Origin of the sequence: Serratia sp. MF1(2023) (genome assembly GCF_030954545.1) — a bacterium.
Classification (GTDB): domain Bacteria; phylum Pseudomonadota; class Gammaproteobacteria; order Enterobacterales; family Enterobacteriaceae; genus Serratia; species Serratia sarumanii.
The window spans coordinates 1-57,671 of record NZ_JAVHUX010000022.1 but is presented as its reverse complement, the minus strand read 5'-3'; the positions used below and the strand labels follow the sequence as shown (position 1 = coordinate 57,671).

General features: G+C 59.9%; 47 protein-coding genes (1 of these 47 running past the window's edge). 20 read left to right on the top strand and 27 right to left on the bottom strand.

Annotation, left to right across the window (positions count from 1 at the left end; genetic code table 11):
* From sapB to REA38_RS13325, 6 genes are all read left to right on the top strand, one after another.
* Positions 1–772: the 3' portion of a putrescine export ABC transporter permease SapB gene (gene sapB, locus REA38_RS13350; RefSeq protein WP_004930575.1), read on the top strand. 194 nt of this gene lie to the left of the window's left edge; the window shows 772 of its 966 coding nt (coding positions 195–966); the start codon falls outside the window, past its left edge; it ends in the stop codon at positions 770–772.
* Positions 759–1,649: a putrescine export ABC transporter permease SapC gene (gene sapC / locus REA38_RS13345; RefSeq protein WP_004930580.1), complete on the top strand. Its 891-nt coding sequence runs from the start codon at positions 759–761 to the stop codon at positions 1,647–1,649. Before sapB ends, sapC begins: the two co-directional genes overlap by 14 nt.
* Positions 1,649–2,641 carry a putrescine export ABC transporter ATP-binding protein SapD gene (gene sapD / locus REA38_RS13340; protein ID WP_004930587.1) on the top strand — a complete coding sequence of 331 codons (993 nt, stop codon included), beginning with the start codon at positions 1,649–1,651 and terminating at the stop codon, positions 2,639–2,641. The genes sapC and sapD overlap by 1 nt, the downstream gene beginning before the upstream one ends.
* 1 nt (position 2,642) lies before the next feature.
* The gene (gene sapF, locus REA38_RS13335; protein WP_033648455.1) at positions 2,643–3,455 is read left to right on the top strand and encodes a putrescine export ABC transporter ATP-binding protein SapF; all 813 of its coding nucleotides are present in this window, start codon (positions 2,643–2,645) and stop codon (positions 3,453–3,455) included.
* A gap of 424 nt (positions 3,456–3,879) precedes the next feature.
* Positions 3,880–5,064: a peroxidase gene (locus REA38_RS13330; RefSeq protein WP_308886027.1), complete on the top strand. Its 1,185-nt coding sequence runs from the start codon at positions 3,880–3,882 to the stop codon at positions 5,062–5,064.
* Positions 5,065–5,519: 455 nt separating this feature from the next.
* A complete protein-coding gene (locus REA38_RS13325; protein ID WP_033634697.1) occupies positions 5,520–6,068 on the top strand; it encodes an inclusion body family protein in 549 nt (182 codons plus the stop codon).
* Between the two features lie 88 nt (positions 6,069–6,156).
* On the opposite strand, the gene REA38_RS13320 is transcribed toward REA38_RS13325, so the two are convergent.
* Both REA38_RS13320 and dacD read right to left on the bottom strand, forming a co-directional pair.
* Complete coding sequence (locus REA38_RS13320; RefSeq protein ID WP_033653045.1) at positions 6,157–7,062, bottom strand: LysR family transcriptional regulator; 906 nt, start codon at positions 7,060–7,062, stop codon at positions 6,157–6,159.
* 70 nt (positions 7,063–7,132) lie between these two features.
* Entirely contained in the window at positions 7,133–8,302 is a 1,170-nt protein-coding gene (gene dacD / locus REA38_RS13315) for a serine-type D-Ala-D-Ala carboxypeptidase DacD (protein WP_308886026.1), read from the bottom strand.
* Between the two features lie 282 nt (positions 8,303–8,584).
* On the opposite strand from dacD, the gene REA38_RS13310 reads away from it, so the two are divergent.
* The gene (locus REA38_RS13310) at positions 8,585–10,891 is read left to right on the top strand and encodes an FdhF/YdeP family oxidoreductase (RefSeq protein WP_041035302.1); all 2,307 of its coding nucleotides are present in this window, start codon (positions 8,585–8,587) and stop codon (positions 10,889–10,891) included.
* A gap of 15 nt (positions 10,892–10,906) precedes the next feature.
* On the opposite strand, the gene REA38_RS13305 is transcribed toward REA38_RS13310, so the two are convergent.
* A complete protein-coding gene (locus tag REA38_RS13305) occupies positions 10,907–11,761 on the bottom strand; it encodes a LysR family transcriptional regulator (RefSeq protein WP_033648464.1) in 855 nt (284 codons plus the stop codon).
* A gap of 99 nt (positions 11,762–11,860) precedes the next feature.
* Here REA38_RS13305 and gloA point away from each other — a divergent pair, with 99 nt between their 5' ends.
* Positions 11,861–12,388: a lactoylglutathione lyase gene (gene gloA, locus REA38_RS13300; protein ID WP_308886025.1), complete on the top strand. Its 528-nt coding sequence runs from the start codon at positions 11,861–11,863 to the stop codon at positions 12,386–12,388.
* A 187-nt stretch (positions 12,389–12,575) separates the two neighbouring features.
* Positions 12,576–14,510 (top strand): exoribonuclease II, encoded by a 1,935-nt coding sequence (locus REA38_RS13295; RefSeq protein WP_308886024.1) that lies wholly within the window; start codon positions 12,576–12,578, stop codon positions 14,508–14,510.
* Positions 14,511–14,585: 75 nt separating this feature from the next.
* Here the strand turns inward: REA38_RS13295 and REA38_RS13290 are convergent, their stop codons facing one another.
* Together REA38_RS13290 and REA38_RS13285 are read right to left on the bottom strand one after the other, a co-directional pair.
* Positions 14,586–15,896 (bottom strand): MFS transporter, encoded by a 1,311-nt coding sequence (locus tag REA38_RS13290; protein ID WP_049212557.1) that lies wholly within the window; start codon positions 15,894–15,896, stop codon positions 14,586–14,588.
* A 30-nt stretch (positions 15,897–15,926) separates the two neighbouring features.
* Positions 15,927–17,090, bottom strand: a complete 1,164-nt coding sequence (locus REA38_RS13285) for a M20 aminoacylase family protein (protein WP_308886023.1) — start codon at positions 17,088–17,090, stop codon at positions 15,927–15,929.
* Positions 17,091–17,475: 385 nt separating this feature from the next.
* Between REA38_RS13285 and REA38_RS13280 the strand changes: the two genes are divergently transcribed.
* From REA38_RS13280 to REA38_RS13270, 3 genes are all read left to right on the top strand, one after another.
* Complete coding sequence (locus REA38_RS13280; RefSeq protein WP_060421267.1) at positions 17,476–19,542, top strand: carbon starvation CstA family protein; 2,067 nt, start codon at positions 17,476–17,478, stop codon at positions 19,540–19,542.
* Positions 19,543–19,997: 455 nt separating this feature from the next.
* Positions 19,998–20,609, top strand: a complete 612-nt coding sequence (locus tag REA38_RS13275; protein WP_043147540.1) for a hypothetical protein — start codon at positions 19,998–20,000, stop codon at positions 20,607–20,609.
* Positions 20,606–21,070: a surface-adhesin E family protein gene (locus tag REA38_RS13270; RefSeq protein ID WP_049233105.1), complete on the top strand. Its 465-nt coding sequence runs from the start codon at positions 20,606–20,608 to the stop codon at positions 21,068–21,070. Before REA38_RS13275 ends, REA38_RS13270 begins: the two co-directional genes overlap by 4 nt.
* A 60-nt stretch (positions 21,071–21,130) precedes the next feature.
* Here REA38_RS13270 and REA38_RS13265 read toward each other — a convergent pair whose 3' ends face one another.
* The 7 genes from REA38_RS13265 to fsa form a co-directional block, all read right to left on the bottom strand.
* Positions 21,131–21,310 (bottom strand): hypothetical protein, encoded by a 180-nt coding sequence (locus REA38_RS13265; protein ID WP_033648475.1) that lies wholly within the window; start codon positions 21,308–21,310, stop codon positions 21,131–21,133.
* A 57-nt stretch (positions 21,311–21,367) separates the two neighbouring features.
* Positions 21,368–21,724: an immunity 8 family protein gene (locus REA38_RS13260; protein WP_071883814.1), complete on the bottom strand. Its 357-nt coding sequence runs from the start codon at positions 21,722–21,724 to the stop codon at positions 21,368–21,370.
* A complete protein-coding gene (locus tag REA38_RS13255; protein WP_223181994.1) occupies positions 21,724–21,954 on the bottom strand; it encodes a hypothetical protein in 231 nt (76 codons plus the stop codon). The genes REA38_RS13260 and REA38_RS13255 overlap by 1 nt, the downstream gene beginning before the upstream one ends.
* A gap of 452 nt (positions 21,955–22,406) precedes the next feature.
* Entirely contained in the window at positions 22,407–22,799 is a 393-nt protein-coding gene (locus REA38_RS13250) for a hypothetical protein (RefSeq protein ID WP_086556926.1), read from the bottom strand.
* Positions 22,796–33,916, bottom strand: coding sequence for a hemagglutinin repeat-containing protein (locus tag REA38_RS13245; RefSeq protein WP_308886021.1), 11,121 nt, complete (start codon positions 33,914–33,916; stop codon positions 22,796–22,798). The genes REA38_RS13250 and REA38_RS13245 overlap by 4 nt, the downstream gene beginning before the upstream one ends.
* A 67-nt stretch (positions 33,917–33,983) precedes the next feature.
* Entirely contained in the window at positions 33,984–35,705 is a 1,722-nt protein-coding gene (locus tag REA38_RS13240; RefSeq protein WP_308886020.1) for a ShlB/FhaC/HecB family hemolysin secretion/activation protein, read from the bottom strand.
* 268 nt (positions 35,706–35,973) lie between these two features.
* Positions 35,974–36,639: a fructose-6-phosphate aldolase gene (gene fsa / locus REA38_RS13235; protein WP_308886018.1), complete on the bottom strand. Its 666-nt coding sequence runs from the start codon at positions 36,637–36,639 to the stop codon at positions 35,974–35,976.
* A gap of 149 nt (positions 36,640–36,788) precedes the next feature.
* Here fsa and REA38_RS13230 point away from each other — a divergent pair, with 149 nt between their 5' ends.
* The 4 genes from REA38_RS13230 to osmB all read left to right on the top strand — a co-directional run bounded on the left by REA38_RS13230 (position 36,789) and on the right by osmB (position 41,413).
* Positions 36,789–37,688 carry a glycyl-radical enzyme activating protein gene (locus tag REA38_RS13230; protein WP_049232979.1) on the top strand — a complete coding sequence of 300 codons (900 nt, stop codon included), beginning with the start codon at positions 36,789–36,791 and terminating at the stop codon, positions 37,686–37,688.
* 4 nt (positions 37,689–37,692) lie between these two features.
* A complete protein-coding gene (locus REA38_RS13225; RefSeq protein ID WP_308886017.1) occupies positions 37,693–40,125 on the top strand; it encodes a formate C-acetyltransferase/glycerol dehydratase family glycyl radical enzyme in 2,433 nt (810 codons plus the stop codon).
* 50 nt (positions 40,126–40,175) lie between these two features.
* Positions 40,176–40,922, top strand: coding sequence for a DNA-binding transcriptional regulator YciT (locus REA38_RS13220; RefSeq protein WP_004930631.1), 747 nt, complete (start codon positions 40,176–40,178; stop codon positions 40,920–40,922).
* A gap of 272 nt (positions 40,923–41,194) precedes the next feature.
* Positions 41,195–41,413 (top strand): osmotically-inducible lipoprotein OsmB, encoded by a 219-nt coding sequence (gene osmB, locus REA38_RS13215; RefSeq protein ID WP_004945176.1) that lies wholly within the window; start codon positions 41,195–41,197, stop codon positions 41,411–41,413.
* Positions 41,414–41,603: 190 nt separating this feature from the next.
* Here the strand turns inward: osmB and yciH are convergent, their stop codons facing one another.
* Positions 41,604–41,930 carry a stress response translation initiation inhibitor YciH gene (yciH, locus tag REA38_RS13210; protein WP_033647552.1) on the bottom strand — a complete coding sequence of 109 codons (327 nt, stop codon included), beginning with the start codon at positions 41,928–41,930 and terminating at the stop codon, positions 41,604–41,606.
* A gap of 10 nt (positions 41,931–41,940) precedes the next feature.
* Complete coding sequence (pyrF, locus tag REA38_RS13205) at positions 41,941–42,669, bottom strand: orotidine-5'-phosphate decarboxylase (protein WP_308886016.1); 729 nt, start codon at positions 42,667–42,669, stop codon at positions 41,941–41,943.
* Between the two features lie 329 nt (positions 42,670–42,998).
* Between pyrF and REA38_RS13200 the strand changes: the two genes are divergently transcribed.
* Both REA38_RS13200 and REA38_RS13195 read left to right on the top strand, forming a co-directional pair.
* On the top strand, positions 42,999–43,259 hold the full coding sequence (locus tag REA38_RS13200; RefSeq protein WP_060420999.1) for a YdgH/BhsA/McbA-like domain containing protein: 261 nt from the start codon (positions 42,999–43,001) through the stop codon (positions 43,257–43,259).
* Between the two features lie 172 nt (positions 43,260–43,431).
* Positions 43,432–43,731, top strand: coding sequence for an Arc family DNA-binding protein (locus REA38_RS13195; RefSeq protein WP_033653022.1), 300 nt, complete (start codon positions 43,432–43,434; stop codon positions 43,729–43,731).
* Positions 43,732–43,789: 58 nt separating this feature from the next.
* Here the strand turns inward: REA38_RS13195 and lapB are convergent, their stop codons facing one another.
* The 11 genes from lapB to REA38_RS13140 form a co-directional block, all read right to left on the bottom strand.
* Positions 43,790–44,962: a lipopolysaccharide assembly protein LapB gene (gene lapB, locus REA38_RS13190; RefSeq protein ID WP_033634721.1), complete on the bottom strand. Its 1,173-nt coding sequence runs from the start codon at positions 44,960–44,962 to the stop codon at positions 43,790–43,792.
* A gap of 6 nt (positions 44,963–44,968) precedes the next feature.
* A complete protein-coding gene (locus REA38_RS13185) occupies positions 44,969–45,271 on the bottom strand; it encodes a LapA family protein (RefSeq protein ID WP_004930650.1) in 303 nt (100 codons plus the stop codon).
* Between the two features lie 291 nt (positions 45,272–45,562).
* Positions 45,563–46,360 (bottom strand): SDR family oxidoreductase, encoded by a 798-nt coding sequence (locus REA38_RS13180; RefSeq protein ID WP_033653021.1) that lies wholly within the window; start codon positions 46,358–46,360, stop codon positions 45,563–45,565.
* Positions 46,357–47,880: an FGGY family carbohydrate kinase gene (locus tag REA38_RS13175; RefSeq protein WP_103773608.1), complete on the bottom strand. Its 1,524-nt coding sequence runs from the start codon at positions 47,878–47,880 to the stop codon at positions 46,357–46,359. Before REA38_RS13175 ends, REA38_RS13180 begins: the two co-directional genes overlap by 4 nt.
* Positions 47,873–48,937, bottom strand: coding sequence for an ABC transporter permease (locus REA38_RS13170; RefSeq protein WP_060456994.1), 1,065 nt, complete (start codon positions 48,935–48,937; stop codon positions 47,873–47,875). The genes REA38_RS13175 and REA38_RS13170 overlap by 8 nt, the downstream gene beginning before the upstream one ends.
* A 10-nt stretch (positions 48,938–48,947) precedes the next feature.
* On the bottom strand, positions 48,948–50,447 hold the full coding sequence (locus REA38_RS13165) for a sugar ABC transporter ATP-binding protein (protein WP_033647561.1): 1,500 nt from the start codon (positions 50,445–50,447) through the stop codon (positions 48,948–48,950).
* A gap of 9 nt (positions 50,448–50,456) precedes the next feature.
* Positions 50,457–51,074: a DUF2291 domain-containing protein gene (locus REA38_RS13160; protein WP_308886015.1), complete on the bottom strand. Its 618-nt coding sequence runs from the start codon at positions 51,072–51,074 to the stop codon at positions 50,457–50,459.
* Between the two features lie 64 nt (positions 51,075–51,138).
* On the bottom strand, positions 51,139–52,071 hold the full coding sequence (locus REA38_RS13155) for a D-ribose ABC transporter substrate-binding protein (RefSeq protein ID WP_033653015.1): 933 nt from the start codon (positions 52,069–52,071) through the stop codon (positions 51,139–51,141).
* A gap of 63 nt (positions 52,072–52,134) precedes the next feature.
* The gene (locus tag REA38_RS13150; protein ID WP_308886014.1) at positions 52,135–52,935 is read right to left on the bottom strand and encodes a GolD/DthD family dehydrogenase; all 801 of its coding nucleotides are present in this window, start codon (positions 52,933–52,935) and stop codon (positions 52,135–52,137) included.
* Between the two features lie 10 nt (positions 52,936–52,945).
* Positions 52,946–53,851 (bottom strand): transketolase family protein, encoded by a 906-nt coding sequence (locus tag REA38_RS13145; RefSeq protein WP_033647566.1) that lies wholly within the window; start codon positions 53,849–53,851, stop codon positions 52,946–52,948.
* Positions 53,852–53,853: 2 nt separating this feature from the next.
* On the bottom strand, positions 53,854–54,657 hold the full coding sequence (locus tag REA38_RS13140) for a transketolase (RefSeq protein WP_033634732.1): 804 nt from the start codon (positions 54,655–54,657) through the stop codon (positions 53,854–53,856).
* Positions 54,658–55,045: 388 nt separating this feature from the next.
* Here REA38_RS13140 and REA38_RS13135 point away from each other — a divergent pair, with 388 nt between their 5' ends.
* Positions 55,046–55,840, top strand: a complete 795-nt coding sequence (locus REA38_RS13135) for a DeoR/GlpR family DNA-binding transcription regulator (protein ID WP_033647568.1) — start codon at positions 55,046–55,048, stop codon at positions 55,838–55,840.
* Positions 55,841–55,862: 22 nt separating this feature from the next.
* On the opposite strand, the gene pgpB is transcribed toward REA38_RS13135, so the two are convergent.
* Entirely contained in the window at positions 55,863–56,624 is a 762-nt protein-coding gene (gene pgpB / locus REA38_RS13130; protein ID WP_308886013.1) for a phosphatidylglycerophosphatase B, read from the bottom strand.
* 279 nt (positions 56,625–56,903) lie between these two features.
* Here pgpB and ribA point away from each other — a divergent pair, with 279 nt between their 5' ends.
* A complete protein-coding gene (ribA, locus tag REA38_RS13125) occupies positions 56,904–57,497 on the top strand; it encodes a GTP cyclohydrolase II (protein WP_019452695.1) in 594 nt (197 codons plus the stop codon).
* A gap of 67 nt (positions 57,498–57,564) precedes the next feature.
* On the opposite strand, the gene REA38_RS13120 is transcribed toward ribA, so the two are convergent.
* Positions 57,565–57,671 (bottom strand): IS3 family transposase (locus REA38_RS13120; RefSeq protein ID WP_308886054.1); only part of this gene is annotated, 107 nt, incomplete at its 5' end.

Sequence of the window (57,671 nt, the reverse complement as noted above, 5' to 3'; positions counted from 1 at the left end):
GATCAGCGAACAGCTGCGTGAAGTGTTCCCGGCCACCATGGAACTGTGCCTGCTGGCCTTCGCCCTGGCGCTGTTTATCGGCATTCCGCTGGGCATCATCGCCGGCGTGCTGCGCGGCAAGTGGCAGGACACCGCCATCAGCACCTTCGCGCTGCTGGGCTTTTCGATGCCGGTGTTCTGGCTGGCGCTGCTGCTGATGCTGTTCTTCTCGCTGCATCTGGGCTGGCTGCCGGTATCCGGCCGTTTCGACCTGCTCTATCAGGTGAAGCCGATCACCGGTTTCGCGCTGATCGACGCCTGGCTGTCGGACTCGCCGTACCGCGCCGAGATGATCGGCAGCGCCCTGCGCCACATGATCCTACCGATCGCCGCGCTGGCGGTGGCGCCCACCACCGAAGTGGTGCGCCTGATGCGCATCAGCACCGACGACGTGCTGAGCCAAAACTACATCAAGGCCGCCGCCACCCGCGGCCTGTCGCGCTTCACCATCATTCGCCGCCACGTGTTGCACAACGCGCTGCCGCCGATCGTGCCCAAGCTGGGGCTGCAGTTCTCCACCATGCTCACGCTGGCGATGATCACCGAAGTGGTGTTCAGCTGGCCGGGCCTCGGCCGCTGGCTGATCAACGCCATTCGCCAGCAGGACTATGCGGCGATCTCCGCCGGCGTCATGGTGGTCGGCACGCTGGTGATCACCATTAACGTCCTGGCCGATATTCTGGGTGCGGCAACCAACCCGCTGAAACATAAGGAATGGTATGCCCTTCGATAACGTATACCGCGAGAAAAAAATGCCGAGCCCGCTGCGCTACACCTGGCGGATTTTTTACGGCGACGCGCTGGCGATGATCGGTTTTTACGGGGTGATCGCCCTGCTGCTGCTGTCGCTGTTCGGCAGCCTGCTGGCGCCCTACGCGCTGGATCAGCAATTCCTCGGCTATCAGCTGCTGCCGCCTTCCTGGTCGCGCTACGGCAACGTGTCGTTCTTTCTCGGCACCGACGATCTCGGGCGCGACATCCTCAGCCGCCTGTTGACCGGCACTGCCGCCACCTTCGGCTCGGCGCTGGCGGTGACGCTGGCCGCGGCGTTCTGCGGAGTGATCCTCGGCGTGTTCGCCGGCGTCACTCACGGGCTGCGCTCGGCGGTGCTCAACCACATCCTTGATACCCTGCTGTCCATTCCCTCGCTGCTGCTGGCGATCGTGGTGGTGGCGTTTATCGGCCCCAAACTTGAACACGCCATGCTGGCGGTGTGGCTCGCCTTGCTGCCGCGCATGGTGCGCACCATCTACAGCGCGGTGCACGACGAGCTGGAGAAAGAGTACGTGGTGGCGGCGCGGCTCGACGGCGCTTCCACGCTGCAGATCCTGTGGTACGCCGTCATGCCGAACATCGCCGCGGTGCTGGTGACCGAGTTCACCCGCGCGTTGTCGATGGCCATTTTGGACATCGCCGCGCTCGGCTTCCTCGATCTCGGCGCGCAGCTGCCTTCGCCGGAATGGGGAGCGATGCTTGGCGATTCGCTCGAGCTGGTGTACGTCGCCCCCTGGACGGTGATGCTGCCCGGCGCGGCCATCCTCGTCAGCGTGCTGCTGGTTAACCTGTTAGGCGACGGTATGCGCCGCGCAATCAATGCCGGGGTGGAATAATGCCGTTACTCGATATCCGTAATCTGACGATTGAATTTATGACCGCCGAAGGGCCGGTCAAGGCGGTCGATCGCGTCAGCATGACGCTGACCGAGGGCGAGGTGCGCGGCCTGGTGGGTGAATCGGGCTCCGGCAAGAGCCTGATCGCCAAGGCCATCTGCGGCGTAACCAAAGACAACTGGCGCGTCACCGCCGACCGTTTCCGCTTCGACGACATCGATCTGCTGCAACTGAGCCCGCGCGAGCGGCGCAGGCTGGTGGGCCACAACGTCTCGATGATTTTCCAGGAGCCGCAGTCCTGTCTCGATCCTTCCGAGAGCATCGGCCGCCAGCTGGCGCAGGCGATCCCGGGCTGGACTTATAAAGGCCACTGGTGGCAGCGCTTCAACTGGCGCAAACGCCGCGCCATCGAATTGCTACACCGCGTCGGCATCAAGGATCACGACGACATCATGGGCAGCTTCCCGTACGAGCTGACCGAAGGCGAGTGTCAGAAAGTGATGATCGCCATCGCGCTGGCCAACCAGCCGCGCCTGCTGATCGCCGATGAGCCAACCAACGCCATGGAGCCGACCACCCAGGCGCAGATTTTCCGCCTGTTGGCGCGCCTCAATCAGAACAACAACACCACCATCCTGCTGATCAGCCATGATTTGCAGATGATGAGTAAATGGGCCGACCGGGTGAACGTACTGTACTGCGGGCAAACGGTGGAAAGCGCCCAGTGCGAAGAGCTGCTGGCGGCACCGCACCACCCTTACACCCAGGCGCTGATCCGCGCCATGCCGGACTTTGGCCGCTCGCTGCCGCACAAGAGCCGGTTGAACACGCTGCCGGGCGCCATTCCTTCGCTGGAACACCTGCCGATCGGCTGCCGTCTGGGGCCGCGCTGCCCTTACGCGCAGAAGAAGTGCATCGAAACGCCGCGCCTGCGCCCGGTCAAAAACCACTTCTTCGCCTGCCACTTCCCGCTGAACATGGAGGAGCAATAACATGGAAACGCTGTTGGAAGTGCGCAACCTGAGCAAAACCTACCGCTACCGCACCGGGCTGTTCCGCCGTCAGCACGTCGAGGCGGTGAAATCCGTCAGCTTTACCCTGCGCGAAGGCCAGACGCTGGCGGTGATCGGCGAGAACGGCTCCGGCAAATCCACGCTGGCGAAGATGCTCTCCGGCATGGTGGAACCGACCGCCGGCGAACTGCTAATCGACGATCATCCGCTGGAATTCGGCGATTATCGCTATCGCAGCCAGCGCATTCGCATGATTTTTCAGGATCCGAGCACCTCGCTCAACCCGCGCCAGCGCATCGGCCAGCTGCTGGACGCGCCGCTGCGGCTGAACACCAGTCTGGAACCCGCCGAACGCGAGCAGCGCATCAACCAGACGCTGCGCCAGGTCGGCATGCTGCCGGATCACGCCTACTACTATCCGCACATGCTGGCTTCCGGGCAGAAACAGCGCGTCGCATTGGCGCGTGCGCTGATCCTGCAGCCGAAGGTAATCGTCGCCGATGAGGCGCTGGCCTCGCTGGACATGTCGATGCGCTCGCAAATCATCAACCTGATGCTGGAACTGCAGGAAAAACACGGTATTTCCTATATCTACGTCACTCAGCACCTCGGCATGATGAAGCATATCAGCGACCAGGTGTTGGTGATGCACGAAGGAGAAATCGTCGAACGCGGCAGCACCGCCGAGGTGTTGGCGGCGCCGCTGCACGAATTGACCAAGCGCCTTATCGCCAGCCATTTCGGCGAGGCGCTGACCGCCGACGCCTGGCGGCGCGACGGCGGCCGTTTTTGAGCCCCGTCCTGGCCTGCAATAAACCCGCTGCGGCGGGTTTTTTATTGCCGCACGCGCCTGCCGCTACGCCAGAAAACGCAAATACAAATTACATTCTTGTTATATATCCTTATATTTTATTCCTTTCAGTTATTGATTAGTCCGTAACATTATTTTATCTCGCCAGGGCGATCGGTGAGGATATCCCCTACGTTGAGCCTCTCATACGACAGGATATCGCACTGATGAACAGCCTTCGCCATCGCCGCCTCTCGCAGTTTCTGCTTACGCTGGCCGCCGGTTTCTCTGTTTACGGCCACGCGCTGTGCTGCGATGAGCTGCGCTGAATCCGCCTTTCGCCCCGCCAGCGGGCATGTTGCCTCTTTGTCCAGCCGCCGCTGCCGTATGCAGCGTTGGCTGTTGCTCACGATTAAGGATTGACCCTATGGAACGACTCCGTCGACAACATAATGCCCAGTGGTATCACGAAACCCAAAGCAGCGTACGGGGCGATGCGCCGCTGGAGCCGCAGGCGGCCACCCTGCGCGATCGTTTTCTGCTGGGGCTGGGCGCCTTCGCCGACGAAGCGCTAAATGCTGCGCTCAGCGCCCGCGCCGGGGTATTCAACGCCTCGCTGGCCGGTTACCACGCGCTGTTTCCCGACCAGGTGTCGCTGTCACGATACGTGACATTGTCACCCTACGATCGCCTCAGCACCGCGTTGACCGTCGCTCAGGTGACGGGCGTGCAATCGCTTTGTAGCCACTACGCCGCCCGCCTCGCCCCGCTGCACAGCCCGGACGCCTCCCGGGAAAGCAATATCCGCCTTGCCCAGATCACCCAATATGCCCGCCAGCTCGCCAGCCAGCCCACGCTGATTTGCCGCAGGGCGCTGCAACAGCTTGGCGACGTCGGGCTGAGCCCGGCGGATATCGTAACCTTCTCTCAGACGATCGGTTTTGTCAGCTATCAGGCGCGCGTAGTGGCGGGTGTGGCGGCGTTGGCCGGCCGCCCGGCGGTGGTGGTGCCCGGCTTCCCGAACGTCGAAGACGCCTATGGCGTCGCTTTCAGCGCCGACGAGTTGAGCTGGACTGCGCGTCTGCCGACAATCGACACGGAAGCCGCCGCCGCCGAACAGCTTGACGTGCTGGATCAGAGCCACCCGCAGGCGCGCGCCGAATCTTATTATTTGCTGTTGGCGCACGATGCCGCCGCGCTGCGCGAGCGTAACGGCGTGTTTAACGGCATCAATGCCGAAGGATATGGGTTATCGAGCCGATTGAAAGCGCTGGCGACGCTGGCGGTCTCGCGCATCAACGGCAGCCGCTACTGCGCGGCTACGGTGGCGCAAGAGCTACAGGACGACGGGCTGGCCCAGGCGCTGTTCGCCGGGCTGCCTCAGGGGCTGGCTTTTACCGAGGATGCCGTCAAACGCGCGGTGATCCACACCGCCGCCGAGCTGACGCGCGCTCCGGAGAAATTCACCCCGCAGAGCGTGCAGCCGTTGTTCAACAGCGGCCTGAATCAGGCACAGGCGCTGGAAGTGATCCTCACCGCCGCGCTCTACGCCTGGGAAAACCGCCTGCGCCAAACGCTGGGCGATGCGGAGCCGGCACAGCCGGCGCAATGACCTATCACTGAGTTGACGGCTAATTTCGCCGTTAACTCTCTTTGGTCTATTTTGGCTAAAAACTTCACCAAAAGATGAACTGATAAAGTATAAATCCGAAAAAATAATATTTGTCAGAATTATGATTCGTTTTTTCCTGCCGTTCGCGAAAATAACGACTCGTCAAAATTATGTCTGCAAACAAAGCAATAGAAAGATTGCGCCCTCGCTCAATTATGTAACCGTTCTCATCGCAGAAGCAGTAAAACAAGGTTTTAACCCTGCTAATTAATAGAGGAACACATTAACGCCTCTAACTTTTCAGCAGTGGTGGCCTTGCTGTTTAGTTTCTATGATTAAGCCGATAGCGACGTTGTGATTTCCATTTCAAATATTCACTAAAAATAAACGCTCGCCGTCAACCCCATTATTTTTTGATTTTCCATCACAGCAAAAAAATATTGTGAGGTAACCCCATGTCTGAGCAAGAACTTAAATCCAGCAACAGTATCGTTAACGTGATTGTCGTCATCGATACCGATGCTCTGATAGAAGCATTCGAGAATAACAACCCCAGTCAGGACTCCGGCAACCCAACAGGTATCGGCCATCAATACGCTTATATGGTCGTCACCTCCGAGCAGGTGATCGGCGGTTCCGGCACGGCGGACCTGAACTTTAAAGCCAATGTCGGCGACGTCATTCGCTGGACCGGCACCTCAGAATCCGCCAATTTCGACGCCGGCGTGCTGATCTACGGGCTGCCGCAGTTCGGCAGCGGCACCCAAGTCTTTTCCAACCCGACCTTCAAAATGTACACCCGCAGCTCGATGATGCCGGCGCAAAATACCGTGTTCCCCGTCACCTTCACCAACCAAACCTATTGGTTCATCCAGGCGGACATCAGCAATACCGGCACGGAAAATTATTGCATCCAATTTGGCCTTTATTATCGGCCAAATGGCGGCGATCAGAAATTACTGGGTTATTTCTATTGGGATCCGACCATTACCATCAGCAATTAACCTTATTCCGTCGACCGTTAGGCACCACATGATTATGGCCCCACGGGGCCATAATCGTTGCGGAAACATCGGGTAAAATTAAACGTCTCTATTCATTTTGCCGACGCAGCCACTCGCTGGCGGCGTCGAAGAATTTTTGCGCCAACGGCGTGGCGCGCTCCGCCATATCGACCACCACCGCCGCATGACGCGGCATGGCGCCGATGGCCACCGGGCGCCGCTGCAACGCCGGCATCAGCGGCGATTGCAGCTGGCCGCGCGGGAACAGCCCGCAGCCCAGGCCGACGAAAATTCCCTCCAGCAGTTGGAAGATCGAGGCCGTCTCCAGCCGCGTGTGCAGCGTCAACCCGGCGTCGCGGAAGTGTTGATCGAGATAGCGGCGAAAATAACGCGTCGGCTCGGCCAGGCACAGCGGCAAAGCGGCCACCGCTTCCAGCGGCAACGGCGTATCGCCCACCAGCTTCGGGAAGTGTTGCGGATGAAATACCAGCTCGACGCCGGTTTCCACCAGCGGTTGCGATTGGAAATGCAGCTCCTTTAAGGTCGACAGCTCGAAAAAGCCGATGCCGATGTCGACGGTATGCGCCGTCAGCGCCTCCAGCAGCTGATCGGCGCTCAGCACCGCCAGCCGGTAATCGAGATGCGGGTAACGCGCGCTGACCGCCTTGAGCATTTCCGATACCGAAATACTGCACTGCGGCACCACGCCAAGGCGCAGCGTGCCGTGCAAGCCGTGCTTGAGCGACTCCACCTCCAGCTTCAGCCCCTGGTAGACCGAGACGATCTCACGCGCCCACGCCAGCACCCGCTCGCCTTCGGCGGTAAAACCGCCGAAATGGTTGCCGCGGTTAATCAGCGAAACGCCCAGCTCTTTCTCCAGATTTTTCAATCGCATGGATAGCGTTGGCTGGCTGACGAAGCTGGCTTCCGCCGCCCGGCCGAAGTGGCGTTCCCGTTCTAAATTACACAAATAAATCAGTTGTTTAATATCCATAGCGCGGCTCAATGATCGGCAGTCGCATCAGTATACCAATACCACCGGGCGCCTTCGCCCGCCCGGTGAGTCAGAGCTTCAGCTTCACGTAATCCACCAGGCGCGAGAACACGCCGCCCTGCGGCACCGCCTGCAGCGCGACCAGCGGCAGGGTTTTCACCACCTGGCCATTGTCGCTGATGCGGATCTCGCCGACGGTCTGCCCTTTGCCAATCGGCGCTTCCAGCCGTGCGGTATTGATTACGTACTGCGCCTTCAGCTTGTCCGCTTCGTTTTTTGGCAGGCTGAGCGACTGGTTCTGCGCGCTGCCGACCAGCAAGCGGTGATCCTCGCCGTACCAGACCGGCTCTTCCCCCAGGCTCTGCCCGGCGCTGAACAGGTGTACGGTGGTAAAGTCGCGCAGCCCCCAGGTCAACAGCTTATGCGCCTGCTCCTCACGCCCCTTAGCGCTTTTGCCGCCCATCACCACGGCGATCAGGCGGCGATCCCCTTCGGTGGCGGAGGCGATGATGTTGAAGCCGGCCGAGGCGGTGTGCCCGGTTTTCAGCCCATCGACGTGCAGCGTCTTATCCCACAGCAGGCCATTGCGGTTCTGCTGCGTGATACCGTTCCAGGTCAGCGACTTCTCGCTGTACATATGATATTCCGCCGGTTCACTCATGATAATGGCACGCGCAATCACCGCCAGATCGCCGGCGGTGGTGAACTGCCCCGGCGCATCCAGCCCGTGTACCGTTTCGAAATGGGTGTTCTGCAGGCCCAGCTGCGCGCTCTTCTCGTTCATCAGCTTGACGAAGTTGGCCTGGCTGCCCGCCACATAGTCCGCCATCGCCACGCAGGCGTCGTTGCCGGAATCGATGATAATGCCGCGGCTGAGATCGCGTACCGTGACCCTGTCACCGGGCTTCAGGAACATCAACGAAGACCCCTTGAACACCGGGTTGCCCTGCGCCCAGGCGTCTTTCCCCACGGTGACGACATCGTCAAGACCAATCTTGTGCTGGTCAAGCGCGTGGTCGATCACCAACCCGGTCATGAGTTTGGTCAGGCTGGCCGGGTTGCGCCGTTCATCGGCATTGCCGGCAGCCAACACCTGGCCGGTGGTGTAATCCATCAAAACGTAAGAGGCGGCGTCTATCGCCGGCGGGGTCATGGTGGGAAAATGGGGCGTCGTTCCCGCCGCCTGCGCCGCTAAAGGCAGTAATATACCGCCGATCACCACTGATACTGAACGCTTCACGCTGTGTTCCTCAGGCCCGCAGGCTGAATAAAATGCCAATATAATCCGCGAGATAGACTGCATTAATTCACTTTCAGACGAAACCATTACTCTTTTGCAGCGGGTGTCTTTATGCAACCATTTGTTTACGTCATCGGCCGCCGGCGATAGATAAGCTCTATGCCGCCATTGCCCCATTCGATTAGACGCCACCCGGCAGCCCCCCTAAACTTGTGACATAAATACGCAAGACGCATAAAAAAGCGTTTACTTTTTAGCTACAACCACCTGCGAAGTGTCATCATGAAATTTAAACCGTCAATCAAGCCTTACACCGGCCCGGCGGGCGGCTGGGGTTCGCTTGAAGCCACCACCCGCTTTGTCCTCGACAGTAAACAAACGCTCAAAAACATGCGCAACCTGATGCGCGTCAACAAGGCTCGCGGCTTCGACTGCCCAGGCTGCGCCTGGGGCGACGACAACCACAGCACCTTCAGCTTCTGCGAAAACGGCGCCAAAGCGGTCAGTTGGGAAGCGACTCGCAGCGCCGTCGAGCCAGAGTTCTTCGCCGCCCACAGCGTCAGCACCCTGCAGCAGCAAAGCGACTATTTCCTCGAGTATCAGGGGCGCCTCACCCATCCGATGCGCTACAACGCCGAAACCGACCACTATGAGCCTATCCATTGGCCGGATGCGCTGGCGCTGATCGCCAAGCACATCAACGGCATGGACAACCCGAACCAGATCGAGCTGTATACTTCGGGCCGCGCCAGCAACGAAGCGTCGTACCTTTATCAGCTGTTCGGCCGCATGCTCGGCACCAGCAATTTCCCCGACTGCTCCAATATGTGCCACGAGGCGAGCGGCGTTGGGCTGAAACAGAGCATCGGGGTCGGCAAAGGCACCATCCGCATCGATGACTTCGAAAAGGCCGATGCCATCTTCGTGTTCGGTCAAAACCCCGGCACCAACCACCCGCGCATGCTGCACAGCCTGAAAAACGCCGCCCGACGCGGCGCGCGCATCGTCAGCTTCAACACCCTGCGCGAACGTGGGCTGGAAAGGTTCGCCGATCCGCAGGATCCGGTACAGATGCTGACGCCAAAATCCTCGCCGATCAGCTCTTCCTATTACCAACCGAATCTGGGCGGCGATATGGCGGCGGTGCGCGGCATGGTGAAAGCCCTGCTGGAAACCCACCGCCAGCGTCTGGCCGCCGGCGAGCCCGCCCTGTTCGACCTGGCGTTTATCGAACGACACAGCGTCGGCGTGGAGGCTTACCTGGCGCAGGTAGACGCCACCGAGTGGCAAACCATTACCGCGCAGTCGGGCCTGAGCGAGGCGCAGCTGCGCCAGGCGGCGGCCACCTATCAGGGCGCCGAACGGGTGATCTGCACCTGGGCGATGGGCGTGACGCAGCATAAACACTCCATTGCGACGGTGCGCGAAATCACCAACCTGCAGCTGCTGTTCGGGCAACTGGGCAAACCGGGCGCCGGCCTGTGCCCGGTACGCGGCCACAGCAACGTCCAGGGTAACCGCACCATGGGGATCGACGAGAAGTCGCCCAAAGCGCTGCTCGACAGCCTGGAGCGCCACTTTAACTTTACCGCCAACCGCGCGCTGGGCCACAACACGGTGGAAGCGATCGAAGCGATGCTGCGCGGCGAAGTAAAAGTGCTGATCGCGCTGGGCGGCAACCTGGCCGCCGCGGCGCCGGACACCGAACGCACCGCCCGCGCCCTGCGCAACTGCGATTTGACGGTGCATATCAGCACCAAGCTTAACCGCAGCCACCTGGTGACCGGCAAAGACGCGCTGATCCTGCCGACGCTCGGCCGCACCGAACTGGACATGCAGGCCAGCGGCTCGCAGTACATTACGGTCGAGGATTCGTTCAGCATGGTGCACGCCTCGGAAGGCATCGGCAAACCGCTGGCGGAGACCCAACGTTCGGAGACGGCGATCGTCTGCGGCATCGCCGACGCGGTGCTGGGCACCCGGCAGTTGGACTGGCTGGAACTGGCCGACGACTACTCGCTGATCCGCGATCATATCGCCGCCACCATTCCCGGCTTCGAGGATTTCAACCGGCGCTGCGACCAGCCCGGCGGTTTCTACCTGGGCAATGCCGCCGCCGAACTGCGCTTCGCCACGCCAAGCGGCAAGGCAGAATTCAGCGCCGCCGCGCTGCCGACCACCCTGTTCCCGCAGCTGGGCGGCGAGCAAGCGCCGTTTACCCTGCAGACGCTGCGCTCGCACGATCAGTACAACACCACCATCTATGGTCTGGATGACCGTTATCGCGGCGTTTACGGCCAACGCGAAGTGTTGTTCATCCATCCGGAGGATCTGGCGGCGCTGGGCCTGCAGGATGGCGAACGGGTAGAGATAGAAACCCTGTGGAACGATGGCGTGGTGCGTAAAGTGGACGGATTCAAGCTGGTGAGTTACGACATTCCGCGTGGCAACCTGGCGGCCTACTACCCGGAAACCAACCCGCTGGTGCCGCTGGCCAGCTTCGGCGACGGTACCGGCACGCCGACTTCGAAGTCGATTCCGGTGGTGATCCGCCGCAGCGAACAGCAACCTTCGCTGCGCATCGCCTGAAAACGCGCGCCCGGTTCACCCCGGGCGCGCCAATATCGCCAGGATGGTCTGCAACTCGTCGGACAGCTGATGCCGTCGCCAGACGAAATACAGGTCGCTCACCCCCTCCTCACCCATTTCCACCACCTTCAGCCCCGGCGCCGGCAAGATCAGCGGCAGCAACGAACCGGGTACGCAGGCGACGCCACAACCGGCCTGCACGCAGGCCGCCATCGCGGCATAAGACTCCATTTCCAGCGTCATGCGCGGTTTCAGCCCGCGCGAGGCCAGCCAGTGATCGACCTTCAGGCGAAACGAACATTCGCGGCTGAAGGTGTAAAACTCCAGCGGCGCCAGCGTGGCGGCGTCGGGTTCCCCGGCATCGGCCGGCATCAGCAATACCAGCCGTTCGTCGAATGCCTTTTGGCTGGCCAGCAGCGGATGTTCTATCGGGCCGTCGGTGATCGCCAGATCGAGATCGCTGTCGATCAACATGCGTTCCAGCACCAGCGAGTCGCGGCTCAGCACGTTGATGTGCAGATGAGGCTGTAAACGGCGCAGCCGGGCAATGCGCGCCGGCAAATGGCTGACCAGCGAGAAATCCAGCGCCCCGAGGTTCAGCAGCCCATGTTGGTGCTCGCCGGCGAACAGCTGCTTGCTGCGCTCCGCCTGCGCCACAATGTCGCGCGCCTGCTGGTAGAACAGCCGCCCTTTGGGATTGACGTACAGCCGGTTCTTGTCGCGGAAAAACAGCTCGCCGCCCAGCGACTCCTCCAGCTCGCGCAGCCGCAGCGTGACGTTGGAAGGCACGCAGTGCAGCTCGCGCGCGGCGGCGGCGATGGTTTTATGTTCCACCACGGTGCAGAAAAACTTCAGCTGGCTCAGCTTCATCTATCATTCACTTTTAGTTAGTGTTTTAGTTAAAAACAATCACTTTAGATTAGCATCGATTTCACCTACAGTCTGCCGACACCCTGAGGAGGATCTCTGATGCCACTGAATGACCTACTGACGCTGCCCGGCGTGGCGGCCCAACCGGATGCGGTAACCGACGGTTACGTGTTCAACCACACCATGATCCGCGTGAAGGATCTGACCAAGGCGCTGGATTTCTACACCCGCGTGCTGGGCTTTACCCCGGTTTATCTGGAAACGTTCGAAGAAGCCGCCTTCACCATCTGCTACCTGACGCGCAGCCCGCGTGAACAGATCCCGCAGGACGACGACGAACGCAAGCGCTGGGCGCTGAGCCAGCCGGGCATTCTCGAGCTGACCCATAACCACGACACCGAAAATCAGGCGGATTTCCACTATCACAACGGCAACGGCGAGCCGCGCGGCTTTGGCCACCTGTGCGTCACGGTGCCGGACGTGCACGCCGCCTGCGAGCGGTTTGAGCGCCTCGGCGTCACCTTCCAGAAACGCCTGCATGAAGGCCGCATGAACTACGTGGCGTTCATTCGCGATCCGGACGATTACTGGATTGAAATCCTGCAGCCGACGCCGCTGCAAGACTGACGGTCACCCGCCCTCCACCCCGGCCCTCGCGCCGGGGTTTTTCATCGATAGCGTTTCGATTGACCAATCTTGCGCAAAATCGCGCGGCAACGCGGGGTTCAGTGACGTTAGGCTTGCTCGCAGCGGGTGATTCGCGTAAAACTGTCAGCCGCAAATCTTGCCACTCACAACCCATTCACTGGACGATATGTTTCAAGATAACCCGCTGCTGGCGCAGCTTAAACAGCAACTTCACTCTCAAACCCCGCGCGTTGAAGGCGTCGTGAAAGGGACTGAGAAAGGCTTTGGCTTTCTTGAAGTAGACGGTCAAAAAAGTTACTTCATTCCGCCGCCGTACATGAAGAAAGTCATGCACGGGGATCGCATTATCGCCACCCTGCACACCGAGAAAGAGCGCGAAATCGCCGAGCCGGAAACCCTGGTCGAGCCGTTCCTGTCGCGCTTTGTCGGCCGCGTGCAAAAGCGCGACGACCGTCTGTCCATCGTGCCCGATCATCCGTTGCTGAAAGAGGCGATTCCGTGCCGCCCGGTGCGTGAATTGACCCACAACTTCCAGGCCGGCGACTGGGCGGTGGCGGAAATGCGCCGTCATCCGCTGAAAGGCGATCGCGGCTTCAACGCCGATCTGACCCAGTTTATCACCAACGGTGAAGACCATTTCGCCCCGTGGTGGGTGACGCTGGCGCGTCACAACCTGGAAAAAGAGGCGCCGGAGATGCTGGCTCTCAGCGAGCCGGCCGCCGCGTCGGCGCGTGAAGATCTGACCGCGCTCGAATTCGTTACCATCGACAGCGCCAGCACCGAAGACATGGACGATGCGCTGTACGTGACCGACAACGGTGACGGTTCGCTGCAGTTGACCATCGCCATCGCCGATCCGACCGCCTACGTCGAACAAGGCAGCAAGCTGGACGATATCGCCCGCGTGCGCGCCTTCACCAACTACCTGCCTGGCTTCAACATCCCGATGTTGCCGCGCGATCTGTCGGACAACCTGTGCTCGCTGCGCCCTAACGAGCGCCGCCAGGTGCTGGCTTGCCGCGTGACCATCGCCCCCGACGGCGCGCTGGGCGAAGATATTCAGTTCTTCGCCGCCGAGATCGAATCCAAAGCCAAACTGGTGTACGACGAAGTGTCCGACTGGCTGGAAGGCATTGCCGGCTGGCAGCCGCCGAGCGACGCCATCGCACAGCAGGTAGCCCTACTGAAACGCGTTTGCGACGCGCGCAACGCCTGGCGCCACCAGCATGCGCTGGTGTTTAAAGATCGCCCGGACTACCGCTTCGTGCTGGGTGAAAAAGGCGACGTGCTGGAGATCGTTACCGAACAGCGCCGCAGCGCTAACCGCATCGTTGAAGAGTGCATGATCGCCGCCAACGTCTGCGCCGCCATCGTGCTGCGCGATCGCCTGGGCTTCGGCGTGTACAACGTGCACACCGGTTTCGATCCTGCGCTGGTCGAGCAAGCGGTCACCGTATTGCAGGCCAACGGCGTGGAAGCCGAAGCCGACAAGCTGCTGACCCTCGACGGTTTCTGCGAACTGCGCCGCCACCTGGACGCGCAGCCGACCCAGTTCCTCGACAGCCGCATCCGCCGCTTCCAGACCTTCGCGGAGATCAGCACCACGCCGGGGCCACACTTCGGTCTGGGGCTGGAGGCTTACGCCACCTGGACATCGCCGATCCGTAAATACGGCGATATGGTCAACCATCGCCTGCTGAAGGCGATCATCAACCAGCAGCCGGCGGAAAAACCGCAGGATGACGTGACGGTACAGCTGGCGGAGCGCCGCCGCCTCAACCGCATGGCGGAGCGCGACGTTGGCGACTGGCTGTACGCTCGCTTCCTGCAGGACAAGGCCGGTACCGATACCCGCTTCAACGCCGAGATCATCGACGTGACCCGCGGCGGCCTGCGCGTGCGCCTGCTGGACAACGGCGCGGTTGCCTTCATTCCGGCGCCGTTTATTCACGCGGTGCGCGACGAGATGCAGTGCAGCCAGGAAACCGGCACCGTGCAGATCAAGGGTGAAGTGGTTTACCGCCAGAGCGACACCTTGCAGGTCACCATCGCCGAAGTGCGCATGGAAACCCGCAGCGTGATCGCCCGCCCTGCGGCCTGAACGCCAATCTGAAACGGTAGCAGCGCCAAACGCCGACGGTGAAAACCGCCGGCGTTTTTTTTCGCCTCATTCCGGCTAGCGCAGCGGCTCGCCGCCGGTTTCGCGCAGCAGCGGCAGCACCGCCAGCGAAGCCAGCGTCGCCAGCATCAAATAGACGGCGGGCGCCAGCAGCGAGCCGCTCAGCGCGATCGACTGCGAGGCGATGTACTGGGCAAAACCGCCGAAGATCGCCACCCCGAGGCTGTAGACCAACGCAAACCCCAAAGCGCGAATGCGCTGCGGGAACAGCTCCGAAATCATCAGCATGGTCGGCACCGAACCGAGCGTGGTCAACCCGACCAGCAGCGCGACTATCAGCAACAGCACCGCCGGATGCGGCACCGCGCTCAGCCACCAAAACGCCGGCAGGGCCACGATCAGAATTGCGATCCGCGACCAACGGATCAGCGGCAGGCGGCCGTAACGATCGCACCAGTGCCCGACCAGCAGGCTGCCGCCGAAGGTGACAAGCCCCGCCAGTAGCATCGCGGCATAGCCGTAGGCCTGCGCCATCCCCAAGTATTTCACCGCGTAGGTGCCGAGATAATACATCGAGATGTAAGTGGCGACGGTGGCGCCGATGGTCAGCATCACGCCGAGCACCACCGCCCGCGAGTGCTTGCGCAACTGCGCGGGTGGCTCGTGCGCCCGCGGCACCGACGGCCGATCGCTCTCCAGCCCGAGACGCAGCCAGCAACCGAGCGGCGCCAGCGCCACGCCGATAAAGAAAGGAATACGCCATCCCCACTCGGCCATGGCGTTCGGCTCGCCGGAAAGCACCGGCAAGGCCGCGCTGAGCGCCAGCGCGGTGACGCCGCCAACCACGGTGGCGATGCCCTGCGTCGCCAACGACCAGCTGGAATAGAAGCCGCGCCGGTTGGGCGGCGCCGACTCCACCAGCAACGACATCGACGCCCCTACCTCGCCGCCCGCCGCCACGCCCTGGATCAGGCGCGCCGCTACCAAGGTGACGGTTCCCCAGTAGCCGGCGCTGGCGTAGGTCGGCGCAAAGCCGATCATCGCCGTGCCCAGGCTCATCAAGGAAATCGTCAGGATCATCGCCGGTTTGCGGCCGCAGCGATCGGCATAGGCGCCAATCAGAATGCCGCCCAGCGGCCGCATGAAGAAGCTGACGCCAAACGTCGCGAACGCCAACAGCAATGCCAAATGCGGATCGCTGGACGGTGGAAAGAACAATACGCTGATGTAAATAACGAAGAAGTTATAAATACCGAAGTCAAAAAACTCCAGCGCATTACCGAAAGAGGCGGCGAATATGATCTTTTTGCCGCTGGCGTTCGGAGCCGATATTATTGCCGTTTGAGTTTCAGCCGTATTTTCACTCATCATTATCTTCCCTGTTATTATTTTTCGCGTTTATTTTAAATACGCTTCCGCCAACGCTGCCCAATAATGGCTGCCGGCCGCCAGACAGCCGTCGTTAAAGTCATATCCCGGGTTATGCACCATGCAGCTGCCTTCGCCATCGCCGTTGCCGATGACCAGGTAACAGCCCTGCGGGTGCGCATCGAGCATGAAGGCGAAATCTTCGCTGCCCATCAGCGGCCGGGCGCCATAGTGCGCGCGGGCGGCGCCGAACTGCTGTTCCGCCACGCGGTGGGCGAAACGGGTCATCCCTTCGTCGTTGATCAGCACCGGCGTGCCGTTAACATGTTCCACCACCGCGTGAGCGCCGAAGCTTGCCGCCTGCGCCTCGATCAGCGCCGGAATGCGCGCCAGCAAGGTTGCGCGCGCCTGGCGATCCAGCGAGCGCACGCTGAGCTTCATCTCCGCGCTGTCCGGGATCACGTTGGCCGCCTCACCGGCCTTGATGCTGCCGACGGTGATCACCGCCGCTTCCAGCGGATCGATATTGCGCGAGACGATGCTCTGCAGGGAAACGGTGATATGCGAGGCCACCAGCACCGGATCGATCGCCAGCTGCGGGATGGCGCCGTGGCCGCCACGCCCCTGCACCCGCACGTTGAACTGATCCATCGAGGCCATAAACGGGCCGTGCTGGAAGAAGAACTCACCGAGCGGCATGCCCGGCATGTTGTGCATGGCGAAGATGGCGTCGCAGGGGAAGCGCTCGAACAGCCCCTGTTCCACCATGCGCGCGCCGCCGTTCAGCATCTCTTCCGCCGGTTGGAAAATCAGGTGCAGCGTGCCGTTGAAGTTGCGCGTATGCGCCAGGTAACGGGCGGCGCCGAGCAGCATGGTGGTATGGCCGTCATGGCCGCAGGCGTGCATGCGGTTGGCCACGCTGCTGCTCCAGGGTTTGCCGGTGTTCTCCTCGATCGGCAAGGCATCCATATCGGCGCGCAGCCCGAGGCTTTTCACGCCGTCGCCCGCCCGCAGCGTGCCCACCACGCCGGTGCCCGCCAATCCGCGGTGCACCTCATAACCCCACGAACTCAGATAATCCGCGACCAGATCGCTGGTGCGAAACTCTTCGAAACCCAATTCGGGGTGCTGATGAATATCGTGCCGAATAGCCGTGAGCTGCGGTAAATACCCTTCGATGATTTTATTTATCATAATTACATTCCTTTCGTGATTTTATTATTTATTTGGTGAATGAATAAACCTGGGGGTGAAAATAAAGGTATAACACGGCATGAATAATTTTATTTCGGCTCGCCTCGACAGATAAAATAATAATCCGCCAGACGCCGTATCCAGATAAAAAACGACAATGATTCGCTGTCCGCGCCGCGAAAATGCAGAATGAATAACTGCCCGGGATTCTGTGGGCGGCAGCCTGCGCCAACGCTGTTTCATCACTTTGTTTTTACACTAAAACCCCACCTGCTTCACATTTCTCATCCGACCTGCCGCGGTTCAGCGGCAAAACTTCTACTGTTAAAACGTCATTCCAAATAACAACGTCGATTTTTACCTCTGTACGCCAAGGAGTTGTTTCATGAAAAACATCAGGTCCGGACTTATCTGGCTGCTGGTGGCGTTGGTCGGCGCCTTCGCCTTCGCCATGCTGGCGCTCAGCCGCGGCGAACACGTCAACGCCGTCTGGCTGGTGGTCGCCGCCGTCGCCTGCTACAGCATCGCCTACCGCTTCTACAGCCGGTTTATTGCCGACAAGGTCTTTGAACTGGACGACCGCCGTCTGACCCCGGCCGAACGCCGCAACGACGGCCTGGACTATGTGCCCACCAACAAATGGGTGCTGTTCGGCCACCACTTCGCCGCCATCGCCGGCGCCGGGCCGCTGGTGGGGCCGATTCTGGCCGCGCAGATGGGCTTCCTGCCGGGGACCATCTGGATCCTGGTCGGCGTCATGCTGGCCGGCGCGGTGCAGGATTTCCTGGTGCTGTTCATTTCCACGCGCCGCGACGGGCGTTCGCTGGGGGAAATGGCCAAGCAAGAGTTGGGCGCCTTCGCCGGGGTGATCACCATGCTCGGCGCGCTGGGGGTGATGATCATCATCCTGTCGGCGCTGGCGCTGGTGGTGGTAAAAGCGCTGGCCGACAGCCCGTGGGGGCTGTTCACCATCGCCGCCACCATCCCGATCGCGCTGTTCATGGGCATCTACATGCGTTTTATCCGGCCGGGCAAGATCGCTGAAATTTCAGTGATTGGCTTCGTGCTGATGCTGCTGGCGATCATTTACGGCGGCAACGTGGCGCAAGATCCCTACTGGGGGCCGTTCTTCACGCTGCACGGCACCACCCTGACCTGGGTGCTGGTGATCTACGGCTTCGTCGCTTCGGTGCTGCCGGTGTGGCTGCTGCTGGCGCCGCGCGACTACCTTTCCACCTTTATGAAAATCGGCGTCATCATCGGCCTGGCCATCGGCATCGTCTTCGCCATGCCGGAGATGAAAATGCCGGCGGTTTCGCGCTTCATCGACGGCAGCGGCCCGGTGTTCGCCGGCGCACTGTTCCCGTTCCTGTTCATCACCATCGCCTGCGGCGCCATTTCCGGCTTCCACGCGCTGGTCTCCAGCGGCACTACGCCCAAGCTGGTGGAGCGCGAAAGCCACATCCGCTTTATCGGTTACGGCGCCATGCTGATGGAGTCTTTCGTCGCCATCATGGCGCTGATCTGCGCCTCGGTGCTGGATCCGGGGGTTTACTTCGCCATGAACTCACCGGCGGCGCTAATCGGCACCACGGTGGAAAATGCTTCGCAGGTCATTAACAGCTGGGGCTTTATCGTCACGCCGGAAACGCTGGCGCTGATCGCCAAAGAGGTGGGTGAGAACTCCATCCTGTCGCGCGCCGGCGGCGCCCCGACCTTCGCCGTGGGCATGGCACACATCATCAGCGAGGTGTTCAACAGCCGGGCGATGATGGCCTTCTGGTACCACTTCGCCATTCTGTTCGAAGCGCTGTTCATTCTGACCGCCGTCGACGCCGGCACCCGCGCCTGCCGCTTTATGGTGCAGGATCTGGTGGGCGTGGCGGTGCCGCAACTGGCCAACAACCGTTCCTGGTTCGGCAACCTGGCGGGCACCACGGTGGCGGTGGCCGGCTGGGGCTTCTTCGTGTATCAGGGCGTGGTCGATCCGCTTGGCGGCATCAATACCCTGTGGCCACTGTTCGGCATCGGCAACCAGATGCTGGCATCGATGGCGCTAATCCTCGGCACCGTGGTACTGTTCAAAATGAAAAAACAGCGCTACGCCTGGGTCACCATTCTGCCGACCGCCTGGCTGTTCGTGACCTCCATGACCGCCGGCTGGCAGAAGATCTTCCACGAAAAACCGAGCATCGGCTTCCTGGCGCAGGCGAAGAAGTTCTCCACCGGCATCGAGCAAGGTACGATCATTGCGCCGGCCAAGTCGTTAAAAGACATGGAAACCATCGTGTTCAGCAACCAAATCAACGCCGCGCTGTGCGGGTTCTTTATGCTGGTGGCGGTGACCATGCTGATCGCCGCTTTCTTCGCCATCCGCCGAGCGTTGCGCACCGAACAACCGACGGCGCACGAGGTCAGCGCCGCACTGCGGGAGGAAACCAGCCGTGGCTGAGTCCCGGGGTTGAGATAGACGGCCGGCCTCTCGAGCAATGCGCTGCTCGAGGGGTTGGGTCGTTACCGCGCCGGTGGGCAATATTGCGTTTACGGCGGCATCCGCCTCCGCCTCACCGATCAACGGACTGCTGCAGCTGTTTTATTTCTTGCCTGCCTAGGCTATTTCTATTTTTTGCTTTCGCTCAGTTGCGTATGGCACGACTGGCACCCGGCCATGCCGTTCGCCTGACGCTAGACCACAACGTGCAGTAAAGACACGAGATAGGAGGTAGGAGATAGGAGATAGGAGATTTTCAGGGACTACTCGGGAACATACATACCAGAAGCTTCGGTGCAATGGGCATTTACCGAAGTGCAAAGAAACTGAAGTATCACAAGGGTATCATTGCTGATCTTCCATTATCGTTATGTTATATTTCAGATTGTTTTAAAACGTAACATAAGGAAATGATTATGAAAAAGAGACATATGGCATGCTTGCTCTATATATTGATGGGAATTGCAGAATACGCAAACGCTAACTCAACAATTCAAGCACTCGCAAACTGCGATGCATCATTTTTTAAAGAAATACAGAATGATGGGAATTTAAAGTCGCTCATCCCTTCGTTAGATATATCCATGTTAAAAACCACCGGAAAATTATCGTTCCCGACCACATTTACATCCCCGGAAGGCATTGAGGTTAATAGTTTTATTGTTACTTATACCGACTTTGATAAATACAAAGAAATTAGCACATTTGATGTGAAAGGCCAATTCTACTATTGGGGATTTGAGTCCCTTCAATCCTTTAATGAGATTGTGAAAATTCTATCCCAGAAAATCAACCTAGTTAAAATTGGAAATATTTACACCTACAACCCAATGATACGAAACACCGTTGATGGCCAATGGATGGCTAATAACTCAGCCGTTGACGGTGTAGCACCAGAAGAGAACTCAGCAGAAAAATTGTTTATAATAGAAGACAATAAAGAGAAAGGTGTTGTGAGTATCATGTGTACATTACAAGGGAAAATTACTGACAAAGACTTATATCTTACTGGGTTATTGAAAAAATGAAAAAATACAACCAATTGATCATCACACTCTTAGGTTTCGCACTCATATCAGGTTGTAGCAGCGAAAAATCAAAAGACACATCTCCACCACCAGGGTATACCAAATTATTCCAGGGAAGCGACTCGATTACCTACCTGAAGAAAATGGACTCGTGGCATTACCAGGGCAATAGCGACATTATTCAATTTGAGATGATTATTTCATTCTTTAAAGAGGATACGGTAGTTGGTAAAAAGTTTCAATCCATAAAAGAAAAAATACTTTATGATTGCAATACCGAAAATAAGTACACAAAACTCCCCATTGGCTTCTTCTCTGACAAATATGCAACGGGAAAAGCGATTGTTCCCTACCCACTCAGTTCGAGCAGGTGGCTTATCGCAGAAAATAACAGTCTTGACGCTATTGGATGGCAAAATTATTGCGTGAAATATAAGAAGGCCATCGACGCACAAAGTTGACAATCCACTTTAATAAAAGAGGCTTATTTCGAGCCTCTTTTATGACATATATCAAACACACTAATCCTTCTCCTTGTTGAATATCGGGCTGATGCTGCCGTCGTTGGCATGTTCGGTATCCCGGTTTAGCTGCGCCACATCCTGTTGCTGTTTGTCGGTGTCACGGACTATCAGCGTTCCCTCACTGACCCCGGCTTTTGTCGTACCCTCGGCGTGCCCGCTGTTGTTGGCACCCGACAAGGTGCCGCCGGCAGTTACACATAAAAGCAACTACCCCAGCCAAGGACAGGCAACTACTTACGGATGGTAAGGCTGGTAATCTTCGAATTCCCAAGCAAAAACACGAGAGAGTTTCTGAGCAATCTCCATCCAGTCATCGCCTTCACATTGATCGATGTAATCGGTGATGGTTTTGGTTATCTCATCCAAATCGTATTTACGTACCAGCAACGTGTGACGCATCAGTTCCGGCAGCCAGTGGTGCTTGCAGAGCCATTCAGGGGTGCAGATAAAAACATCAAAATGATTGATTCCCTCCTCCCCTACTGGCCCTATACATAAATGAGCTAAAAATTGAAAACAATCATTCTGCTCAGGTTGATAGCTTGATAAATCAAACCAATCACAGCCAATACTTCTTAGAGATGCCTTCATTATTTTCCACCCAAAATGTTTAAGTGACCGTTACCAATCTTATCCATTTTTCCTGTTTCAATATTCTTTGTATAACTTTCAAAGTTGGCCTGAGTTCCTGTTGGATTTAACGAACCTGGAGTATTTGGCTTTTCTTTTGGCGAACGGTAAATTCTGGTTCCATCGGCACTTACTAACCCTGTACCATCACTCGTTGGTCGTGCCCCTTCCCCAACCCAAATTTTACCCAAGCAATCGGCTTCTTCTTTGCTGCCTGAGCCAATTAGGAGGCGCTGATACCCGCCGTGTTGGTGGCGCCTTGTGCTGCACCTCTGTCTCCCGGCTGCAAGCCGGCGGCGGCGTTTTTCGCCTCAGCAGACGCGATCACTACACTCGAGTTTACCCCGGTCCTCATGACAACTGACGTTTCAGCATCACACACTCTAGATCACCACCGTCACCGATAAGACCACCTGGCGCGAACTCTGCCAGGCCAGCCAACAGCGGCAAGATTTGGGGGCCGACCAGGCGCGAGAGAACGGCGAGCAGGTTATCGCTGGCGACTGGCTAAGTCAGCCCGGGATCACCGAGGCGGAACACCTGGAGGTCTCTGCTGCGCCCGGTGTGATCCGGTTGCGGCGGCGAGAAGTGGGAGGATTTAGAGATTAGAAGCACAACCCCGGTCAAGACCGGGGTTACTGTTTTAATTCAGAAGATCCATTGAAACATTGCCTGTATCAAAGAACTCTTTAAAGATCCTGACAACAAGATCAAAGTCCTTAGTAAGCTGCCGCTTCGGCCAGTAATTACCAAGAATCATGACATTTTCCCCAGAAGAAGAAGTTTGATCCCATATAGACCTTACATCGCTCCCAGACTCATCATATTCAAGCAAAGTCACCAGATAAAAGCCATTCTCTGCCTCAACACTGAGTCTTTCAGGCCCAACTTCTGGAGCATTAATGATCCTAATATTTACACTACCACTACTATTCTTCAAAATATTTAAAAAATCGAGCACATCGGGCCATAAAGGGGACTCATTTCTGGCATATTTCTCACCAGCCAATAGACACGAAAGTTCATAATTCATCATTTTGCCGGCCCTCGTTTCTCTATTTTTTTCATCCCTTGCTGCCAAAAAAGAACGTTACCAGTTGCTTCTTCGTATATCGTCAGTGACTTTAATCCGGCCTTTTCTGCCATAGTTCTTACATCACTCAGACAGTAGTTACATACTTCCTTACCAGCTACACTCATCGCCATTTCACGCCCTTGAGTCATTCCTTTATCAAAGGCTTGCTGAATCACACCTATTTCTGCATGAGCGGTGCCCATATTTCCATTAGGGTAATTTTTATCAGGCCTCTTATCTATCTTGGCCTGTACCACATCGTTGATAAGAGTCGGTTTATTAAAATCGGCTAACTGTGAAGGTCTAATACCTTGGTTAGTATCAGTAAACTTACTACCATCTACGTTCCCTTTCGCCACGACCTTCAGATTCGCATCAACAATCTTACCAAGCTGTTTCGCTGCCGCTGAACCAAGCACAGGAGTCAATGAGGCCGCTACAATCTTCATCCCATCATAGGTTTCGATGTAAGCCTCTGCCGTAGCCTTATCTACGCCAAGCTGCACCATGGCATAGTTCACCATCGCATCTTTCACCTGTTGCTGACTCTGCGCATCAACACTGGTGATATTCAGCAGGTTCACTATCTGGCCGTAAGCATCCGCGTATTGCTGGCTCACCTTCGAGTTATACGGCCCGGTTTCATACTCACCCTTGGCCGCGATAACCTCCAGTCTCGCCGCACCACAGGCCGCACTGGCTGCCGCACCATTTCCGCAGGCCTCTATCACCTTCTTGTCGCTGGCGATATCCTTTTCACGCAGTTCATTAATCGTCTGCTGGGCCTGCTCACGCTCTGCCGGATCTTTGCTGTTCTGGAGTTTCTGCTTCGCTAACTCAAGCTTCGTCTTTTCTTCCACACTCAGATAGTTATTCTCAACCGCATTCTTACCCGCCTGCCCGCCGGTCACGGCTCCCGCAGTATCCCCCGTCGCCAGCCCGCCTGCAAGCCCTGCGGCCAGCTGGCTCAGCGCGCTCACCTGCTGTTTCTCGCTTTCGCTCAGCTGCTGCGCCGTCTTGCCCGGGAACAGCTGCCCGGCAATGTAGCGCGCCGCCAGTTCACCGCCCCCCGCGCCCAGTCCCCCTGCCGCGGCCGACTGGTTGTTCAACTGCGCCGTCACCGCGCCCAGCACTGCATGCGCCATTGTGTTGGCAGCAACGTCGACTTCACCGGTCAGCGGATTGGTGGTCAGTTTCTTGATTTCCGTCGCCAGATACGGCGAGGCACCGCTCGCCAGCGCGCCCGCCAGGTTATTGCCCGCCAGTGCCGTCAGCGCCCCCGTCACCGCCTGCGCCGCCTTCTGCAGGTCGCTGCCGGTGCCGTATTGCCGCATCGCGTTGTCGTACGCCCGCTGCATCACCGCCGCATCGTTCGTTGGTTTGCCGCTCTTCTCAAGCTGCTCCCTGGCCTGTGACAGCGCCGCCGGGTCTTTCTGCGCCTTCAGCCCGGCGATATCGCCCTGCGTGCGGATGACGTCCATCGCCTGGCCGCCAATCTCCCCAATCAACTGCGCCTGCTTGAGCCGGTTTTGCTCCTTCTCCTTGTTGAATATCGGGCTGATGCTGCCGGCGTTGGCATGCTCGGTATCCCGGTTCAGCTGCGCCACATCCTGCTGCTGTTTGCCGGTGTCGCGAACTATCAGCGTACCTTCGCTAACCCCGGCCTTTGTCGTGCCCTCGGCGTGCCCGCTGTGGTTGGCGCCCGACAGCATGCCGCCGGCCATGTTGGTCAGCAGATCCTTGCCCACCGGCCCGCCGGTGCTGAATGACCCGCCGCTGTGCGTCGCGCTGTAGTCCGCCTGGTTGTGGATGTCCGTCCAGCCCAGCGTGCCGGTATCGAGACGGTTTTTCTCCTTGTCAGCTTGGCTTGCAATCACAGCGCCGTCGAGCTGGGTATGTTCTTTGACCTTGACGTCATACCCGCCTTGGCCGGCAAACAGCCCGGTCTGCTCTTTTACCGAGTCGAAGTTGCTGTGCAGTTTGTCCTTGCTGGCGCTTAAGTTGGCTGAGCCGGTCATCGAGCCGAAGGTGAAGCTGCCACCCGCGCTGGCGTTTTGCTGTTTGGCATCATAGCGGTCGCTGTCCTGCTGGCTTTCCAGCGCCAGGTTACGGCCCACGTCGACGGTGACTTTTTCTCCGCTGGCCTGCGCGCCGGTAAGCCGGGTGTCGCGGCCGCTGGTCACCTTGAGATTACTGCCGGCATCCAGGGTGGTTTCGGCATGCGTCAGGCCGTTGCCGTTCTCATGCCCCTTGCCGGCATTGACGCCGGCCGAGACGCTGATGCCGTACCCGCCCGAACCTGCGCCGATGCCGACACCGACGTTGCCGCCTTTGCTGCTGTTTTTGCCGACGGTGCTTTCGCGCTTCTGCGCCGACTGCAGGGTAATGTCCCGCGCCGCATCGAGCGACAGATCTTTGCCCGCTTTCAGCTGGCTGCCGGTGACGACGATATCGCCACTTTGCGCGTTGTGGTTCTTGCCGCTCGCCGTTATCGACAGGTTTTGCCCGGCGGTGAGCGTGCTGCCCTGCGACTGGCGGCTGTCGGTGCGGGTTTCGCTCTTCGACGATTGGCTGCCGTAGGAGGCGCTGATACCCACCGTATTGGTGGCGCCCTGCGCCGCACCTTCGTCCCCCGGCTGCAAGCCGGCAGCGGCGTTTTTCGCCTCCGCCGAGGCGGTCAGCGCATTATCCCGCTCCCAGGCCTGTGCAGCCTGCACGCCGGACAGCGCCGCCTTGGTGTTTTGCAGCGCGTTCAGGCGCCCATCTCCTTCTTTTCGCGCCTGCTGTGCCAAGCTGACGGCGGTGTTGAGCGCGCCGCCCACGGTGCCCGACAATGCCACGCTTAGGCCGCTCTGCTTCTGCTCGTAGGTCTCTTTACGCGTGCGCGCATCAACGCCGGGATCGATAGTCACGCTGTCGCCGGTAAGAGCCAGATCCTTGCCCGCCACCAGATCGGCGCCGCCGATGTGCAGTTGGTTGCCCGCCGTGATGTTGACGCTGCCCTGGCTGCTGCCGACGGTGCTGAAGCTTTGGCTTTGGGTCCGGCCTTTCTCGTCGATTTCATGTTTGCTCGACTGTTTGCCAATGGTGAAGCCGATGCCGCCGCTGCCCAGCAGGCCGCTTTTTTTCTTCTCTTCCAGCTGGTAATGCGTGTCGGTCTCGGTGGCCGCGCCGATGTCGACGTTACGGCCGGCCTGCAGGTTCACGTCCTGGTCTGCGGCAATGGCCGAGCCGGTGACCGTCAGATCGTTGCCAGCGCTGACGCTGACGCTGTTGCCGCTGAGCAGGCTGCCTTTCTCGCGTGTGGTGGCGTCATGCGCCACGCTGTGGCTGCTGCTTTTTTTCAGGAAACCTTTTTTCTGTGACCGCTCTTCACTGAGGGCCGACTCGCGTTCGGTGGCGGTATTGAGGGTCACATCCTGCTTCGCCTGCAGGGCGATGGCGCCCTGTTCGCTGTGCAGGGCGCTTGCCGTGGCGATGATGCTGCCGTCCTGCGCTACCACCGTGACGCCGCCCTGCCCGCTGAGGGTGCTGCCCACCACGTTTTCCCGCAGGACTTCTTCGGCGCGCTCACCTTTAGTTTTCCGGCCGCGACTTTCCTCGTTGGAGACGCGATGCTCGCTGTCGGTGGTGTGGTTAAGGATCACATCGTTTTTCGCCTGCAGGGCGATGGCGCCCTGGTCGCTGTGCAGGGTGCTGCCGGTAACCGTGACGTCGCCTTCACGCCCGATCACGGTCACACCCTCGCGCCCGCTGAAGGTGCTGCCGGTGCTGATTTCGCGCTCGGTTTGCTCTTCGCGATGGCTCTTGGTTTTGCCTTCGCGCTTGTTTTCGCTGTCCTGGTCCTGCGTGCGGGTACGCGCGTCTTTAATGGTCACGTCCCGCGCGCTGACGCCAATACGCCCCTCTTTACTGTCAATCTGCGCGCCTTCGGCCAACAGGCGGTTGCCCGCCACCAGGGTGACGCCCTGGTCTCCGCCGAGTGCGCTTACTGTCAGGCGCTCTTCCTGGCGGTCGTTGCTGACTGATGAAGTAGGGCTGTTGGCGTCCAGGTGCGTGGTATTGGTGGTGCTTTCGGCCCTGATGTTGATATCGCCGCCGGCCTGCACGCGGGTGCTGCCGGCGGCGCTGGCCTGGCTGCCCGTGAACGTGACGTCTCGCCCGGCATTGAGCGTGAGGTTGCCGCCGGCGTTAAGCTCACTCCCCAGAGCCTGCTGCCATTCGCCGCTGACGTGCGCCATCCGGGAGCCTGCCGCTTCCGTGCCGCCGCGGGTGCGGTTACCCATTGAACCGGAGATAACCTCAAGATCGGCGGTATGGCTGCTTTTCGCGGCGGTGATGGTCAGATCGTTACGCGCGCTCAGGCTGAGCGTATCGGTCGCATCCAGTTTCGCCCCCGTGAGCGTGATATCGGTGCCGCGCAGGCGAATGTCGCCGGCGCTCATGGTCGCCTGGCGCAGCGCGTCCTGCAGGTTAGTGCTCATGGCCAGACTGTCTGCCTGCACGTCAATGCTGCCTGCCCTGACGTCGCCGCCCTGATGCAGGAACTGCCCGGCGTCAACCGTCAGGGCTTTTTCGGCAAACAGGTTGCCGGCATTGGTGATGCTGTTTGCCGAGAGTTGCAGGTCGCCGCCGCCAATTAGCGCGCCATCGCCGGTCAGGCGCAGCGTAGTCTGTGCCAGATACACCTTCGGCACCCACACCGTTTGCGGGCCGCCTTCCGTTTGCACCGTCTCGCTCACCAGCCAGACGATATCCTGTTGCAGCGCCGCAATCTGCTCCGGCGTCAACGCCACGCCCGGCACCAGATGGAAGTCCTGGGCGACTTTGCTGCCGTTGTTCATCAGTTGCTGATACTGCTCCATCGCATCCCAGCCCTTGACGGACGGTTTGCCGGTCAGCGCCAGCACCTGCTCGCGCACCAGACGCTGCTCGTAAAAGCCGTCCCCCAGGCGCTTATGGGCCTGCGCCGGGTCATACCCTACGCGCTCGAGCATATAATCACTGCTGATAAAGTTGTCGCGGCGGGTAAAGCGTTCATCGGTCACCACCAGGAACGGGCTGCCGGTCGCCGTATGTTGACTAAACAAGCCGTTATTGGGGATGGCTGTGGCCACATTGCCCAGATGCTGTAACTGCGTCAGCGCCAGCTCAGACGGCAGCAGTGGGCGCCCCAGCGGCGAGGACGGCGTGGCGCCCGGTCTTGTCATTTGCTCACCCGGCGCCAGCGTCGTATCGCCGTCAGGTCGGGCAGCGCCCTCTACCGTGAAGGCCAGCGGATTGCGCTCAAGCTCGGCGCGTTCGGCATCCACCGCCTTTAACGCCGCATCAAGTTGACTGATTTGCGCCTGATTGACCGTGGTGTTGGTGATGCGGGCTCCGTTGATGGTGACCGTGCCATTGCCGGTGATCAGCCCGTCAACGGTCGCCAGCGCTGTGGTTTCGTCCCGGTTGAACGTGGGGTACCAGTGATGCGTGTCCTTGTCATAATGGTCAACGATAGCCGCCTGACGCCGCTCGTTAACCGAGTAACCGCGGTTGTCCACGCTGCCGCCGCCGTCCTGCGTCAGATTGCCGTTGGCCGTAATGACGCTGGCGTCATTGAGCAACGCTCCCGTGATGCGCAGCACCATGTTGCCGCCGGCCAGAATACGCGCGCCGATCCCCTCACTCACCAGCTTGTCGCGCGTCACCGTGCCGCTCTCGGTACGTTCGCGGAAGTTGTTGTAATCGGTGATGAACGGCGCGCTGTCGATATCGACATGCTTTTCGGGATCCCAGGTCATCACCTGCGTCCAGTCGTGCTCCCAATGGAAGCCGTTTTGATAAGGCGTCGGGATGGTCGCCAGCTGATTGCCCCCACGCGTTTCATAGAACGTCATCGCATAGCTGCCATCGGCATTCGGCTTGAGCGCCAGGTAGTTGACCCACAGGTCGGTCAGTTGGCCCTTATTGTCCTTGACCCGCACCTGTGCGCGCTTGCCCGCCGCATCAATGGCCAGCAGTGTGCCGTAGCGGTTGGTTTGCGCCGCCGCGTCATCCTGATAGGTCAGCTGCTGGGTGGTCGGCGCCAGGGTGCTTTTATCGGGATTGACCTTTGAACCGTAGGAGCGCCAGTAGTAGTTGTAGCGGTGCCATTTGTAGTCGCTCTTCTCGGCGTTACGCTCAATTACCAGCCCTTCGCGCAGGTTGTTCAGGCGACGCGCTTCCACGGTGGCGTCACCGTCCGCTTCGATAAAGCTGGCCCGGTTTTCAATCAGGTCATCGCTGTGCAGGTGCAGAAGGTCGGCGCTGTAAATCAGCGCTCCCTCCCGGTTGGTCAGCCGCTCACCGGTCTGCACCGTCAGGCTGTGGGTCGCCGCCATCACCGCAGGCGCACCGTGGTTGTCGATAATGCGCCCGTTCACGGTGATGTCGTCGCCCATCAGCGCCGCGGCGTTGTCCAGGGTATCGACGTTCAGCGTCATGCTGTCCGCCTCAAGGCGCCCGGTGTTTTGCAAGGCTCCGGTCGTCAGCTGCAGCGTTTTGCCCACCAGCGCCGCCGGATTGGTGATGCTGGCCGCATGGAGCGCCAGCTTGCCGGGCAGCAACCAATCCGCCAGGTTGGTGAAGGCGCCGCTCAGGGAGAACGTCACCGTACCGTTACTGCTGATCGTTTCGCCGGCCTGATGGGTATAGTCCTGCTGCGCGGACAGCGTCAGCGCCTGCAGCCCCAGCAGGGTACCGTTCTGATTATTCAGGGTACGCGCATGCAAGGTAAGTTGCCCGGCGCTCTCCACGCGCCCGCCCTGGTTGAGCAGCGCCAGCGGCGAGTCGGTCCGTGACCGGTCAGTATTGATATTGAGGTTGCCGTTGGCCAGGATCCGCCCCTGGCGGTTGTCCAGCTGCGTGACCCCCGAGAGGGTCATCTGGCCGCTACTCTGCAGGCGGCCTGCGGTATTGTCGATATCACGAGAGGTGATATCGGTGCGCGTGGTGCCCAGTATCAACCCGCCATCGCGATTGTTCAGGCGCTCGGCCTGCACATCCAGTTCCGCCTGGCTGCTGAGCGTGCCCTGACCGCTGTTATCGAGCGTCCCGGCCTTGAGCGCCAGCCCCTGGGTTGACACCAATTGCCCACCCCGGTTGTTGACCTGCGCCCCCTCAAGGGTGAGCGCGTCGCCGCTGTGCACCTTGCCATGCTGATTGTTAAGCCGGTCGAGTCGGTAGGTGCCCGCCCCCTGACTGATGAGCGTACCACCGGTATTGTCCAGTTGCTTTGATGCCACCGTGATGCCGCCGCGGCTGCTGAATACGCCGCGTGTATTATTGATACCGGCGGCCGACACCTCTTGCCCGCCATTGCTGCGCACTGCACCGCCGGTATTTTCCAGCAAACCAAGAATGCGCAGCGCCACGCGTTGCTGGCCGTCTATCGTCCCGCCGGCATTATTCAGCGCCTGCGCTTCAAGCGCCAGCGCATCGCCGCCCTGTATTTTCCCGCCGCGGTTGTCCAGCCCGCCGTTCAAATTGAGCCGCAGCTGCTTCTGGCTGTAGAGTTGCCCCGCCTGGACGTTATCAAGGCTGCGGGCGGCGATAGTCAGCGCCTGGCCCGCCAGCCATTCGCCGCCGGTGTTATTGATGGCGCCGGCGTGCTCGCCGTCAGCGGCCCCTTGTACGGTCAGTTGCCCCTGCGCCGAGACCTTACCGCTGCGGTTATCGATATCCTGTTTGATGCGCAGCGCCAGGTTTTGCGCCGATTGCATCACGCCCCGGGCGTTATCCAACCAGTCAGCCGTAAGCTGTGTTTCCTGCCGGCTCTGTACGCTGCCCTGCGTATTGTCAAAACCGCCGCTGATGGCCCGCCAGCTCCCCTGGCTGCCCATCCAGCCCTGCGTGTTGACGATATCCTGTGCCTGCAACACCTGAGACGATTGACTGAAAACACGCCCCTGGCGGTTATCCAGTTTGCCGGTGAACTGCATGTCCAGGCTATCCAGCGCGTTGATGGCGCCCTGAGCATTGAGCAGACTGGCGGCGCGCACCTGCGTGCGGCCATTGCCGGTCAAGGTGCCGTTTTGGTTATCCCAGCCCCCCGCCAGATTCAGAGAAAGCGCCTGGCCGCCCAGCACCACCCCTGCGGCGCGGTTGGTCAACTGGCCTCCCTGCAGAGACAGATCGCCGCCGCTCTGCAGGGAGCCGCCGTCATTATCGAACAGGCTGCTTGCTCCGCCGTTAACGGCAAGGGCCTGCTGCGCGGTCAGTTTGCCGGAACGGTTGAGGATATTGCCTGCGGCGTCAAGCGTCAGGCCTCCGCCGGACTGCAGCCGCCCGCCGGTATTGTCGAGCGACTGCGCGTTGGCGGTGACCTGCCGGCCACCTTGTGCGGTGCCGCCCTGATTGTCCCAATCGCCATCGGTGTTGACGGCGAGTGCGCTGCCGCCTTCAAGCCAGCCGGCGGCGTTGCTCACCCCTTGCTTCGCCGTCAGGTTCGCATCCTGCCTGGCGACCACCTTGCCCTGAGCGTTATCGAGGCGCTGCGCCGTTAGCGTGAGCGACTCGCCGCTGATTTCCCCCTCGCGGTTGCCAAGCACGCCCGACGCAGTGAGAGAGAGTCTCTGCCCACCCAGCAGCTTGCCGGCCTCGTTGTGGATGTCTCGCGCTGACACCGTGGTTTGCCCATTTCCCTGCACCCTACCGTGATGATTGTTCAGCTCGCCCTCACTGCTCACCGTCAGCATCTCACCGGCACCCAGCAGCCCCTGCGTGTTGTCCAGCCCCTGACGGGTATGCAGGTTAAGCCGTTGTCGGCCAATCACCTTGCCCTGCTTGTTGTCGAGACGGTCAGACTGCACCGTCAGCACCGTAGCACTGATTTCACCGCCGCGGTTGGTGGCGTTGCCCGAGGTCTTCAGGGTTGATGCATGGCCTGAAAGCAGCTTACCGCCGTCGTTGTTGAGATTGCTCGCCGTTGCCGTGACGGCCGTTTCGCCTTGCGCCGTGCCGCCACGGTTGTCCCAGTCGCCGGCGTGCACATTCAGCGCCTTGCCGGCGCCCATCAGGCCGCGTTGGTTATCCAGGCGGCCGGCCGTCATTTCGAGATTTCCCTGGCCAATGACCTGCCCCTGCGCGTTATCCAGCCGTTGTACCGCCAGACGCACGTCATCGCCGCTCAGGGTGCCGAACTGGTTATTCAGAGCGCTACCTGCCTCAAGCGTCAGGCCGTTCCCCGCCAGCAGGTTGCCGCCGGCATTATTCACCGCGCCATCAGCATGGAGCGTGAGCCCCGCCTGGGTTTTTATCGTGCCGCGCTGGTTATCGAGGCGGCCGGCGTCGAGGCGAAGAGCTCCGTTGCTGCCCATCGTGCCACCGCCATTGTCGAGCAGGCCACCCACTCGCCAGTGCTGCGCCGTTTCCCCCAACGCCACCAGGCGACCGCGCTGATTGATCAGCCGGCCGGCCGAAAGCCGGAGGCTCTGCGTCTCGATGGTGCCGTCACTGTTATCCAGCGCGCCCGCCAGGGTGAAACGGCTCTCACCGTCACCGGTCTGAGACCAGGTAGCCTGTTGGTTGAACAGGTTGTCAGCATCGACCGCCCAGCGCCCGGCCTTGACCCTGGCCTGCTGCGCATCCACATTTCCCTTCGTGCTCACGGCCAGCTCACCGCTGTCTACGGTGGACTGGCGCAAAGCCACGCCGCCCTCGCGGGCCGCCAGCGCGGTGTGGCCGGCCGCAACCTGCGCGCCGCTGATATCCACCCGCCGCCCGGTCGCGTTGACGTTCTTTTTACCGAGCAGACTGCCACTGGCGCGGATATCGCCCTGGCTATCAAGCTGCAGATTGGCATCATGGACCAGCGCGCTTTCGGCATTACTGCCCGCCAGCAGGTGGCCGCTGCTTTGGATGCCGCGCGTGGCGTTCAGGTGCACATTCCCGGCCGCCGCCAACGTACCGGATTGCGTTAACATTCCCTCGCGACTCTGCACGGCCAGTTGGCCACCGCTATACACTTTCCCGTGCGTCTCGATGTCGCCTTTTGCCGCCAGCTGAATATCGCCGCCGGCCTGCGTGGGCGCATCAGAGCGCCAACTGAGCTTGCCTTCGCTGCTCACGGTGAGCGTTTTGCCCGCCCGGACCTGTCCGCCCTGGTTACGCACGCCGACGCCGGCTTCGGTGCCGATCATGCGGATACTGCCGCTGTACATGCCACCCATCTGCCCCATGTCGATGGCAAGCTCAGGCCTGGCACTGCCGTCGTCCGAAAGCGGCGCGGCGGTTTTGCCGTCCGCGCTCACGCGGTTACGACCGGCCACCAGCGTCACGCCTTCTTTAGCCCAGACGCCGGCGTTGACCTCCACCGCGCGCGCCAGAATGTCGACGTACTCGGTATCATGACGGGTATCGCCGTTGAGCCCACCGCCCTCGATGCGCACCACGCCGCGCTCGACCTGGTAGCCCGCCACGCTGCCATCGGCGTTCAGTTGCGGTTTGCCGGTGGTCAGCGTCATGCGCCCAGCGTTGATGGTGCCGCAGCCGTTGCAGACAATGCCGGCGGGGTTGGCCACAATCACCTGCGCCTTGCCGCCGGCCACTTCCATAAAACCGCGCAGCTGGCTGGGATTGTTGCTGTTGACTTCGTTGAGGATGACGCGAGCCGGCGCGGAATTGGGATTGAGATTAGGGTTACCCTGGATCATCCCGGCCATCTGGGTCGCGGTCATCACCGCCGAGTTGTTGAGGATGGCGCCTTTGGCGTCGACGTCGAACTGCTGATACTGATTATGTGAAACCCCAGCCTGGTTGGGGGCGGTGATGTTGACCTGCGGCAAGCCGTTCTGGGTAGTGATGACCTCCGGCCGCTGGGAAGAATTGGCACCGCCGTCCGCGACAATGCCGTCTGCCATGACGGGGCCGGCGAACATCAACAGCCCAAGCAGCCACACTGACCGACGCACGGTGACCCACAGACGACTTCCACCCGTTATTCCTGAACCGATGCGCTGCCCCGGCTCGCTGCTGCAGCTGCGGGCCAGTTCGGACACCACCCGCAACTCCCCGTGGGTGCGGCTGAAGATAAGGCGATAGCAATGTTTGTTCATAGGTCACATCCATGAGAAAAGTCAGTCCGTTCAGGTCAGTGCAGCAACGCTGCCGGTATCGCGATGTTCAGATTTCCAGATTTACGCTAAAACCCGCGGTCGCGCCGGAGGTATGGAACCCCGCAGGCTTGTAGAGCGGAACGCCGGCAAACAGGTCATAGCTGAATCGCCCCCACAGCGCGCCGCGCACGCCGAGCGCGCTGCCCGCCAATTGATGGCCAACCAAGTGGCGGGTGTTTGGGCCGTCCACCCGGCCGTAGTCGGCGGCCAGATACAATTCATGCCCGCGAGAAAACACGTTCCAGGCGATTTCATTGCGCCATAGCAGGCCCTTTTCGCCGGACAGCATCTGTTCACCGTCAAAGCCACGCACCGTGTAACGCCCGGCAATGGCCATCCGCTCCTGCGGCGTCAGCGCGTTCGGGCTCCACTGCCCCCTTACGCTGGTATACACCCGCCAGGGCTGATCGCCCCAGGAGAACGGCTGATTGATACCCAGGTCGCCGAGCAAAATGCCGGTACGTGCGCTGCCTTCATGACGCGACTCTTCCGGGGCAGGCAGGGCATTGAATGCGCCGGTGCCGCGGCGCCAGTTGATATTGGCGTCCAGCGTAGTGGTACCGAAGTAGCTGCGCTGATTCAGCCCCAGCTCCCAGCCGGCGGTCCGACGTTTTTGCGACACAATATCAACGTTGTCCACGGCGTTAGTCGAGTGCTTGCGGTAGCCGCGCAGGTTGAGCGTTAACTTGTGTGACTGGTCGCGGTACAGCAACCGGGAGACGGTCAACTGAATGTTGTCACTCTTGCCGCTGTAGCGCAGCACCTCATTGGCGTTGGGGATGTTCTGGTGATAGGTGTAGTCGTTGTAATTGGCCGAGAAAGCCCAATATCCCACCGGGAAAAAGTAGTTCAGCGTATGTGAACGGTTGCCGAACGGCCCGTGCTGAAACACATCCTTGCCGATGTTGGCGTAAAACAGGTCATTCTGCGCAAACGGCGCATCGATAGCCAGAGTGGCCGAACCGAGATAACGCCCGGTACTTTTGGAGCCGCTGTCGTCCAGCCCCAGGCTGAGCCGCACCGGGCGCCCTTCGTGCCAGTTGACCTGCAGGTCACTGGTTCCGTCCTCGGCACCGGGTACGATTTTAATATCGGCATTGGCGCTGGGCACCCGCCTGAGGTTCTCCAGCCCCTGTTCGATATCGCGCAGGCTGAGAATATCGCCGCGTGAGGCAGGAATAGCGTTCCACAGCCGCCCACGCCAGGAGACCGGCTCCTCAAAGCGGATCTCACCGATACGCCCCGGCTGCAGCGTGAGCGCCAACACGCCCGTGGTCAAGTCCTGCTCCTGCGCCATCACGCGTGTGGTGACATAGCCCTTGGCCAGTATGACGTTTTGCACCTTGTTGATGGCAAGCACAATGCCCTGGCTACCCAAACAGCGGCCCCTGGCATCCGCCGCGGCGTTCAACGCCCATTGAAAGCGATCGGCAGACTCGCCGACCAACGTTAGCCGATTGATGATGAAGCAAGGGCGTTCATCGGTTGGGTAATCGGGCAGCACAACGTCGGGACGGGAAAGGCGCGCATCGGCCTGTGGGGCATTTTGCTGTTGCAGGGCGCGCTCGCGCTCCTGCTGGCGCTGCTGTTCGCGGGCATCAATGGACGCCATTCCATCGCTGGTAGACGCCGAAGCGGAAAACAGGGGTACGACGCCGATCAATAATCCCGACAGCCCGCAGCGGATAGAATAAAGTAAAGCACGAGCAGTATCTGAATCTGAGCGCATCCTTGGCTCCTCACCGTTACTTATAGTTATTTATTTGGTCAAAATCATAAGTTAAGTAAATTAATGTAAATAAACTTACTCTGGGGCGAATTATGAGCTTCGAGGGGGAAAAATCAACAGCTTTATGGCGCTGCGATTCACAAAACCATAAGGGAGGCGGCGGGCATGCGAAGAATGGCGAAACGGCGGGAGGATGACGCCATGATGCGCCATCCTTTAAAATTAATTGTCGATCGGGAGGAGAATCAGTAAACGAGACGGACAGCTATCAGCCCAGCAAATTGCTGCCGAACGCCCCCTGCCAATCCTGTTCGAATTTCTCGACCGCGGCCTGCACCGCCGGCGCGCTCAGGAACTGCTCCGCCACATCCACCGGCAGCGTGATGGCCTGGCAACCCGCCAACAGGCATTCCAGCGCCTGGCGCGGCGTCTTGAAGCTGGCGGCCAGCACCTGCGCCGACGGCGCGTGCAGGCTCAGCAGCTGCTGCAGCTCGTGCACCATTTCGATGCCGTCGCCGCCCTGCGCGTCCACCCGATTGACGTAAGGCGCCACGTATTCCGCCCCGGCCAGGGCCGCCAGCAGCCCCTGCCCGGCGCCGTATATCGCCGTGCCCAGCGTTGGGATGGACATCGTTTTAAGCTTCTTGATCGCCGCCAGCCCTTCGGCGGTTGCGGGGATCTTGACCACCAGCCCCGGTACGCGCTGGCTGAGCAACGCGGCCTCCGCCACCATGCGCTCCGCATCGGCCGCCATCACCTGCGCGAACAGCTTGCCGGTGCCGCCGAGGGCGTCGCGCAGCGCGGGCAGCACTTCCCAGATCGGCTTGCCTTCCTTCGCCACGATGCTTGGATTGGTGGTGACGCCGTGCAGCGGCAGAATGCGCGCCAGGCGTTTTACCGCCGTCACATCGGCGGTATCGAGATAAAGCTCCATCACGGACTCCTGTGTCATGTTCTGTGGGCGGATTCAAACTCTGATCATCATAGGGCAAAAACCCCGCCAACCTTTGACCAAAATCAATCCAACCTTCATTCGAAACACCTTTAATGGCGAAAGATTCAGCAACGCCAAACGGGTGACTCATGTTCTTCAATCTGCAGCGCTACTCGACCCATGATGGCCCCGGTATCCGCAGCGTGGTCTTTTTAAAAGGGTGCCCGCTGAGCTGCCGCTGGTGCCAGAACCCCGAAAGCCGCTCGCGCCACGCGGATCTGCTGTTTGACGAACGCCTGTGCCTGAGCGGCTGTACGCTGTGCGCCGAGCGCTGCCCGCAAGGCCTGCAGCGTGACGAGGGCGCGCTGACGCTGCGGCGCGAAGCCATCAGCGCAGACGACTATGCGGCGCTGGCCGCCGCCTGCCCGACCGGCGCGCTCAGCCTGTGCGGCAGCGCGGTCAACCTCGACGATATCATGGCCGAGGTGATGCGGGATAAGCCTTTCTACCTGCGCAGCGGCGGTGGTGTAACGCTGTCCGGCGGCGAACCCTTTATGCAGCCGGAGGTCGCGGCGGAGCTGCTGCGGCGCGGCCGCGAAGCCGGCATCCACACCGCCGTCGAATCCTGTCTGCACGTTCCGTGGCGTTACATCGCCCCTTCGTTGCCCTGGCTGGATCTGCTGTTGGCCGATCTCAAACACACCGATGAAGCGCGTTTCAAAACCTGGACCGGCGGCTCCGCCCGTCGGGTGATGAACAATTTCCGCCGGCTGGCGGCGCACGGCGTGCCAATGACCGTGCGCGTGCCGCTGATCCCCGATTTCAACGCCGATCGCCATTCTGTCCGCGCGATTGTCGACTTCGCCGCCGACGAGATCGGCGTATCGGAGATCCATTTTCTGCCGTATCACACGCTGGGCATCAACAAGTATCACCTGCTCGGCGAACCTTACCGCGCCGCCCGCACGCCGCTGGACGCGCCCGATCTGCTGGCCTTCGCCGAAGCGTACGCCGGCGCCAAAGGCCTGAGCGCCATTTTGCGAGGATAACGCCATGACTACGTTGGATTTGAAAACCCTCAGCGCCCGTATCCAGGCGCATAAGAACGCGCTGATTCACATCGTCAAACCGCCGGTGTGCACCGAACGCGCTCAGCACTATACCGAGGCCTATCAACACCATCAGGATCGGCCGCTGCCGGTGCGCCGCGCGCTGGCGCTGGCCAACCATCTGGCGAAGCGCAGCATCTGGATCGCCAACGACGAGCTGATCGTCGGCAACCAGGCCAGCGAGCTGCGCGCCGCGCCGATCTTCCCCGAATACACCGTCGGCTGGATAGAAAACGAGATCGACCAGTTGGCCGACCGGCCGGGCGCCGGCTTCTCGGTAAGCGAAGAGAACAAGGCGATTTTGCACCGTCTTTGCCCCTGGTGGCGCGGCCAAACGGTGCAGGATCGCTGCTATGGCATGTTTACCGACGAACAGAAGGCGCTGCTCGCCACCGGCATCATCAAGGCCGAGGGCAACATGACCTCCGGCGACGCCCACCTGGCGGTCAACTTCCCGCTGCTGCTGGAACTAGGCCTCGACGGCCTGCGTGAAAAGGTGAACGCGCGCAGCAGCCGCCTGCGCCTGACCGAATGGGAAGATCTGCATAAAGCGCAGTTTCTCAACGCCATCGACATCGTGCTGGCGGCGCTGAGAGAGCACATCCTGCGCTTCGCCCGCCTGGCGCGCGATATGGCGCAGCGCGAAACCCGCGACTGGCGGCGCACCGAGCTGCTGGCTATCGCAGACAACTGCGACCTGATCGCCCATCGCCCGCCGCACACCTTCTGGCAGGCGCTGCAGCTGTGCTATTTCATCCAGCTGACGTTGCAGATCGAATCCAACGGCCATTCGGTTTCCTTCGGCCGCCTCGACCAATATCTCTATCCCTGGTATCGGCGCGACGTCGAGCTGGAGCAGAACCTGGCGCGGGAAGACGCCATCGAGCTGCTGCACAGTTGCTGGCTGAAGCTGCTGGAGGTCAACAAGATCCGCTCCGGCTCGCACTCCAAGGCCTCCGCCGGCAGCCCGCTGTACCAGAACGTCACCATCGGCGGCCAAAAACTGCTCGACGGCCGGCCGTGCGACGCGGTCAACCCGCTGTCCTACACCATTCTCGAATCCTGCGGCCGCCTGCGCTCCACCCAACCCAACCTCAGCGTGCGTTACCACGCAGGAATGAGCGCCGATTTCCTCGACGCCTGCGTGCAGGTAATCCGCTGCGGCTTCGGCATGCCGGCGTTCAACAACGACGAAATCGTCATTCCCGAGTTCATCACGCTGGGGGTTGAACCGCAGGACGCCTACGACTATGCCGCCATCGGCTGCATCGAGACCGCCGTCGGCGGCAAATGGGGCTATCGCTGCACCGGCATGAGCTTCATCAACTTTGCCCGCGTGCTGCTGGCGGCGCTGGAACAGGGCCGCGACGCCACCTCCGGGCAGATTTTCCTGCCGCAGGAACAGGCGCTGTCCAAAGGAAACTTCGCCGATTTCGATCAGGTGATGGCCGCCTGGGACCGACAAATCCGCTACTACACGCGCAAGTCAATTGAGATCGAATGCGTGGTGGACAGCGTGCTGGAGGAGAACGCCCACGATATTCTCTGCTCCGCGCTGGTGGATGACTGCATCGAACGCGGCAAAAGCATCAAGCAAGGCGGCGCCAAGTACGACTGGGTTTCCGGCCTGCAGGTCGGCATCGCCAACCTCGGCAACAGCCTGGCGGCGGTGCGCAAACTGGTGTTCGAGCAAGGGGCGATCGGCCAGCAGCGGCTGGCGGCGGCGCTGGCCGACGACTTCGCCGGGCTGGATGGCGAACAGCTGCGCCAGCGGCTGCTCAACGCCGCGCCCAAATACGGCAACGACGTGGACGAGGTCGATCGGCTGCTGGTGCGCGCCTACCAAACCTACATCGACGAACTGAAGCAGTATCGCAACACCCGCTTCGGCCGCGGGCCGATAGGCGGCGGCTACTACGCCGGCACCTCGTCTATCTCGGCCAACGTGCCCTTCGGCGCCGCCACCCTCGCCACCCCGGATGGGCGCAAGGCGCACCAGCCGCTGGCGGAAGGCGCCAGCCCGGCGTCCGGCACCGACCACCTGGGGCCGACCGCGGTGTTCAATTCGCTCGCCAAGTTGCCTACCGAGGCAATCCTCGGCGGCGTGCTGCTCAACCAAAAGCTGAACCCGGCGACGCTGGACAACCCGCGCGATCGGGAAAAGCTGATGCTGATGTTGCGCACCTTCTTCGAGAGCTATCGCGGCTGGCATGTGCAGTACAACATCGTGTCGCGCGAAACGCTGCTGGCGGCGAAGCAACACCCTGACCAATATCGTGATTTAGTGGTTCGCGTAGCTGGCTATTCCGCCTTCTTTACCGCATTATCCCCTGAGGCGCAGGATGATATTATTGCGCGCACAGAACATACTCTTTAAACCTTTGACTCTTAGCGGCCGCGCCTTGGCGGCCGCATCATCAGGCCGATATGAATTTACGACAACAGACCATATTGCAGTTGGTTAACGATCGCCGGCGGATCAGCGTCAATGAGCTGGCGCGCGCCTCGGGCGTCTCGGAAGTCACCATCCGGCAGGATCTCAACCTGCTGGAAAAGCGCAGTTATCTGAAGCGGGTACACGGTTCCGCCGTGGCGCTGGAGAGCGACGACGTCGACGCCCGCATGATGTCCAATTTCACCCTCAAACAACGGTTGGCGCAATATGCCGCCGCGCAGGTCAACGACGGCGAGACGATCTTCATCGAGAGCGGCAGCGCCAATGCCCTGCTGGCGCGCTACATCGCCGAGCGCAAGCGCATTACGCTGATCACCGTCAGCCACTACATCGCCAACCTGCTGAAAGAAACCGACTGCGACGTGATTGTGCTGGGCGGCATGTACCAGAAGAAAAGCGAGACCGTGGTCGGCCCGCTTACGCGGCTGTGCATTCAGCAGGTGCATTTCAACAAGGCGTTTATCGGCATTGACGGCTTTCAGGCCGAAACCGGCTTTACCGGCCGCGACATGATGCGCGCCGACGTAGTCAGCGCGGTGCTGGCCAAAGGCGTGGAGAATATCGTGCTGACGGACTCGAGCAAATTCGGCCAGATCCAGCCCAACCCACTGGCGCAGCCCGGCCAGATCAGCCGGGTGATCACCGATTCGCGCTTGGCGCTGGAGTATCAGCATCAGCTGAAACGCCAGGGCGTACAGGTGGAGCTGGTTAACGAATAACGCAGGTCACCGCCGCACCGCGCGGGCTACACCGCGCGCCTTCCCCTTGCGCAGCGGGATTTTAAGACTATTTACCTGTTTATCCTTCCCGAGAAACCTATACTCAGTTTCGGCGCCTTTTGGGCCGTAACTTGCTAATTATTCGGCCGTTAACAAAAAATGCCATTTTTTTTATATCGATACTGTACGGGAATCAACGGCAGGCCTGATTTATGGTTAACGCCTATACTTATAGGGCACTTCCATATAGCCAATGCTAAGGAGAAGTCATTATGATGATTATCAATAAACGTTTCGCCACCGCCGCGCTGGCACTGACTCTGGCGTTTTCACTCAGCGCCTGTTCCAACATGTCCAAACGCGATCGCAACACCGCTATCGGCGCCGGCGCCGGTGCAGTCGGCGGCGCAGTGCTGACAGACGGCAGCGCGTTGGGCACGCTGGGTGGGGCTGCGGTAGGGGGCATCATCGGTCACCAGGTTGGCAAATAACCTGACCGAGAGACCTCGGCCGACAGGCTGGCAAAAGCGCCTCGGCGCTTTGACGTATTAACCAGAATAACGATGATTTCAGGTCTGTTTTACTTTAAGTCTATGGTTCTTTTGCCGTTAACGGGCTAACCCCCGGCAGCAACAACCTCAAGCCATGCCGCAGTATTGCACCGCGGCATGGCGATTCACCTCAACCGCCCGCCAGTTTGACCTTCATGCCTTTGGCTTCCAGCAGCTGTTTGAGCAGATCGCGTTTATCGCCCTGGATCTCGATAATCCCGTCTTTCACCGAACCGCCGCAACCGCATTTCTTTTTCAGCTCGGCCGCCAGTTTGTCGAGCGCGGCATCATCCAGATCGACGCCGGCGATCAGGCATACCCCCTTCCCCTTGCGGCCGCTGGTCTGACGCTGGATGCGCACGATGCCGTCGCCCTTGGCGCGTTGCGGCTTAACGTCTTCCTGCTTGATGCGGCCGGTGTCCGTGGAATACACCAGGCGGCTGTTATCGTCATTCATCATTGCTTCCTCAGGCCAAAGAGGCGCGGATCGCGCGCAGCGTCGCGGCAGGATCCGCAGATTGGGTGATCGGACGCCCAATCACCATGTAGTCCACGCCGGCGGCCTGCGCCTGCACCGGGGTCATGATACGGCACTGATCGCCCGCCGCGCTGCCTTCAGGGCGGATCCCCGGCGTAACCAGCTGGAAAGCCTGCCCGCAGGCGGCCTTCAGGCGCTGCGCTTCGTGTGCCGAACAGACCACGCCGTCCAGCCCGCAGTCGCGGGCCAGGCGCGCCAGGCGCTCGGCGTGTTCCGCCGGGCTGGCCTCGATGCCAATGCCGCGCAGGTCTTCCGCTTCCATGCTGGTGAGCACCGTCACGGCGATCAGCAGCGGCGCATCCGCTCCGTAAGGCAGCAGCGCTTCTTTAGCGGCGGTCATCATGCGCGTGCCGCCGCTGGCATGGACGTTGACCATCCAAACGCCCAGCTCGGCCGCCGCCGCAACCGCATGCGCGGTGGTATTGGGAATATCGTGGAATTTCAGGTCGAGAAACACGTCGAAACCGCGCCCGTGCAGATCGCGCACCAGCTGCGGCCCAAACAGCGTGAACATTTCTTTGCCCACTTTCAGCCGGCAGTCTTGCGGATCGATACGGTCGGCGAACGCCAGCGCAGCGTTCTTATCGGCGTAATCTAACGCCACAACGATTGGAGATGATTTTAAGTCATTGTTATTAGCGTTATTTTCAGACTTCATTTCTTCTACCTTCTGTAAAATGGACATAATCAGGTACTCACCCGCGAAACTGACCGCCGCATTCTACATGCCGGGGGCCAGAAATCCCAGCCGCAGCGCGTACCGCCGCTCTGTCATGTTACCTCTCACCTTTGTCATGGCGCGTCAACAAAAGCGCGTCAGCGATAAACCACGCAGCGTAAAACGTCGTAAAGATGCGTAAATTCTCAATCAAAAATTTTGAACAACTTGCTCAGCATTATCAGATTTTCAAACGGCGCAGATGCTTTATTATTCACCACATCGGAAGCGAATGGCTTCCTTCCTAAATAAACAGACTGGAGTCACCTATGAAAACCATCAAATATTTTGCAGCCGCTGCCGCTATCGCACTGACCTCTTTCGCTACCTTCGCCGCTGAGCCGGTCAACAGCCAACAGGCTGACAGCCTGACCGCCAGCGGCATCGTTTCCGCGGGCCATGCGACCACCCTCAGCAGCCTGGAGAAAAAACTGGCCGCTAAAGCCGATGCCCAAGGCGCCGGCAGCTACCGCATCATCTCCGCCGGCGGTAACAACATGCTGAGCGGCACCGCGATCATCTATAAATAATGTTTCCGGTACAGGGCCCGCACGCTCGGGCCCTGCCTCTGTTTCTCGCCTAAAAAACCCGCGTTTGCCTCACCCTTCTTTGTTACAGAAATATTAAATTTTTATTACACACTAGACACCCGATCGCCAGTGGCTTAGCTTGAAAGCATCTTCCTGCAGAAAGGCTTTCAAAATGAGCGAGATATCGACACTTACCATCAAAATTCCTCTGGAACTGAAGGAAAAAATCCGCGCCGCCGCCGCTGAAAACGAATTTTCGTTGAGCGTGGAAGTATGCCAGCGCCTGGAAAACAGCTTCAACGCGCCCGCCGCCAAGGCAGAAAAGCCGGCCAAAAAGGCGGATGAGCTGCACCACGGCGAGATCGACAATCAAAGCACCGAAGAAGAGGTTGAACAGCCGCTGAGCCAGAAAGAACTGAAGAAACTGCGCCAGCTGTTGAAAACCGGCGCCAAAGGCGGCAAAAAAAAGTAAGCGGCAAACGAAAAAACGGGGCGATAATCGCCCCGTTTTGTTTTGCCCCGCCGCCGCGTTATTGCCCGTCCAGACCGCGGATCGGTTTGACCGATGACCAGGCTCGGCACGACGGGCAATGCCAATAGAGCGAGTGCGCAGTGAAGCCGCATTTGTGGCAGCGGTAACGCGGCTTGGTGCGAATTTGCTCGCCGACCATATCGCGCAACAGCAGCAGGCTCTCTTTCGCCCGGCCGTCTTCGGCGTCCGCCAGGTGATAATCCATCAGCCGGTAAAACACGCGCATGGTCGGATGGCGCTGCAGCTGGCGGTTGATATAGACCTGCACCACGTCGCGCCCTTCGTGCTGTTCGATGATCTCGGCCAGCATCAGATCGGCGGTGGCGCCAGTGTTCTCTTCCACGCAGCGTTTCAGGAATTCAACCCAGCTGTGCTGTTGTTCCGGCAGATGCGTGTAGCATTCCTGCAGCATCGGCAGCGTTTCGCTGACCAACTCTTTATCCTGGCTCAGCACGCGTTGCAGCGACTCTGCCGCTTTGGCGTAGTCGTTTTGCGCCATGTAGATGCGCCCGAACATGATGGATACGCGCGCACACTGTTTATCGGCTGCGTCCGCACGTTTGAGCAGGCTCATCGCCCGATCGAGATCGTCGCTGCCCATCGCCTGCAGCGCCAGTTCGCAATAGAAGTGCGCGATCTCGACGCGCTGTTTCTCTTTACCCAGCTTGACCAGCTTTTCCGCCACGTCGATCGCTTTTTGCCAATCGCTGGTGGCCTGATGGATCACCAGCAGTTGCTGCAGCGCCGATACGCGAAAATCCGCTTCGTCAGTCAACTGGCTGAACATGTCTTCCGCGCGATCGTACAGCCCGGCCGCCATATAGTCGCGGCCCAGCTGCTGTACCGCCAGCAGGCGCTGTTCAAAGGTCAGGGAGGCACTTTCCATCAAGGCCTGGTGGATGCGGATGGCGCGGTCGACTTCGCCGCGCGAACGGAACAGGTTACCCAGCGTCAGGTGGGCTTCAACGGTGTTGCTGTCCTCTTTCAACATGTCGAGGAACAGATCGACCGCCTTGTCCTGCTGGTTGGAAAGCAGAAAGTTCACCCCTGCCACGTATTCACGCGACAGGCGGTTGGCTTCTTGCTGTTTATCCTGCTGAGCGCTTCTGCGCCCCATGTACCAACCGTACGCGGCAGCCACGGGCAGCAACAGAAACAGCAGTTCTAACATAGAGGATTATTCCTTGCTGACAACGGGCTGAGCCGCCGGTTCAGCGGGCTGCTCAAGCTGCAGCTCCAGCCTTTTGATCTTGCGCTCGGCGCGGCCCAACGCAATGCGCGTGCGCAGGTAAAACAGGCCGCAAATGATCCAGCCGAGAACAAAACCGGCGCCAAACAGCGTGGCCAACAGGGTCGATACGCGATAGTCACCCTGCGCAACCAGATAGTTGAAATTGACCACCTGATCGTTATGCGCACCCAAGGTGACGGAAATCACGAAGATCACCAGAACCAACAAAAAAATCAGCAAATATTTCACATTCTTTCCCGCGATGCCGAGTGAATCGGATGAACGATGCCAAAACGTGGCGTCCCTAACCCTTAAGTTAGCATTTCCCACTGCGGCAGGGAAACCCTGCGGCACGATAAAACCACATATCTGCTGGCATATTCGGCAGTAAACGGCCTTAGCGAACAAATTGATGAGAAAGCTTCTCAAAACGTCGAATTTATAAGGATATGGGGGCGACGGCGCGGATTGCAATGGCGGGAAAATGTAAGCGGTTAATGCGGCGCCGTTCCGACGCCGCGTTTTTGTGACACAGTCACGTCATGACATGATTAACCCGCCGTCCACATTGATGGTTTGGCCGGTGATGTAGTCGGCATCGTCCGAGGCAAGAAAGGCCACGAGACCCGCCACGTCCTCGGGCTGACCGGCGCGCTTGAGCGGAATGCCCGCCACCCACTCGGCCATCAACTCCCCTTTGCCGTAGGTTTTTTCCGGCCCGCTGAGAATTTCGCCCCAAACGCGGTCGTTATATTCCCACATCTCGCTTTCAATGATGCCGGGGCAGAATGCATTGACGGTAATGCCATACGGTGCCAGCTCGAGCGCTAAACTTTGCGTAATGCCGATCACGCCCATTTTGCTGGCGGCGTAATGCGGTGTGTAAATGAATCCGTTACGCCCCTGACCGGAAGAGGTGTTGATCAGCCGCCCCTTGCGCTGGCCGACCATATATTTAGCCGCTTCCCGGCAGCAGAGCCACACCGCAGTGGTATTTACCGCCAACACTTTCTCAAAATCGCTTTTGGGCATCTGGTCAAAACGATCGATAGTGATCACCCCGGCGTTTTGAATGGAAACGTCGATCGCGCCGAATCGCTCCCAAGCCTGACGATAAAAATCAACCACCTGCGCCTCATCGGTGACGTCGAGGATCACCGGCAGAATCTCCACACCATAACGCTGGCGCAGCGTTTCCGCCGTGGTCAGAATGCGCTCCGCATTCGATGCAATCACCAGATTGGCACCCAAACGGGCGAAGCGCTCAGCAATACCGGCTCCAATGCCGCGGCATGCGCCGGTAATCACCACGGTTTTCCCCGTGAAATCACGATTCATGGTTGTTCTCCTGTCATCAATGAGCTCGCCTGCGGCCGCCACAGGGTGCGTTGCACCGCCTGCCGCCAGGCGCTGTAGTTTTCCTGCAGCTGCCGGTGGCGCTGCATATCGGGTTTAAATTCATCATGTTGGGGCAACAATGCCGCCAGTTGCCGATCGGTAGTCCCCCACAGGCTGCGCATCGCCATCAGCGCCGCCCCCAGCGCCGAGAGTTCCGCCGTGTTGCTGCGCCACACCGGGCAACCCAGCAGATCGGCCTGAAACTGCATCAGCCAGTCATTGCGGCTGGGGCCGCCATCGGCCATTAACCCCTGCAATGCAAAACCCGGCTGTTGCCGCAATACGCCGATCACATCGGCGATTTGATAAGCCACCGACTCAAATGCGGCCCGCACCAAATGTTCCCGCCGCGTGCCGCGGCTGAGGCCGCAGATCACGCCGCGCGCCTGCTCATCCCACCAAGGTGCGCCGACCCCGGTCAGTGCCGGCACAAAATAGACGCCACCGCTGTCGGCCACGCAAACAGGCAGTTCACTTAACGGCGTCTCGTCCCCCGCCGGCATGGCGGTGATATCCAGCATCCAGGCAATGGCGTCGCCGGTGTGGGGAATATTGCCCTCCAGCGCATACTGCATACGCTCGCCATCGTGCCAGGCGACGGTCGTTGCCAGAGCGCTCGTGTCGCATTGCGCTTCGGCGATCGGCGCCATCACCGATGAACCGGTGCCATAGGTGGCCTTAACCTGCCCCGCCTGGCCGAGCGCATGGCCGTACAGCGCCGCATGCGAATCACCGACCATCGCGCCAATCGGAATGCCGTCGGCAATGCCTTCCAATCCCAACGTCACGCCGAACACATGGCTGGAGGGGGAAATCGTCGGCAGCGCCTGGCGGGGAATGTTGAACAGCGCCAGCATCCGCTCGTCCCAATCGCCGGAGGCAAGGTTCAACAGCTGGGTGCGAGCGGCATTGGAGGTATCGCAGCCGAATGCCTGTCCTCCGCTCAACTGCCACAGCAGCCAGGCATCGATGGTGCCAAGGCAGATTTCCCCGTTCTCCGCCATCCGTTGCCCCCCTTCGCAGCGATCGAGTAACCAGCGCATTTTCGCCGCCGAGAATAGCGGTGAAAGCGGCAGGCCGGTGGCGCGACGCACCACTTCGGCCTGCCGATCGTGCCGCAGCCGTTCACAGAAATCGGCGGCGCGCGCGCATTGCCAGGTTAGGGCCGGCCCGATCGGCTGGCCGTTGGAACGCCGCCAGCCGATGGCGGTTTCACGCTGGTTGCTGATGGCGATACCGGCAATACGGGATGCGCCGGCCAACGCAATCGCTTCCCGCAGCACCGCCACAGAGGCTGCCAGCAAGGTCTCGCCCCGCTGTTCCACCCAACCGGGCTGCGGCGTCTGCAGCGTCAACGGCCTGCTGGCTCTGGCGACGATCGCCCCCTGCGCATCCACCACCACGGCCTTGGCGTTGCTGGTGCCTTCGTCCAACGCGACAATGCAATCCGCTTTAGCCATGGCTCACCTCAGCCAGCGGTTGCACCGCTTTTTTATCCTGCCGCTGCATCAAAATGACCTTGCTCTGCAAACGCTGCTGGAACTGGTCAATCACCACGGCGGTAACGATCACCAGCCCTTTAATCACCATTTGCCAGAACTCGCTGACGCCCATCATCACCAGACCGTCCGCCAAAAAAACGATCACAAAGGCGCCGATGATCGAACCAAATACCCTGCCGCGGCCACCGCTGAGCGCCGTACCGCCCAGCACCGTCGCGCCGATGGCGTCCATCTCGAACATATTGCCGGTCATCGGGTGCGCGGTTTGCAACTGAGAAGCGATGACCAGCCCCACCAGCGCCGCACACAGCCCGGAGAAGGCATAGACGAACATTTTCACTTTGACGATCGGCACTCCCGACAGCCGCGCCGCCGGCTCATTGCCGCCAATCGCATAGATATAACGGCCCAGCGGCGTTTTCTTGGTGAGATAGATCCCCAACAACACGATGGCCAACATCAGCCAAATCGGGTTGTAAATCCCGAGAAAGGTGCCGGATCCCAGGGCCGCGAAACCGGTGTTGCCCAGCGCTTCCATGCCCACCAGATTGGGATAGGTTTTACCGTCCGCCGTCAACAACGCCGCACCACGCGCCACGTACATTGCGCCCAGAGTACAGATGAACGGCGCAACGCCGAGCCGCGTGATCAGCGTGCCGTTGACCAACCCCAACAACACGCCCAACAGCGCCACCGCGCCGATCACTTCGAAAACGTTGAGAAACAGCCGGTTGCCATCCCACAGCGGGATACCGACGGTCAACAGCGCACCGGCGATCATCCCGCACAGGCCCGCCACCGCGCCGACCGACAAATCGATGCCGCCGGTGAGGATCACCAGCGTCATGCCAACCGCCAGCAGCCCGGTAATCGCCACGTGCTGCGTCATGATCAGCAGATTGGAGACGGTCAGAAAATTCGGCACCATGCCGCTGAAGAACAGCACCACCAGCAACAGGGCGATGAAGGTGCGCGCCTGCAGCAAATACATATACAACCGATACTTGGTTTGCATTGCCTTATCCTTATGCGTGTGGGGTTGAGGCGCGGATCAGCGTTTCGCGATCGGCCCGTTCGCGCGGCAGATCGGCCGTCAGTTTCCCGTCCGCCATCACCATCACCCGGTCGGCCAGTGAGACCACCTCATCCAGCTCCGACGAAGAGAACATCACCGCCAGCCCCTGGCGTGCCATCGCGCCAATCAGGTGATAAACGTCCGTTTTGGCGCCGACGTCGATTCCGCGCGTCGGCTCATCGAGAAACACTACCTGCGGCCCGGTCAGCAGCGCCTTGCCCAACACCACTTTCTGCTGATTGCCGCCGCTCAGGCTGGTGATTGGCAGCTCCCGGTCACTCACCTTGATCGCCAGTTTTTCGATCATGCCGTCGACCAACGCACACTCCCCGGCCGACGCCAACGGCCGCAGCGCGTTGCGCCCCAGGCTGGCCAGGGTCATGTTGGCCTTGATCGACATCATCTGCACCAAGCCCTCCGCCTGCCTGTCTTCCGGCACCAGCGCCATGCCCAACGCCATGCGCTGACGAAACCCCAACCGCTCCACGCTTTTGCCGTTGAGCAGAATGCGGCCTGCCGTCTGGCGCATCACGCCGTTGATCACCTTGAACAGTTCGGTGCGGCCGGCGCCCAACAGGCCATAAATGCCGATCACTTCCCCTTTGCGCAGTGAAAAACTGACGTCGTTAAGGCAATAGCCACCGTTTTCACGCGGCAGCGTCAACTGCTCAACCTTCAGCACTTCATCCCCTTGCTCTGCCGCGCAATAATCAAAGTGCTTGCTCTTTTCCCCGACCATCTTTTCGATAATCCACGGGATGCTGACGTTGCAGACCGGCTCGGCGGCAACAAAACGCCCATCGCGAAACACCGTGATGCGATCGCCAATCTCCATCAGCTCTTCCAGACGGTGAGAAATGTAGATGATGGTGACGCCGCGTTTTTTCAGATCGGCGATCACCCGAAACAGCGTGCGCACTTCAGCCTGGCTCAGCGCCGACGTCGGCTCATCCATGATCAGCACCCGGGTGTCCTTCGCCAAGGCGCGAGCAATTTCCACCAGTTGCTGATGTCCGATGCCGAGACTGCCCAACGGCGTATGCGGATCGATGTCCAACTCCAGCCGCTGCAGCAAGGATTTGGCCAGCTGATATTGATAGTCCACATTGATGCGGCCACGCTGGAAGAACTCGTTGGCCATAAAAATGTTGTCCATCACCGACAGGTTGGGGAACAGGTTCAGCTCCTGGAAAATAATGCTGATCCCGAGCCGCTCCGCCTGCTGCGTGGAAGTTAGCGTCACCGCTTTACCCTCCAGCTCGATGGTGCCGGAGGACGGGGTTTCCACCCCCGCCAGCAGCTTCATCATGGTCGACTTGCCGGCGCCGTTTTCGCCGATCAGCACGTTGACCTGATTGCGAAACACTTGATAACTCACGCTATCCAACGCGGTGACGCCAGGATAGAGACGCGAAACGTTGCGCGTTTGAATAATGACCGGATCGCTCATCACGCCCCCTTAAGGTTGAATGCGTACCGGCGTGATCAACAGCGGCTCGGCAGGCGCCTGCCAGCTGCTGAATACGCCGTACACGGTAATATGGTCACCCACCTTGGGCGGGGGTCCGGCCAGTTCGTCGATCGAAGCCTGATTAATCGCCCTGGCAAAATCGCCGAACAGCGCTTGGTCATTGAAATCGCTGTAGCTCAGCCCGCGATAGCTGTCGCGCAATGCCGTACCGCGATAAACCGGCCCGATCTGCACCTCCACGCTGCTGAGCGGTGCATCGGTCAGCTTGAGCGTTAATTTTCCGCTGCGCGAACGGGTGTTGACCGCCGCGACTTCACCGCTGACCTTAACGTTGAAATAACAAGGGAACTCCGGTTGAGCGCGGTACCCCAGCAGATCGCAGGCGCTGTCAAAATCCTTGGCCTGGGCGATCCGGGCGAGCAGCTCGCCCAGCGGCTGCGCCGTTTTGACCGCTTGCGGAGCGATTTGGCCGCGGTAAATTTCCGCCGCCTGCGCCACATGCGGATTCACCGGGGAGCGAAGCTCCGCCAGCTTTGTCTCCGAAACGATACGGCAACCACTCAACGCCAGGACGACGGTGACGGTCAGCGCAATGCGCATCGACATAACAACACCTCCGATCGCACCCCGCCGCCGGGACGGGGTGGTGAAAGACGCCGCTCAGCGCGGATTACGGTTTGAAGTTGAAGTCACTGACCCGTTGCGCATTGTCTTTGCCGATCAGGATGCCGCGGAACATCACGCGCTCCTTGCCGGTATAGCTGCCGGACTGGAAATAGCCGTCGAGGATTTCAACGCCCTGCGCGGCGATCGCCTGCGCCTGCAACATCACGCTTGCGTAGAGGCTGCCGTTGAGAATGGCGTCGCGTTCATCGTTGCTGCCGTCGATGCCCACCACGGTGACATCCTGCCGGCCGGCGGCCTTCAGCGCCGCCACTGCGCCCAGCGCTACCGGGCCGTTGCCGCAGATCACGCCTTTGATGTCCGGATGCGCCTGCAGAATGCTGTCCATGATGCGTTTCCCTTCCAGCAGATTGCCCTTGGCATCCTGCCGCGCCACGCTGACCATCTCAGGGTATTGGTCGATCACGTTGTGGAACGACTGCGAGCGCGTGACGCAGTTATTGTCCGCCAGGTTGCAGGTCAGCTCGGCGTATTTGCCGGTTTCCCCCATTTTTTCGACAAACTGGTTGGCGACGTCCGAGCCGGCCTGGAAGTTGTTATGGGTGATCTGCGCCAACGCCACGCCATCGACCGGGATTTCGCGGTTGATCAGTACCACCGGAATACCGGCGTTTTTCGCCTGCTGCACGGCGGCGACGCTGGCCTGAGAATCGGCGTTATCCAAAATGATGCCCTGAACCTTGCGGCCGATAACCAGGCTGATCAGCTCCCCCTGGCGCTTAACGTCTTCGCCGTGCGACAGCACCAGCGTCTGATAGCCGAGCGACTTGGCTTTGGCCTCGGCCCCCTTGGCTTCCGCGGCGTAATAAGGGTTGTCCAGCGAGTTGACGAGAATGGCGATCGTGCCCTTTTCCGCCGCCATGGCAGAGGTGCAGGCAAAACCGGTGAGCAGTGTAAGGTAAGTGGCTATTTTTCTCATGATGGTGTTCTCTTATCGTTGTGTTGAACATCGTCTGGTGTTGGCGATCGCTGCGGTTGCCGCTTACCAAATGGTAAAACCGCCGTCGATCATCAGGTCCGCGCCGGTGATCATGTCGCTGCCGTTGCTGGCAAAAAACAGGATCGCCGCCGCGATTTCATCGGTATAGGCAAAGCGCCCCAGCGGGATCAGCTTTTTCATCGCCTCGCCCTTCTCGCCGTGCCAGGCTTTCTCTCCCATAGGCGTCAGCACTACGGTGGGCGATAACGTGTTGACGGTGATGCCGTGCGGCGCCCATTCTTTGGCCATCACCTTGGTCATGCCCAGCAGCCCCGCCTTGGCGGCGGTGTAAGCGCAGTGATCGTCAATGGCGATGGAGGCCGCCTGCGACGCGATGTTGATGATTTTCCCGCCGTGGCCGGCGGCTATCGCACGGCGCGCCAGTTCCTGCGAACACAGGAAGGGCCCGGTGAGATTGACCGCCAGATGGCGCTGCCACTCCTCGAGCGTCACTTCCGTCGCCGGTTGCAGATTGACGTAGCCGGCGCAGTTGACCAGGATATCGAGCCGGCCAAAGCGAGATTGAGCCGCGTTGAAGGCGGCAGCCACCGAGTCGGAATCGGTCACGTCGCACACCTGGCAGCACACCTGTTCTTCACCCAACTCCCGCAGCGCCGCCGCGGCCTTGTCCTGTTCGAAGGCCGGATACATCAATACCAGGCGCGCGCCCTTTTCCAGCAGCAGGCGATTGGCAGCCATCGCGATGCCGCCCAGACCGCCGGTGATCACCGCCACTTTCCCTGCCAGCGACATCCGGCTATCGACACCGTAGCGTAAATTAACGTCGTATTCGTTCCGCTCCATCGCATTCCCCCTATGGCGTTAACTGAGCATGCAACCCTGCGGCGTCGATGGCGTATTGCCGCCGCAGCGCCGCCCGGCTGCTGCTGTGGGTAAATTCATAAGCCGGCACGCCCAGCGCGGTAAACGGCCGCGGCAGCTGATGCCGCAGCAACAGCTCACCGATGATGGTGCCCAGGCCACCGCTGAGGGCGTGCTCCTCCATGGTCAGCACCCGGCGGTGCGAACGCATCAACGCCACTACCGCCGCCTCATTGAGTGGCCAGAGCGAAGGCAGCGAGACGATGGTCGGGTTATCGCCCAATTCCAGCACCTTCATCGCCTCGTGCGCCACCGTCCCCAGGCAAAACACCAGGCTGTCAGAGCCTTGATGCAGTACCTCCGGCTCTCCGGGGCGGAAGTGATAGCTCGCGTTCAGCACCGGCAGCTTGTCGCTGTCCATACGGATATAGGCCGGGCCGGGTTGCGCGATGACATAACGGACAATCTCTGCCGCTTGCCGCGCATCCGCCGGCGCATAGACGCTGAGATTGCCCAGCGTGCGGGCGATGGCGATATCGTTCATGCAGTGGTGCGTCGCCCCCAGCGGCCCATAGCCGAATCCGGCATTCAGGCCGAGCATTTTCACGTTGGTTTCCGTGTAGCAAACATCGTTTTTCATCTGCTCGTTAGAACGGGCGAACAGGAAAGGCGCGGCGTTGGCGGTAAAGACCGTGCGGCCGCTGAGCGCCATGCCGGCGGCCATGCCCACCATATTTTGTTCGGCGATGCCGACGTTCACCACACGCTCCGGATAAGCCTGCTCAAAGGGCGCGATTTTCGACGTGGACGTGGAGTCCGCCACCATCACGCTCAGATCTGCCCCCGCCAGCTGCTCTTCGATCAACGCCGTCACCACGGCATCGCGTAAGTCCTGCATGTTCACCCCTCCAGTTCCGCCAGCGCCTGCGCCAGCTGTTGTTCGTCCGGTACCGCGTGATGCCAGGCGGCAACGTTAGCCATAAACGACACGCCGTGCCCCTTTTCGGTATTGGCCAAAATCACCCGCGGCTTGTCTTGGCTCGGGCGTTGGATCGCCGCCACCAGCGCCGCCGGATCGTGCCCGTCGCATTCCAGGGTTTCGAAACCGAAAGCGCGCCATTTTTCCGCCAGCGGCTCCAGCGGCATGATGGCCTCTGTCTTGCCCGCCAGCTGCAGCCGGTTGCGATCGACGATGGCAATCAGGTTATCCAGCTTGAATTTGCTGGCCGCCATCGCCGCCTCCCAGTTGGATCCCTCCGCCAGCTCGCCGTCGCCCAGCAGCACGAAAGCGCGGCGATGTGCGCGCCCGGCCAGTTTGTTGCCCAGCGCCAGCCCCACGGCGATCGGCAGGCCATGCCCCAAACCGCCGGAGTTGATCTCCACCAGCTCCGGCAGCTTCTGCCGCACCGGATGCCCGGCCAGCAAGGTGTCGTCGCCCATGAACTGATCGAGCACCGCCGGATCGAGCAGGCCCATCGCCGCGCAACTGCAGTAAAAACCGCCGGCGCCATGCCCTTTAGACAAAATGAACCGATCCTGATCGGGCCGGGCATTGCCGCGATCCATCACCGCCATATACAAGGTGCAGATGATGTCGATTTCCGACAGATCGGCGCCGGTATGGCCCTTGCCTGCCTTATGGTTCATGGTCACCACATATCGGCGCGCCTGGCGCGCCGTGTTTTTAATCGCCTGGAAGTCCATCGTCACCTCTGTTTGAGCTCGTTGATTATCGTTATCGCCTCTAAAACGATCCGCCAACCCGCCTTTGATTTTCGAATGGAAATCATATGCAGCAAAAACGATAATTAATGTGGGCAAGATCAAATTTCAAGCAAAAGCACGCAGCAGGCGGAATCACAATTCACAAAAAGCAATTAATAACAATGAAATAAAAGTATTCAAACAACTTAAAATTCGTTTTACCCGGTGACTTTCGCTGACACCATAGACTTTCGAATAAAAATCAATATGGGTTGACCGGGTTTATCCATAGCTTTATCAATAATCGCGAGCTAAAATTCAGCGCATCAATAAGGAGTTGCCGTGGCAAACCGCCCGGCGGGAACTGACAGGTGCAGGAGTCTTTCGATTGAAAAGCAAAAGCGAACAGCTGGCGGAAATGCAGCAACGGCGCGAAAAGATCCTCGACATGATCCGCGAAGACGGCTCGGCGACGGTCAAAATGCTGACCGATACCTTCAAGCTGACCGAAGCGACCATTCGCACCGACCTGCGGGTCCTGCAGCAACAAGGTTATGTGCAGCGTTTCCACGGCGGCGCAACCCTGGTCGATGGCAAGCAAAACACCCATGCCATGCTGTTGGAACGCCAGGTCAACCTGACCGCCAAGGATCGCATCGGCAAGCTCGCCGCCGGTTTTATCGAACCGGGCGACACCATCATTCTTGATTCGGGCACCACCACCACGGCTATCGCCAATCACCTGAGCCACATCAAGAAACTGTCCGTTATCACCACCGGCGTCAATATCGCGCTGCAGCTGGGCGGCGAACCGGGCGTGAACATTTTGCTGACCGGCGGCTCGTTCAAATTTCCGACGCTTTCCACTTCGGGGGACAAAGCCGCCGGCTTCTTCGAGAACGTTCTGGCCCAGAAACTGTTCCTCGCAACGGCCTGCATCTCACCCCGCCACGGCCTCAGTTTCCCAAGCGAGACCGACATCAAACTGAAAACGGCGATGATCAACGCAGCCAACACGGTGTATGTGGTTGCCGACTCCAGCAAAATCGATAAGGTGTCGATGTTCGCATTGCCCTGTGACTGGCAGCATATCGACTATTTGATCACCGACGACGGTATCAGCAATACCGCCATACAGGCCTTTGAGAAGGTGGGAGTAAAGGTGTTGGTGGCAGGCGCCTGACGGGCGCCTGCGAGAAGAATGCTTATTCCGGCTTGCGCGCCGCGATTTCCTGCTGCTCTTGCGGCGGCGGCGTCAGCGGGCCAAACCAGCGCTGCGCCAGCCAGCAGGTGACCACCACCAACAGCCAACTGATCAGCGTGGCCATCGCCAGATCGCGTGGCCAGTGCATGCCCAGCAGCAAACGGCTGCCCATCACCCCCGTTGCCCACACCATCAGCAGCACGACGGTTTTATAATGGCGGCGCGGCCACAGCAGCCCTACGCCCAACAGCGCCCAGGTGGCGGCGAACATCGTATGCCCCGACGGGAAAGCGAAGCCTGTTTCAAACTGCCAGTGCTTGCGCAGCCAGTTCGGCACCAGGGTCTGATCCTGCAATTGCTCGCGCACCAGCGCGCTGCGCTCTTTGCGATGCAGCGAATAGAAGTATTTGCCGTCCACGCCGTGGTTTTGCTCCAGCCATACCACAAACGGCCGCGGTTCTTGCACCCGATCCTTGATCAGCGACTTGATCCCCTGCCCAATCACCAACGCGGCGGAAAGCAGGATCGCCAGACCGATGGCCGCCTTGAGCCGAAAGCGCAGACACCACAAAAACCAACCGCAAAGGATAGCGCTGGTCAAAATGCCCCACGGCGAGGTCACGGTTTCGGTCACCCAGTACAGCGCTTTCAGCAGCCGATCATTGCCGCCGGGCTGCCAGTGCCAGCCGGATACCCAGACCGCCAGCGGCATCAACAGCAGCAGCAGCGCGCCGCCCGCCGTGCGTTTTGCTATCTCATACATTCCCGTTTTCCTCTGCGTGAATCAGACTGCAGTGTAACAAGAGTGTAATCTTGATAACACGCGAAAAATTAAACAGATAGGCAACCTATCGCAATAATAGGTAGCCGGAAAACGCCATCTGCTGGTTTGCTGAGCACCGCCCGGCAAGAAGTTGTGGCAAAATAGCCGATAATTAACGAAATAGAGATCGGCGCAGCACGTTTTAGTCTTGGTCAATTTACCGAACCGGACTTAGGATGCGCGACAATGATTGAATCGTAGGTTTTTGTGGAGAGTGACATGCAGCTTAAACGGGTGGCAGAGGCTAAACTGCCGACACCTTGGGGCGATTTCCTGATGGTAGGATTCGAAGAACTGGCGACCGGGCATGACCATCTGGCGCTGGTATTCGGTGATATTTCCGGCGAAGCGCCGGTGCTCGCGCGCGTGCATTCCGAATGTCTTACCGGCGATGCCCTGTTCAGCCTGCGCTGCGACTGCGGTTTTCAGCTGGAAGCCGCGCTGGAGCAAATCGCCGAAGAAGGCCGCGGCATTCTGCTTTATCATCGCCAGGAGGGCCGCAATATCGGCCTGTTGAACAAGATCCGCGCCTATGCCCTGCAGGATAAGGGCGCAGACACCGTGGAAGCCAACCACCAGCTCGGCTTCGCCGCCGACGAGCGCGACTTTACCCTGTGCGCCGACATGTTCAAACTGCTGGGCGTCGACGCGGTGCGTTTGCTGACCAACAACCCGAAAAAGGTCGAGATCCTGACCGAAGCCGGCATCAACATCAGCGAGCGCGTGCCGCTGATCGTCGGCCGTAACCCGAAGAACGAACACTATCTGGCGACCAAGGCCGCCAAAATGGGCCATTTGCTCGACCAGAAGTGATCGCCGCCGCGGCGGAAACAATCAGGGCGCCTTGTGAACTGACCCCCAGAAGTTGGACGATGTAAATTCAGGCGGCCTTCATGGCCTGGGTTCGATACTCTACCGGACTCAGGCCTTTTAGTTTCTCTCTGAGGCGGCTGTGGTTATAGTAATCAATGTAGTTCTCTATTTCTT

What these genes read in the sequence shown, in the direction of transcription:
- sapC (WP_004930580.1), top strand. Translation starts at nt 759, where the DNA reads ATGCCCTTCGATAACGTATACCGCGAGAAAAAAATGCCGAGCCCGCTG.
- sapD (WP_004930587.1), top strand. Translation starts at nt 1,649, where the DNA reads ATGCCGTTACTCGATATCCGTAATCTGACGATTGAATTTATGACCGCC.
- sapF (WP_033648455.1), top strand. Translation starts at nt 2,643, where the DNA reads ATGGAAACGCTGTTGGAAGTGCGCAACCTGAGCAAAACCTACCGCTAC.
- REA38_RS13330 (WP_308886027.1), top strand. Translation starts at nt 3,880, where the DNA reads ATGGAACGACTCCGTCGACAACATAATGCCCAGTGGTATCACGAAACC.
- REA38_RS13325 (WP_033634697.1), top strand. Translation starts at nt 5,520, where the DNA reads ATGTCTGAGCAAGAACTTAAATCCAGCAACAGTATCGTTAACGTGATT.
- REA38_RS13320 (WP_033653045.1), bottom strand. Translation starts at nt 7,062, where the DNA reads ATGGATATTAAACAACTGATTTATTTGTGTAATTTAGAACGGGAACGC.
- REA38_RS13310 (WP_041035302.1), top strand. Translation starts at nt 8,585, where the DNA reads ATGAAATTTAAACCGTCAATCAAGCCTTACACCGGCCCGGCGGGCGGC.
- REA38_RS13305 (WP_033648464.1), bottom strand. Translation starts at nt 11,761, where the DNA reads ATGAAGCTGAGCCAGCTGAAGTTTTTCTGCACCGTGGTGGAACATAAA.
- gloA (WP_308886025.1), top strand. Translation starts at nt 11,861, where the DNA reads ATGCCACTGAATGACCTACTGACGCTGCCCGGCGTGGCGGCCCAACCG.
- REA38_RS13295 (WP_308886024.1), top strand. Translation starts at nt 12,576, where the DNA reads ATGTTTCAAGATAACCCGCTGCTGGCGCAGCTTAAACAGCAACTTCAC.
- REA38_RS13290 (WP_049212557.1), bottom strand. Translation starts at nt 15,896, where the DNA reads ATGAGTGAAAATACGGCTGAAACTCAAACGGCAATAATATCGGCTCCG.
- REA38_RS13285 (WP_308886023.1), bottom strand. Translation starts at nt 17,090, where the DNA reads ATGATAAATAAAATCATCGAAGGGTATTTACCGCAGCTCACGGCTATT.
- REA38_RS13280 (WP_060421267.1), top strand. Translation starts at nt 17,476, where the DNA reads ATGAAAAACATCAGGTCCGGACTTATCTGGCTGCTGGTGGCGTTGGTC.
- REA38_RS13275 (WP_043147540.1), top strand. Translation starts at nt 19,998, where the DNA reads ATGAAAAAGAGACATATGGCATGCTTGCTCTATATATTGATGGGAATT.
- REA38_RS13270 (WP_049233105.1), top strand. Translation starts at nt 20,606, where the DNA reads ATGAAAAAATACAACCAATTGATCATCACACTCTTAGGTTTCGCACTC.
- REA38_RS13260 (WP_071883814.1), bottom strand. Translation starts at nt 21,724, where the DNA reads ATGAAGGCATCTCTAAGAAGTATTGGCTGTGATTGGTTTGATTTATCA.
- REA38_RS13250 (WP_086556926.1), bottom strand. Translation starts at nt 22,799, where the DNA reads ATGATGAATTATGAACTTTCGTGTCTATTGGCTGGTGAGAAATATGCC.
- REA38_RS13245 (WP_308886021.1), bottom strand. Translation starts at nt 33,916, where the DNA reads ATGAACAAACATTGCTATCGCCTTATCTTCAGCCGCACCCACGGGGAG.
- REA38_RS13240 (WP_308886020.1), bottom strand. Translation starts at nt 35,705, where the DNA reads ATGCGCTCAGATTCAGATACTGCTCGTGCTTTACTTTATTCTATCCGC.
- fsa (WP_308886018.1), bottom strand. Translation starts at nt 36,639, where the DNA reads ATGGAGCTTTATCTCGATACCGCCGATGTGACGGCGGTAAAACGCCTG.
- REA38_RS13230 (WP_049232979.1), top strand. Translation starts at nt 36,789, where the DNA reads ATGTTCTTCAATCTGCAGCGCTACTCGACCCATGATGGCCCCGGTATC.
- REA38_RS13225 (WP_308886017.1), top strand. Translation starts at nt 37,693, where the DNA reads ATGACTACGTTGGATTTGAAAACCCTCAGCGCCCGTATCCAGGCGCAT.
- REA38_RS13220 (WP_004930631.1), top strand. Translation starts at nt 40,176, where the DNA reads ATGAATTTACGACAACAGACCATATTGCAGTTGGTTAACGATCGCCGG.
- osmB (WP_004945176.1), top strand. Translation starts at nt 41,195, where the DNA reads ATGATGATTATCAATAAACGTTTCGCCACCGCCGCGCTGGCACTGACT.
- yciH (WP_033647552.1), bottom strand. Translation starts at nt 41,930, where the DNA reads ATGAATGACGATAACAGCCGCCTGGTGTATTCCACGGACACCGGCCGC.
- pyrF (WP_308886016.1), bottom strand. Translation starts at nt 42,669, where the DNA reads ATGAAGTCTGAAAATAACGCTAATAACAATGACTTAAAATCATCTCCA.
- REA38_RS13200 (WP_060420999.1), top strand. Translation starts at nt 42,999, where the DNA reads ATGAAAACCATCAAATATTTTGCAGCCGCTGCCGCTATCGCACTGACC.
- REA38_RS13195 (WP_033653022.1), top strand. Translation starts at nt 43,432, where the DNA reads ATGAGCGAGATATCGACACTTACCATCAAAATTCCTCTGGAACTGAAG.
- lapB (WP_033634721.1), bottom strand. Translation starts at nt 44,962, where the DNA reads ATGTTAGAACTGCTGTTTCTGTTGCTGCCCGTGGCTGCCGCGTACGGT.
- REA38_RS13180 (WP_033653021.1), bottom strand. Translation starts at nt 46,360, where the DNA reads ATGAATCGTGATTTCACGGGGAAAACCGTGGTGATTACCGGCGCATGC.
- REA38_RS13175 (WP_103773608.1), bottom strand. Translation starts at nt 47,880, where the DNA reads ATGGCTAAAGCGGATTGCATTGTCGCGTTGGACGAAGGCACCAGCAAC.
- REA38_RS13170 (WP_060456994.1), bottom strand. Translation starts at nt 48,937, where the DNA reads ATGCAAACCAAGTATCGGTTGTATATGTATTTGCTGCAGGCGCGCACC.
- REA38_RS13165 (WP_033647561.1), bottom strand. Translation starts at nt 50,447, where the DNA reads ATGAGCGATCCGGTCATTATTCAAACGCGCAACGTTTCGCGTCTCTAT.
- REA38_RS13160 (WP_308886015.1), bottom strand. Translation starts at nt 51,074, where the DNA reads ATGTCGATGCGCATTGCGCTGACCGTCACCGTCGTCCTGGCGTTGAGT.
- REA38_RS13155 (WP_033653015.1), bottom strand. Translation starts at nt 52,071, where the DNA reads ATGAGAAAAATAGCCACTTACCTTACACTGCTCACCGGTTTTGCCTGC.
- REA38_RS13150 (WP_308886014.1), bottom strand. Translation starts at nt 52,935, where the DNA reads ATGGAGCGGAACGAATACGACGTTAATTTACGCTACGGTGTCGATAGC.
- REA38_RS13145 (WP_033647566.1), bottom strand. Translation starts at nt 53,851, where the DNA reads ATGCAGGACTTACGCGATGCCGTGGTGACGGCGTTGATCGAAGAGCAG.
- REA38_RS13140 (WP_033634732.1), bottom strand. Translation starts at nt 54,657, where the DNA reads ATGGACTTCCAGGCGATTAAAAACACGGCGCGCCAGGCGCGCCGATAT.
- pgpB (WP_308886013.1), bottom strand. Translation starts at nt 56,624, where the DNA reads ATGTATGAGATAGCAAAACGCACGGCGGGCGGCGCGCTGCTGCTGCTG.
- ribA (WP_019452695.1), top strand. Translation starts at nt 56,904, where the DNA reads ATGCAGCTTAAACGGGTGGCAGAGGCTAAACTGCCGACACCTTGGGGC.